The sequence below is a fragment of the uncultured Agrobacterium sp. genome (assembly GCF_913777885.1).
Lineage (GTDB): Bacteria > Pseudomonadota > Alphaproteobacteria > Rhizobiales > Rhizobiaceae > Agrobacterium.
This window is the reverse complement of the sequence record NZ_CAJYTV010000009.1, coordinates 56810-114480: the sequence shown is the minus strand read 5'-3', so window position 1 is coordinate 114480 and position 57671 is coordinate 56810. Positions and strand designations below refer to the sequence as shown.

Sequence of the window (57671 nt, the reverse complement as noted above, 5' to 3'; positions counted from 1 at the left end):
CGAGCACGACTAAGCTTCAGCCGTGGAAGGCGTAGACACGCAGCCGATAGCCATCCGGATCCGCCGCCAGAAACGTGCGGCCAAAATCCATCACTGTTGGCTCTTGAAGAATTGTCAGCCCTTTGCTCTTCCACTCAAGATGACATGCATCCACAGCATCGTCCGAGTGTAGAACAAAGGCAATTTCGGCAGCGCTGCCGTCGGACGATAGCGGCGGCGCGGCGCTGTGGCGAGACCACAGCCCAAGCCGCATGCCGCTTTTCAGATTGAATAAAGCAAATGTGTCCGAGAGTTCGACAGGTTCTGCGTCAAGCAGATTGCCATAGAAAGCAGCGCTCTGGCGGGGATCTTTGGCGAAAAGAATGATGAAGTTCGGGTGTTCCACGATCGGTCTCCTTTGTTGATGGAAAGACCTTAGCGAAGCACAGTGTCAGTTTCTGTCAGCAGCCTCCTGCCGCGCCGTCATCATCTTTCGCCAACCGCTCAGCAGTGCCTCCCGACGCTTTGAATAGCGCGTCTCGGTCGAGGTAAAAGACAAGATGCGGTCCGCACGGAAACTGCGATAATCCTGCCGGAGTTCGCACCATGCCAGCAACACCCGCACCTGATCGAAAAAGGCCAACGCGAAGGGCCAGATAATCCGGCGGCTGCTGCGTCCCTGTTCATCCGCGTAATCGATTTCCATCTTCGTCTGGCTGCGAATGGCATTTCTAATCGTACCGAGATCGACATGCGGCATATCGATGACCTGACCGGGCCCGACAAGAAGCGTGGAGTTGTCCAGCTCTTCTGCCAGGGCTTTTGGCAGGACCGCGGCGATCTTGGAGAGCCCGGCTCGGGCCGCCTCCGCCAAAGCACCATCTGCCCTGCCTGCCACCCACCGAGAGCCCAAAACCAGCGCCTCGATCTCCGCTTCGGAAAACATCAGCGGCGGAAGTAGATAGCCAGGTCTCAACACATAACCGACACCGGCCTCTCCTTCGATATTCGCACCCTGCGCCTGAAGCGTGGCGATATCGCGGTAGAGCGTGCGCAGGCTCACCCCGGTGGCTGACGCCAGTTCCGCACCGCCAATCGGTCCACGACGGCTACGCAGCAATTGAAGGAGATCAAGTAGACGTTGCGAACGTGACAATGATTTCTCCGGCCACACTGACATCATTTGCTTGCCGCCCAGCAAAACAAACAAATATCAAATCTAAACGGCGATTTTTATTGGTCGAGTAAAATTTTTACGGCGTTCAAAACCGTTTGTTATTCATTTAGCGGCAGTTATTTCCAGTATCAATAAGTCAAACGGGCTCGCTTTTATTTCAAGAGGCTCATATGCGCAATATATGGCGTGACAGGAATGGCAATTTCGCCATCATGACGGCTCTACTGGCGGTGCCACTTTTCGGCGCAGCCGGAGTCGCGTTAGACATCAGCCAAGCCCTCGTGGTCAAGGAAGATCTGCAAAAGGCTGCCGATGCCACGGCCCTTGCCGCCATTGCCAAAAATTCCCCCTATGTCATCGAGGCTCGAAAAATGAGCGGAGACGGGCCGATCATCGCTCAAGGCAACGTCTCGATGGATTTCTTCAACAAGGCTTCGGCCGATCATGGAGACGACTTCGTCGTTACCAACATAGCCTTGAAAGTCAACAAGACCGGTAACGAAGTCGAGTCTTACGTGGAATATAAAGCCACGGTGAACACCACACTGTCACAACTGTTGAACATGGAGTTCTTCACCGTCAGCGGTAAAGCGACGGGCAAGTACGTGACCGAGCGATATACCAACTTCTATCTTCTTCTAGATAATACGCCATCGATGGGTGTGGGCGCGACGCCTAGAGATGTCGCCACACTGGTGGCGAACACGCGAGATCAGTGTGCCTTTGCATGTCATGATGTGTCGGCAGGCGCCAATAGTTACTACAACCTCGCCAAGAAGCTGGGAGTGACGACACGCATCGACGTCGTGAGCAAGGCAACCGCTGCTCTGATGGACACAGCAGCGGATATGCGGCTGGTGCCCAACCAGTACAGAATGGCGGTCTATACTTTTGGCGAAAAGGCCGAGGACACGAAGCTTTTGGAGGTGGTGCCTCTAACGTCGGATCTTACGCTCGCAAAGAGCAGCGCGAGCAAAATCGACCTCATGTCCATCCCCAAGCAGGGCTACGATAACGACCAGCAAACAGACTTCGATCGTGCAATGACGCAAATTGGTAGCAAAATGGGTCTTCAGGGCGATGGCAACAGCGCGGTGACACCGGAGAAGGTTCTCTTTTTCGTTTCCGATGGCGTTGGCGACAGCTACAAGCCAACGATTTGTACCAAGCGAACCACGGGTGGACGTTGCCAGGAGCCAATCGATACAAAGCTGTGCAGCGCTCTGAAGTCGCAAGGTTACCGCGTTGCTGTACTTTACACGACCTATCTTCCGCTGCCGACGGATGGCTGGTACAATCAATGGATCAGCCCCTTCCAATCGGAAATCTCGGGACGCATGCAGGATTGCGCTTCGCCCGGTCTCTTCTTCGAAGTCAGCCCGACGCAGGGTATTGCCGACGCAATGTCAGCCTTGTTCAAACGTGTCGTGACCTCTCCTCGCCTCTCCGGCTGACCAAGACCATGAGAGCGCGGTGCCGTTCTTTCGGTTTGAATGCACGCCTCGTGCGGTGATCAATTCGTTTCGATCCGCTCGACAAGGAAGTCTATGAAAGCACGGATACGGGCCGCCAGATGCTCGTGTCCGGCATAAACGGCATGGACGAGTTCCATGTCGCCACCGTTATAGTCCTCTAGGATCGGCACAAGCCGTCCGGCCTCGATGTCCGGGCGAACGTGGAATTCCCCTATACGGCCTATGCCGACGCCGAGCAGACATAGTTGCCGCTTGATGGAGCCGCTCGACACGAGGATATTGCCACTTATTGCCTTGGTATAGGTGGCCTGCGTGTGAGGGTCGCGGAATGGCCATTCATCGAGGCTGCGACGAAAGTTAAAGCCGATGCAGTTGTGATGATCAAGGTCGTCCGGCGCCTTCGGGACACCTTGCCGGCTCAGATAATCCGGCGACGCCACGATCACGCGCCGGCTGGAGAAAAGGCGCCGCGCCATGAGTGACGAGTCCCTCATAGGGCCAATGCGAATCGCAATATCGGTGCGCTCGCCGATGAGATCGATCACGCCATCTGTCAGTGTGAGATCGAGTCGAACTTTCGGGTGACGGTCGGCAAACTCGCCGAGGAGCGGAAGAATGCATCGCTCGCCAAAGCCGACCGAGGAATTGACGCGCAGCAAGCCTCTCGCCTCTTCACGCCCGCCAGCGACCAGTTCTTCCGTCTCGTCGATCTCTTTCAGAATACGCCGGGCGCGGCGAAGATAAATCTCGCCCTCGGGTGTGAGTTCCAGCGTCCGGGTGGAACGGACGAGAAGGCGCGTTCCCAGCCGCTCTTCCACCCGTGACACGAGCTTGCTGACGGCAGAGGGCGAGAGCTTCAACCGTCGTCCAGCGCCAGAGAAGCTTTTCAACTCCGCAGCCAGTACAAAAACCTCCATCTCGCCCGCGCGGTTATCCATCAGCTCGCCTATGATTTCAATTCCAAAATGATTATCAATTAATCGGGATTATCAAACAAGTACCTTGCGCCGATATTCAGCCTTGAACCTCAAACCCATCGAGATTGCCTGCTATGACAGGCCTGAAAGGCACACCCCATGCCCCTTGCTCTTTTTGCCCTGACGATTGCTGCATACGCTATCGGCACTACGGAATTCGTCATCGTGGGTCTTCTCCCCACCGTCGCTAACGATCTTCACATTACATTGCCGCTCGCCGGGCTCATCGTGTCCGTCTATGCGCTGGGTGTAACCTTCGGCGCGCCCGTTCTGACGGCGTTGACCGGCCGCATCGAACGCAAGCCGCTTCTGCTTGGACTGATGGGCCTTTTCATTCTCGGCAATAGCGCTGCGGCACTGAGCCCCAGCTACGAGATGCTGCTAGTGGCACGCGTCATCTCCGCCTTTGCCCATGGCGTGTTCTTTTCCGTCGGCGCGACCATTGCCGCTGGGCTTGTGCCGGAAGATAGAAGGGCGTCGGCCATCGCCATGATGTTCATGGGGCTGACCGTCGCCATCGTGACCGGCGTGCCGCTGGGCACGCTGATCGGTCAGATTTTCGGCTGGCGCGCCACGTTTTTTGCGGTTGCAGCACTCGGGATTGTCGCCTTTATCGGCATTGCGGCACTGTTGCCATCAACACTTCAAAAAGCACCGGCAGCAAGTCTGATGGAGCAATTGCGTGTTCTCGGCTCGGGGCGGTTGCTGCTTGCCTTCGCCATGACGGCACTTGGTTATGGCGGTACATTCGTCACATTCACCTTCCTTGCCTCCATCCTTCAGGAACTGACAGGCTTTGCCGAAAGCACCGTCAGTCTTGTCCTGGTGCTTTACGGTCTCGCGATCGCGGCGGGCAATCTCGCAGGCGGACGAATTGCCGACCGCGATCCGGTAAAAGCGCTTGGCTGGCTCTTCGGGCTTCAGGCACTTGTTCTGGCGCTCTTCACCTTTACCGCCACCTCCGCAACTGCCGCACTTCTTACGCTCGTTGCCTTGGGGTTTCTGTCCTTTGCCAACGTTCCCGGCCTTCAGCTCTACGTGGTGCAACTTGCCAAGCGTTTTCGTCCGAACGCCATCGACGTGGCCTCTGCACTTAATATCGCGGCCTTCAATCTCGGCATCGCCGTCGGCGCCTGGATCGGCGGCATGGTCGTCGCTTCTCCACTCGGACTTGGCGCAACGCCATGGGTCGGTGCGATGCTGGTCTCGTCTGCGCTCGTGCTTACGCTCATCAGTGCAAGCCTCGACGGAAAGCGGGCAGATCGCGTGCAGCCCGTTTGAACCAAACCCGCCCTTTAAGACTTAGGCTAACGACCTTCCTGTCCCGCGTCCAAGCGGGACCACAATCCGCAAATGGAGACATAACATGAAGACAGTAAACGCCAATGGCGCAAATATTCCAGCTCTCGGCTTCGGCACCTTCCGCATGCCGGAAGAGGATGTGCACCGCATCTTGCCGCAGGCGCTGAAACTCGGCTTCCGACACGTGGACACGGCGCAGGTCTACAAGAACGAGGCGGCTGTCGGCGATGCCATCGCAAAGTCCGGCATCGAGCGCGGCGACATCTTTCTGACCACCAAGGTGTGGGTGGATCAGTACAGGCACGACGACTTCATCCGCTCCGTGGATGAGAGCCTGACGAAGTTGAAAACGGATTATGTTGACCTTCTTCTTCTGCACTGGCCGAAAAGCGATGTGCCGCTTGCCGAACGGATCGGCGCGTTGAACGAACTGCACAAGGCGGGCAAAGTCCGCAATATCGGGGTCTCCAACTTCAACGTGGCACTGATGGATGAATCGGTGCGCCTGTCTGAAGCGCCCATCGCCAATAACCAGATCGAGTATCACCCCTATCTCGATCAGACCAAGGTGATCGAGGCTGCCCGCAAGCATGGCATCTCGATTACCGCTTACTATCTGATGGCCGATGGCAAGGTGCCGAAAGATGAGGCGTTGCGCGACATCGGCGCAAAGCACGGCAAGACCGCAGCGCAAATTGCGCTGCGCTGGGCGGTCCAGCAGCCCGATGTGATCGCTCTTTCCAAGACTGCAACGGAAAGCCGCCTCCCCGAAAACTTCGATATCTTCGACTTCGAGCTTTCGGAGGACGAGATGAAGGCAATTTTCGCGCTCGCGAAAAAGGACGGCCGCATCGTCAATCCTGGCCATCTGGCACCCGACTGGGATAACTGAGCCTTTTCAGTGCTACACAAAGGCCGCTTCGGGCCGAGTACAACGGAGGCTGCGCCGAGACCACGGCGCAGCCACACCAGGCCAGCCGCTCGCGGAGTGACCTGCTGCCTGGTCGAAGCCGCAACGCGCAGGCCAGCCACGATCGCTGAACATCAGGAATGCAGGCTGTTCACCATGCCGAAAACCTGATCGAAATTGCCGTTCTCGGCTGCAAAACGCAATGGTTTGCAGCGTTCCACGATCACTTCCTTTTCATCAGGCCTGCTAGTCAGGATTCCCATCACCTCCGCGACGAACTCATCAAGCGGCATGGCCCGTTCGTCGGCGGCCTGTTTCTCACCTTGAAGCGTAGTCTGAACGTAGGGTGGAGCAATTTCGATGACCTCGACCGATGTATTTTTCAACTGCTCCCGCAGAGCCATGGAATACGCATGGATGGCAGATTTCGTCGCGCTGTATGTCGGTGTCGCCACCATGGGTACAAAGGCTAGGCCCGAAGAGACGGTGAGGACAGCGGCGTGAGGCTTTGGCAGGAAATGCGGAAGGAGCGCCGCCGTCAGACGGATCGGGCCCAGAAGGTTGGTGGCAATGGTTTCCTCGGCAATGTCCAGATAATCGGGCGCCGCAGTAATGTCTTCGTTCTTCATGATACCGGCATTGTTGATGACGACATTGAGGTCCGGGTGTTTCCGGATCAGCGTGTCGGCAAAGCTGCGGATGCCATCCGCCTTCGTTGCATCCAGCACCACGGAAACCATGCCGGGATTGGCGGCTGTCACGTCATCCAGTGACGATTGCCGGCGACCTGAGATGATGACCTTGTTGCCGAGCGCGTGAAAAGCTTCTGCGAGCGCACGACCGATACCGGAGCCGCCGCCGGTAATGAGAATGGTGTTTCCTGTCATTTTCATTTTGGCTGTCCTCTCTTGTTGGATGGACTCAACCTAGATATGCTGCTCTCCTATGGAAAGTAGGCACCCAAAAGATTTATACTTACCCGAAAGAGAGTGTCTTTATGAAAAGGCATCTGGCAGATCCCGCCATCGAGCAGAAGCGTCTTGATCCGCCACCAGGTGAGACCGATCCGGTTATCGAAGCGCTGGTCCAAGACATCATCGCGAAGGTGGCAGACAAGTGGACGATGCTGATCCTTGAAGCCTTGGAAGAGCATGGCACCATGCGCTTCACGCAAATCGGCAAGGCTGTCGGCAATATCAGTCAGAAGATGCTGACCAAAACGCTACGGCAGATGGAATGCGACGGGCTGGTGACGCGGATCATTCATCCGGTCATTCCGCCGCATGTGGACTATAGCCTCACTCATCTCGGCAAGACACTCGGCAGCGCTTTTTGCGGCGTATGGATTTGGGCAGAGACGCACCATGCAGATATAGAGAAGGCGCGGAGAGCCTTTGAAGAGCAGACTCCGCGCCTGACATAACGAATGATGCGATCAGGCGAACTGGCTGAGGCCCGGTACCGAAGCAATCACCTTGTCCACGACTTCATCGCCTGCATGCTGGCGAGCAATCGAGATGGTCGTCTTTGCAAGAGCGGAAATTTCGCCCATGCCGAGACCCTGGCTCATCAGTTGCTGGCCTAGCCCCATGATGCCACCGCCGCCGATTGCGCTCATCAGACCACCGAGAAGGCCACCGCCACCCTGCCCTTCGCCGTTGTAACGGGCGACGAGCTCCGGCGCGCCTGGGATCGCTTCGATCATCTTGGCGACAGCCGCGTCATCAGCCTCGCGCTGGAGGAAACCAAGCATCATGCCGAGAGCCTTTTCCGCCTTGTCCGGCGCAATGCCCACTCTATCCGCGACCTGAGTTACGATTTCGCTCATAAATTTCCTCCTGAATGCGAAATTACGTTCACGTCAACGTAAAACAATTGAAACCGAGACTCAAGGCCGCCAGGGCCAGTCCATCAAAGGTTTTTCGATACGCTCTTTTCAAGCTTATCAAACAGTTGTTGAGGGTAAAAACAGTTCCTATAAGTATGAAGAGGAAATCGAAATTGGGCACCGCTGCCCGATAGTTGGGAAGGAACGCCAGATGCTGCAGGACGGCAAGCTTTACATCGGCACGAGCCGCAACCCGGACGACAGCCTCAACAAGGGCGAATATCTCGACCTTCGGTTTGGCAACCGCCACGGGCTGATCACCGGGGCGACGGGTACAGGCAAGACAGTATCGCTGCAGGTGCTGGCAGAAGGCTTTGCAAAGGCGGGTGTTCCGGTTTTCTGCGCCGATATCAAGGGCGACCTTTCTGGCATCGCCAAGCCGGGCGAAGCCAAGGACTGGGTGACCAAGCGCGCCGAGCAGATCGGTTTCTCAGACCTATCCTTTGAACAGTTCCCGGTGATCTTCTGGGACCTTTACGGCGAGAAAGGCCACCGCGTTCGCGCCACCATTGCCGAAATGGGACCGCTTCTGCTCGCCCGGCTCATGGACGCCTCCGAAGCGCAGGAGGGCGTTCTGAACATCGCCTTCAAAATAGCCGATCAGGGCGGCCTGCCGCTGCTCGATCTGAAGGACCTGCAATCGCTGCTGAACTATATGGGCGAGCATGCAAGCGAGCTCTCCAGCCAGTTCGGCCTTATCTCAAAATCCTCCATCGGATCTTTGCAGCGCGGTCTTCTGGTGCTGGAGCAACAGGGTGCGGAGCATTTCTTCGGTGAGCCTGCGCTGAAAATTTCCGATATCATGCGCACGACAAGCGACGGGCGCGGCGTCATTTCCGTGCTGGCTGCCGACAAGTTGATGATGAACCCGCGCCTCTACGGCACCTTTCTTCTGTGGATGCTCTCCGAACTCTTCGAAGAACTGCCCGAAGTGGGCGATCCGGCAAAGCCGAAGCTCGTCTTTTTCTTCGACGAGGCGCATCTTCTGTTCAACGATGCGCCGAAGGTGCTCGTCGAACGTGTCGAGCAGGTCGTTCGCCTCATCCGCTCCAAGGGGGTAGGTGTCTATTTCGTCACGCAGAACCCGCTCGACGTGCCGGAAACGGTTCTCGCACAGCTTGGCAATCGTGTGCAGCACGCGCTTCGCGCCTATACGCCGCGGGAGCAGAAGGCGGTGAAAACCGCAGCCGATACCTTCCGTCAGAATCCGGCCTTCAGCACGGCCGAAGCCATCACCACCCTTGGCACGGGCGAGGCGCTGGTGTCCACTTTGGAAGACAAGGGCGCACCCTCCATCGTCGAACGCACGCTGGTGCGTCCCCCATCAGGGCGCGTCGGCCCGGTCAGCGACGACGAGCGCCGCAGCATCATGGCCTCCAGCCCGGTTGCTGGCGTCTATGATCAGGACATAGACCGCGAATCCGCATTCGAGATTCTTGGAGAGCGAGCCCGTAAGACCGCAGAGGCCGAAGCCGCAAAGCGAGCAGCGGAGGAGCAGGCAAGCCAGCAGCCCGACAGCGCGGCTGGCCGCTGGAAGTTGCCGGGCTTCGGCGACGAAGAACCGAAGCAAGCCTCAACGACCGGCGCACGACGCTCCAGCGGATATCAGCGCGAAACGGTTATCGAAGCTGCCATGAAGAGCGCAGCTCGCTCCGTGGCAACGTCCGTCGGGCGCGCGCTCGTTCGCGGCATTCTGGGAAGTCTGCGACGATAGCGCGCCGCCCTCCCCTGTTCACACGGCTGCCTCAATGCGCAATCACTTGCGTCGGTTCTCGCTGGCAACGAGATAACCCCCGGAGCGCAATAACTCCAGGGAGACATATGAGAGCATCCAATTTCTGCCGGTGGAAACTGAACGCCTTGTCCTGCGCCGGTTCGCTCCAAGCGATTTCAACGCCTGTGTCACCTATCATAGCACCGACGAGGTCTGCCGATTCTTTACGCAGAGCCGCCCTCAGGCGACGCGCTGAGAACACAGTTCGATAGCACGTTTTCAGCTTCTATTGACAAGGATGGCGATCTTTCGCGGTTGTGCGGAGAGGGGATCGGGTACTGCTGGGAGAGGTTCTGCTGAAAATCGCAAGCGCGGATGCTTTACAGGCAGAGGTGGGCTATATCTTCAATCCAGCGTTCAGAGGCAAAGGCATTGCCACCGAAGCTGCACGCGCCACGATCAAGCTTGGTTTTGTCGAGCTCGGCTTTCAGCGGATTTTTGCGCGGCTGGATGCGCTCAATCGCGGCTCTGTCGATGTGGTCGAGCGGTTGAAGATGCGCAAAGAAGCCCATCTCTTGTAGAATGATCGCTTTAATGGCGTACGGGGTTACGGTTTGATCTACGCCATCCTGAAATCAGAATGGACCGACTTCAAGCGATAGTCACACCAAGCGATAATCAAACGCTCAAACGTAGCGCGCAGTACTTTTCAAAAAAACGGCCGGTTTTAACAACCGGCCGCTTTGGAAAACGATAATGTCTCGACGAGTACCGTCTAAGACGATTTATTCCACGGAAACCGGCACTTCCGTAGAGGTGCGCAGGGCGTGGGAATAAGGGCAAACGATGTGCGCCTTTTTCACCAGGTCTTCGGCCGTTGCCTTGTCGAGGCCTGGAATATTGACCTTGAGCGACACGTCGATGCCGAAGCCACCGCCGTCTTCGCGCGGACCCACGCCAACGCTCGCCGTCACTGTGGTGTCATCTGGGATCTTTACCTTTTCCTTGCCGGCCACGACGCGCAACGCGCCGAGGAAGCAAGCAGAGTAACCAGTCGCGAAAAGCTGCTCTGGGTTGGTGCCGTGTGCGCCATTGCCACCGAGTTCTTTCGGAACGGTCAAGGTGACGTCGAGAACACCGTCTTCAGTCTTGGAATTGCCTTCGCGTCCACCACCGGTCGCCGTTGCCTTGGTCGTGTAAAGAATGGGCATGCCATGTACTCCCTTCGTTTGAGTTGGACTTCTTATAGCGCTCAATTCAATTGCGCACAATATAATTTTGCGCATTGAAAAAATTTTTATGGTCTGCGATAAGGTTAAGAAGATTACTCGGCCTTCGCATGCAGCAGGAACCGAGTGACGGGATAAAATGTTCCCTAGAGCGCTTCCCTCCCAAGCGGAATTGTTTCGCCGGAGCACAGCTTCGCAGAATGGACCAAACCGTAGCGATCAATCCCGCGGATCGCTGCAATGTTTGCATCCCTCACTGTGGAGACGGCTTCCGGCGAAGATTTCTCAAGCAGAGGATAAGCGCTTAACAGCGCATTCTGGAGCTCACGCGAATGGACGACGGGACGATGGAAGGCCTTTTAAGGCTGGACGTGCAGATATGTTTCGCGCTTTACGGCGCAGCCCATGCATTTACGCGGGCTTACAAGCCGCTACTGGAGCCGCTCGGACTCACATATCCGCAGTATCTGGTGATGATGGCACTTTGGGAAGAGGACAATGCGACCGTCAAGGCGCTGGGCGAAATGCTGGGTCTCGATTCAGGTACGCTCTCGCCTCTTTTGAAGAGGCTGGAACAGGCAGGACTGATCACGCGCAAGCGCGGCAAGAAGGATGAGCGTCAAGTGGTGATCAGCCTGACTCCAGCGGGGGCCGACATGAAGAAAAAGGCTGTTCACGTAATGCGCTCCATTGGCAAAGCCACCGGGTGCAGCCTTGAAGAGCTCGGGCAGATTCGGGATCGATTGAATTCTTTAAAACACAATCTATCGCGGGCATGACGGGCAGCCCGCTATTCCGGTCTATTATATATGTAGAGGTGCCTAGAGATCATTGACGGCCGGCGCGGCAACGATGCCCGTCTGTCAATTTATCACCCTCCGATGCGAAGGAGGGTGATAGATCGGTAAAATGATGCAGGTTACTGCCAGACGACAACGCGCGCCTTGTTCGGCACACGGTCATAAAGGTCGATAATGTCCTGGTTCATCAGGCGAACACAGCCGGAAGAAACCGCCTTGCCGATGGAATTCCACTCCGGCGAACCGTGCAGACGGTAAAGCGTATCCTTGCCGTTCTGGAAGATGTAGAGCGCGCGAGCACCTAGCGGGTTCTTCAGGCCCGGCTGCATGCCGCCATTCTTGGCAGAGTATTTGACCAGTTCGGGCTGACGCGCGACCATTTCGTCTGGCGGCGTCCACTTGGGCCATTTCTGGCGCCACTGGATAACGCCCTCGCCCGACCAGGCAAAACCTTCGCGGCCAATGCCGACGCCGTAGCGCATGGCCGAGCCGCCCGGTTCCACCACGTAGAGGAAGCGCGAACGGGTGTCGACAACCACCGTGCCCGGGCGCTCCCCGGTCGGATCCACGACACGCTGGCGATAATAACGGCGATCGATCTTCTGATAGGGTATTGCGGGGATGACGAAACCGCCATCTTCCACCGTGCCGTACATGACAGCGAGCTCGGCATCGGAAATACCGGACGAGAACATCTGGCGAAAATCATTCGCCACGCCGCCGGCGAAACCAAGCGGCTGCGTGCTGTCGTAGGGCGCGACACCGGATGATGCACAACCCGCCAGCAGCGACGCGGAAGAAAGGCCCAGAAGGGAAAGGAAAGTCCGTCTTGAAAGATCTGTGTCGGTGCTCATCATAAGTCCGGTTTTCTCACATCGGAGGCGAATGGGAAGGCACTGTGCAGAAGCGCTCAGAACCTGCCGTTCAATCTCGCCGTACGTCATTTGTTCCACGATAGATCAGCTATTGCTATAGTGGTTAAGACATACTGAAAGCCAGTTGCAGACGTGCAACATTTGGCGCGGCCTCATGCTTTCGTCGGCTGACGTGTTCAGATAACCACAATCGGTGCGCCCTGTGGCACGCGATCGTAAAGATCAATCACGTCCTGATTGAGCATCCTGACGCAACCAGACGAGGTCGCCTTGCCGACGGACTGCCAGTCCGGCGTTCCATGCACACGGTAAAGCGTGTCTTTGCCGTCCTTGAAAATGTAAAGAGCCCGCGCACCGAGCGGGTTGTTCAGCCCTGGAATCATGCCGCCCCTCGCTGCCGAGATAGACGCCAGCTCAGGTTGTCGCTGGACCATCTCGTCAGGCGGCGTCCAGCGTGGCCACTTGGCCTTCCATTGAATGGTCCCCCGCCCGGCCCATGCGTAACCGGAACGCCCCAGACCCACACCGTAGCGAACGGCCTTGCCGCCCGGCTGCACCAGATAGAGGAAATGCTGCTTGGTATCCACGACGATAGTGCCGGGCGCTTCCGCCGTCTGATAACCCACTTCCTGGCGAAGGAAACGCGGATCGATCCGGCTGTAGGGAATTGCGGGAAGCGTGTGCCCTTCATCCGACAGCACGTCATACATGGCGCGATGGAGCGGATTGGAAACAGGAATGCCGTATCCAAGCGTGCGATCACGGTAGGCAGGAGAAAGTGCCGGCCCGGGGCGCGCTGTGGTCGGCGGGCCGTAAAGTTGCTGGAACTGCGAGCGGAAGAGATCCGGAGGACGGCTGTTGATAGAGCCGGGTGTGGGCGGCAACGGGTCGCGTGGAATCGATCCGACATTATTGTAATTGAAGACGGGTGCTGTTTCGCGCACGAACACGTCGGCATTCATGCGACTGGTGTCGGTGATGAAGAGGCAGCCGGACAGCAAGGGCGCTGCCAGCAACACACAGGCAAATCGACGCAGGGTCTTCAGGGCAAATACAATCATCGAACCGCTTCAGAGATAAATCACTTGCGGCACAATGACTCGCGCGGCTGGCGCGAGGCTGGATAACCGAGGCCAGGCCCGTTTCTACGAACGGGATTGAGAGCCCGTGTGAACGTTTGCTCACTTCTCATGTGAAGGCATTGAAGAATTTGATGCTTTCATCGACCGCATGCGGAACGACACCATTATGCGTGCCCGGCAAAAGCTGGTGATCGATCTTCGTGCCAACAGACGTCGCACGCGACATGAGAAGCTCGTGATCGGCATCAAACGGCCGCTCTTGCGTTCCGCGCAACATCAATGTCGGGCATTTTAGACTATGACCGAAGCAGACAGAGGAGCGCATGATAAATTCCTGCGGATCGGTCTCGTCAAAGCAGAGCTCATCGGTATATCGGTTGAAGTAACGCCATGAATTGACACCAGCAGAGATGGGAACGGCTGCGCGAAACTTTCGCGTCATGGCGGCTAGGAGAGAGAGCGTGCCACCATTTGAGTGGCCAGCGAGGAAGAACCGGTCCTTGTCGATCCCGGGTAGATTTTCCAGATAGGCCGCAGCGGACAACGCGTCCGACGTCTCATCATAGAAACCCGAATAATTGCCCTGCTGGCCGTTTTCACCGCGAAAAGAGGGCAGCAGCACCACGAAGCCTGCCTGCCAGAATGGCTTCATCAACGCCCAGTGACCGTCTCCGGTCGCATTGCCGCCGTGCAGAAACAGAACAGCGGGTTTTAGCGTCTTTGAAGGCGTGTATTCCGACAGCCACGCAACCAGCTCGATGGAACCATTTGGCCCGCCGGGATATGTCACGCGACGCGCTCCGGGCGGCGTGCCGAGCGGCTCGGACTTTTCGGGCGCAGGCATTTTTCGCAAAAGATGTGTGTGAAATCTTTCTCGGGCCTTGGCGTAATCCTCACGCTCCAGCGGCAGGACGGGGGGCTGATCTACCTCGGAATGCGCGCCTTTGGGCAGGAGCGCTGCTGCGCTCAGTCCGAACGTTCCCGCAAGCAATGAACGCCGGGTTGGAGAAAAGGAAAAAGGCTTGTCGATGCGCTTGTCTGTCATTTTCTAAAATCCGATCAGCGTTGCACGGCTCAAGTTCACCACTGCACGATCTGCTTGTCTACTCAATGTTTTGTTTTCATGCATGAATTTATGCCGAACCTTCTCGCTCATCCACCATAGCCATCAATGTGGATAGCCGGTCTGCCTCTGAAGGAGGTTTGTCGGCCCGCAAACGAGCAATTCTTGGAAAGCGCATCGCCACGCCGGATTTGTGGCGGGCTGAACGATTTATGCCCTCGAATGCGACCTCGAGCACAAAGCCGAATGAGGGCGTTGCGCGTACTGCCCTGACAGGACCAAAGCGTTCAACGGTGTTGTCGCGCACGAACTTGTCCAGCACCTCAAGTTCAGCGTCGGTGAAGCCGAAGTAGGCCTTACCCACGGGCACCAACTGTTCGCCATCCTCGCCATCTGCCCAGACACCGAAGGTGAAGTCGGAATAATAGCTCGAACGCTTTCCATGACCGCGCTGGGCATACATCATCACCGCGTCTATATTGAACGGATCTCGCTTCCATTTGAACCACGGACCCTTGGCGCGACCCGCCTGATAGACGCTATCCTTGCGCTTGATCATCACGCCTTCTATCACCGGATCGGGCGGGGCCTTTCGCAAATCGTCCAGTTCCTGCCAATTGGAGAAGCCAACGAGTGGCGAGAGATCGAAGCGGTCATGCGGCGCAACTTCGATCAGATCACTCAGATATTTGCGTCGCTCCAGGTATGTCTGACCGCGAATATCATCCTCACCCTTGAACAGGAGATCATAGGCGCGGATGAAGGCGGGATAATCTTCCATCATTCGACCCGTCACCGTCTTGCGGTTGAGCCTTTGCTGCAGATCGGAAAAGGTTCTGGTGGCGCTGTTGGATCGCGCGTTACCGCCGATCAGAAGTTCACCATCGATGACGCCATCGAAGTTGGCAGCTTCCAATATGTCCGGGAATGCTCCGGAAATATCGTCGCCCGAGCGGGAATAGAGCTTTCGGATATCGCCCGAGCGAGACAGCTGGACGCGGATGCCATCCCACTTCCATTCGGCGGCAAAGTCCTTCGGATCCAGATTGGTCAGGTCGTTGTCGCCAACGGGCGTCGATAACATGACCGAATGGAAAATGGCGGGCGTTGCAAGAAGCGGACGCTCTGTTTTCCCTTCCAGCCACGCGAAGAGCGGCTCGTACGGCGGCGTCAGGCCGTGCCACAGGGTTTCGATTTCCGTGATATCCTTGCCCGCAAAATCCGCCAGCGCCTGTCGCGCAAGCCGAGCGGAAACCCCGATCCGCAGGCCGCCGGTCACCAGCTTCAAGAAAGCGAAGCGGGAGGATGTGTCCAGCCGATCAAGGAGATCGCGCACCGCTGCGCGCACTTGCGTCTTTGCGAGCGCATTGATCTGCGCCACGACTTCTCCAAGGCCCGGGTCATCGGGCTTGGGTTGATCGGCACTCTGGCTGGTGTCCCAGACCAGCGATATCGTTTCCGCCAGGTCGCCGACATAATCATAGGAATAGCGAAACAGCACCTCGTCCATGCGCTCCAGCACGAGTTCGCGCAGCATGGCGGGCTTGACGCTCTTCAGGTCCAGCGTCCCCGCGATCGCTGCAAGCCCATATCCACGATCGGGATCTGGCGTGTCGCGAAAGTAATCGGTCAGGAGCTTCAATTTACCGTTTCTGGACGGGGTCAGAACAAGCCGGTCGAGAAGGGTCGCAAAGGCTTTCACGCTTAATCTCCCTCATCTTCGTAACCGACGAGATGAAGCGGTCGAGCCGGAATTCCCTGAAGCTCGCACCAGCGTACCAGCGCTTCCTCGCGACCGTGCGTCACCCATACTTCAGACGGCGAAACTTCCTTGATGGTTTCCAATAGCTCGGGCCAGTCGCAGTGATCCGATATCACGAGCGGGAGTTCAACTCCCCCCTGCTTGGCGCGTTGACGCACCATCATCCAGCCTGAGGCAAAGGCGATCAGAGGCTCGTTAAAACGCCTTGCCCAGCGATCTTGGAATGCTGATGGCGGGCCGACTACGATTGCGCCTTTGAATTGAGACGGATTGCTTTTCTCTAGCGTGGCAGGACGCAGGTCGCCAAGATCGATGCATTGCGAGACATAATAATCGCAGAGCCTGGCAAGGGCACCATGGATGTAGACAGGCCCGGCATAACCGTTGTCACGTAGTAGCCGGAGAACACGCTGCGCCTTACCTAAAGAATAGGCACCGACAAGATGAGTCCGCTCCGGAAACTGACGGATCGACGTGAGCAGTTTGGCGATTTCGCGGCTCGGCGCCGGGTGGTGGAACACCGGAAGCCCGAAGGTTGCCTCGGTAATGAAAACATCGCAGGCGACCGGCTCGAACGGCGCACAGGTAGGGTCGACACCGCGCTTGTAATCGCCCGATGCGACAATGCGAGTGCCGTTATATTCGATAGAGATCTGGGCCGAGCCGAGCACGTGACCGGCAGGGTGGAAGCCCACTGTGACGCCATTGACTTCGATCGTCTGGCCGAATGCAATCGCCTGCTCGCTAGAGGTGAAATCCTCACCGTAACGCAGACGCATGATGTCCAGTGTCTGGCGGGTGGCCAACACTTTTTCATGCCCTGCCCGCGCATGATCCGAATGACCGTGGGTGATGAGCGCTTTGTGCACCGGCCTCACAGGGTCGATGTAAAAATCACCCACTGGACAGTAAAGCCCTTTCGGCGTCGGATTGAGTAGCTTTTCTGGTTTCATGAGCGTCGGGATCGGTCGGGATTTGCCAATGATATGATGCGCGCAATGAAAACGAACGGTCGGGAATAAGGTTCATTTCGACGATCGCCTAAGAGCAGCAAATGCGCACGTCACCGTGTCTTGGCCTTTGTGCGAAGAAAGCGTTCGAAACCGATTGTGCAGTCGAGACCCCCTGGGGTCCGGCATGTGACAAAGCAAAGCGTTCCGTCGGCACGGCCCTCATTCTTGCAGCGAGGGCTTTTCTGTGGCGACCGGCAGTCGGATATTCTTCAGCATCACAGCCGCGATCAGACCGATGAAGGCTGTTGCGGCAGCAGCAAGAAAGAGCGGTGTGAATGCGGCTGCATAGAGATCAGCGACCGCATGCTGAGAGTCCGCTGGCAGTTCCGCCAACATCTTCGGCGTCAGCTCCTGTATCCGCCCAACACCTGGGATATCGATACTCGGGCTATTCAGACTGGAGGAAATAACCGCACCGTAGATCGAGATTGCGAGCGCTGCACCGCCCATGCGTGTGAGAGAAACAGCCCCGCTTGCGGCACCCACATCCGCCCTGGAGGCAGAATTCTGCACTCCGATGATCGGCGCCTGCTGGCCAAGGCCGACACCAAGTCCCTGCAACAGCATCAGTCCTGCGATAATCGCCAGGGGTGTGCCGGCATGGACCTGCGACAGCGAGAGCATCGCCACCACCGCAATCGATAGACTGATCACGGAAAAGGGCTTGTAGCTGCCCGTCTTCGAGATCAACCTGCCTGCCGTCAGCGAACCCATGACGATGCCGCCTGTCACGGCGATGAAGAAAAGACCGGCCTGCGAAGGAGAAAGCCCGGTCGTGGTTTGCAGGAAGAGCGCGTAATAATTGACCATGCCGATGCCGAGACCACCGCTGACCAGTGAAATGATCATCAGCAGCGGAAATGTCGAATTCTTGAAGAGACGCAAAGGCACGACCGGCTCCGGCGCCCGCTTCTCCACCTGCACCCAGAAGAAGGCGCAGACCGCAGCGAAGGCGATGATGACAAGACTTTGCCAGGCGATCAACGATCCGAACAGTTCGGCACTGTCGGCCCAGAGCACGACACTGGAAATGGCGGCAGCGAGAAGAATGGCGCCGATATAGTCGATCTTGGGCTGACGGTCCGGTCGCCGATAGGGCAGAAGGAATGCGAGCCCCAGAACGACGATGATGCCAATCGGCAGATTGATGAGGAAGATGGAACGCCAGCCGAAGAGATCGCTCATCGTGCCGCCGAGGATGGGGCCAACACTGCCCGACGCCATGATGACGAGACTGGAATAGCTCTGGTAGCGAGCCCTTTCACGCGGGGCAAAAAGATCGGCATTGACGGAGAAGATGGACACCATGATGCCGCCGCCACCGAGCCCCTGGAGAACGCGGGCGGCGATCAGCGAGTTCATCGACCATGCAAGGCCACAGACCAGTGAGCCAACCGTGAAGATGACGACAGCGGAGATCATTACATACTTGCGACCGAAGAGGTCTCCAAGCTTGCCGTAGACCGGCATGACGGCGCTGGTCGCAAGGAGATAGGCGGACCCCACCCAGCCAAACCGCTCCAGTGCGCCAAACTCACCGACAATCGTCGGCAGCGCCGTGGAAACAATTTGATTGTCCAGCGTCGCCATGAACATGGCCAGCATCAGAAAAAGGAAAACTACAATCCTGCGGCGCGGGTCCGTGACGAGAGGAGCCGCAGGGTTCACCGACATGTCCATGAAAATGCCTCGCGTTATATGGCATTTTATGTGCTTATAGCATATATGTGTCAATAGCATCTTCTCATAGTTTGCTATAAACTGGAGTGCGGATGGAAGCGGGGCACCCATGAGCATGCAGAATTTGAAAAGCGCAGAGACTGACGAGACGACGCGAGATGACGTTCTCGCGATCAGTGATACCATGACACGTATGCGTATCATGATCGGCCGCCGCGTTATCGGTCGTATGGCCATCGCAAAGCTGTCACCGGAGCTGGAGCTGTCTCATCTGGACGTTCTCGACGTCGTTCATCGCACCGAGGGCGATGCGACCGTAGGCTCGATCGCGGAAGGCATGCGCCTCGATCCGTCGCGCGGAAGCCGTCTGGTTTCGGATATGGTCGGCAGAGGGCTACTGCGGCGGGACGTGTCACAGGAAGATGGCAGACGCAGTGTGATCGCCGTGACACCGCTCGGCCTCGATGTTCTGGATGACGTGCGAAGTGCAAAGATCGCCATTATACGCGATGTGGTCAGTGACTGGCCGGATGAGGATATTGCTGCCTTCGCGCAGCTTTTCGATCGCTTTATTGGGCGCTTCGAGACGCGTCTGTCGCCTGACGCGCGACTTTAGACGACTGACCTGCGGCCTCAGATGTCGCTATCGACCGTCATTTTCCTTTCAGGCGATCGCGGCTGTCGCGCTTTGCCCGGTACATGGCGGCATCGGCCTTTGCAAGAAGGCTTTCGGGCGTCTTTCCATCGTTGGGATAGAAGGCGGTCCCCATTGAACAGGTTACAGTAAGAGCGGTGGCCGATTGAGCGATAGGCTCTTGCACGATCCTGCGGATCTCCTCCAGCCGGGCCAGAATACCAGCCTCGTCATGGATTGGATTGCTGAAGATGATGGCAAATTCATCACCACCGAGACGCACTGCGACATCGGAAGCGCGAATGCAGGCGGTAATACGCTCGGCAAAGGCGCGTAGCACGTCATCTCCTGCTGCATGACCATAAACATCATTGATTTGCTTGAAATTGTCGAGGTCGAGATAGGTGATCGCGACAAGACGATTTTCCCGCTTCGCCTCGTGCAATACGCGGCGGAACTGACCCCAGAACAGATTGCGGTTCGACAATCCCGTCAGAGGATCGTGATGGGCCATGTAATGCACACGCTCTTCGGCGCGACGCCGATCGATAGCGATTCCGGCGATATTGGTCGCCATATCAATGATTTCTTTTTCCATCTCGGTGGGCATCCGAACCGATCTGGAATACAGCGCGAATGTTCCGAGCAGGACATCATTGTTGCCGAAAATGGGCGTGGACCAACAGGAACGAAGACCATGTTGCTTCGCGATATCGACATAATCGGCCCAAAGCGGGCTTTGAAACGTATCGCTGACATAGACCGCATCCCTGCGAAACGCAGCAGTACCACAAGAGCCGTTGTTAGGCCCCACCGGAACCCCGTCTACAGTGGACACATAGGCCTCGGACAATGAAGGCGCCGCTCCTGAACGCAAGATTAGTTTTTTCTCGTCAAGCATCAAAACAGAGCCGAAAACATTATCCAGCAACCCCTCTACCTCCTGAACAAGGGCGGTGAGTATGTCTTTGAGAGGCTGACCTTTAACAATCATTTCCAGTAGACTTGCGTGACTTCTGCGCATCGTTTCCTGGCGCTTGGCAAAAGTAATTTCCCGTGAAATTCCGGCAAGCCCAACCGGCGCGCCCGATTGGTCACGCAGGATGATACGAGTTCCCGCATACCAGCGTGTCGTCCCGTCCTCGCCAACCAAACGCTCTTCGGCATCGTATATATCACGATCTCCCGCCAAAATACGGCGGTCCAGCTTATCGATACACTCCGCAACGGGCTTTGAAGCCAGATCGAAAATCGTCAATTTACGACTGTTGAGATAATCCCGGCCAAACCCGAGGGACTCCAGCGCCGCAGCGTTCATATATTCGTATCGACCGGAACAGTCCTTGATGAAGACGAGTTCGGGAACATTATCAAGGAGGAAAGCCAGTTGATGCTTGCTCACGTCCGATAGGGACGTTTCCGTCGACAGCAACTGCGAAGTGGGCGGCGCCAGACCGTTTTTCTCACCCATTCCTAGAAATGCTCCTCAGATAAATTGATCCGGCAGCGCTCTTTGCTTCACATACCACCAAGAGCACGCCTATATTATGCAGAAATCCTTATAGAAAATTTGCTTACACAGAATTAAAAAAATTCATTGTAATAATAAATCCATGAAATCTGGGCATTCAAATTTCCGCTACATCATGCCGATCGATAGTTATTTGGCTTACTCCGGATTGAATTGATATTTGATAATTTTTTAGGGATTAAAGCTTGCAGACTGTTCGAACCTCCTCTCAGCGAAGGCGCCGTTATCACTGGATTTTGCAAAAAATGTCTCTAGTCTGCCGACGACGTTGAAGGGGCTTTGCAATGCTGACAATTTATGGTGTCTATCGTTCCCGGGCCACGCGCACATTATGGCTCGCAGAAGAACTTGATCTTGCTTTCAAACACGTACCTGTCATTCAGGCACGACGCCTGGCAGATCCGCTGGCCGACGATGCGCCGACCAATACGCTGACACCGTCCTATCTGGCGATCAATCCCATGGGAACGATACCGTGCATCGATGACGACGGCATGGTTCTCTATGAGTCCATGGCCATCAACCTATATCTCGCCCGCAAATACGGAACGTCCGTCGCCCCGACCGATGCGGCGGAAGACGCATATATGATGCAATGGTCTTTCTTCGCCGCGACCGAGATCGAAGCAAACGCCCTGAAGATTTCCTCCACCTTCGCCGAAGGACTGGCGGATACCGACAGCGGCAGGGCGGTCATCGACGTTGCAGCACGTATGCTGCGCCGGCCTTTTCGCGTTCTGGAACAGCATCTTGCGGACCGGGACTATCTGGTAGGCAACCGCTTTACGGTGGCAGACCTCAACGCCGCCGAAGTCGTGCGTTATGCTCAGGCTCATACGCCGATTTTCGATGCACATCCGGCCGTCAAAGCATGGCTGGCACGTTGCCAGTCACGCCCTGCATTCAAGGCCATGTGGGATGCGAGAACTGCCGAGCCATCCTGACAATTTCGCGCAAAGGGCGTGGTTCTACGATAACCGGCTCCCGCGTTTTTGGACTCAGGAAAGCGAAGACGTGACGCGAATATCGCCGACATGGATGCCGTTCCAGTTCTTCAAGGAGCGGTTCGCCATAGCATCGAGTGCCGCTCGTTCGGCACTATCGCTCTCAAAGTAGCGTGCCAGAAGAGACGCAATCATAGCTTCTGCCGCGCGCGTCGTTCCGTCTTCGCATTTGACCGCGATCGCCAATCCTTTTTCCGGAACAATACCAACAAAGACTCCTTCCGCGCCGGTCTTGGCGAAAATCTTACCCGGCGCGATCTCCATCAGCTTCGTGCAGGTTCTGCCCGTACCCGCCACATAAAAAGGTTCTGCCATGCAGGCCTCGATCAGACGGCGCGAGGCTTGAGCGCGTATCGGTTCAAGTCCGCGTCCCGTCGCCATCTTTGCAAAACCATGCGCCAGCGCCTTGAGCGGCACGGCATAGGCTGGGATCGAACAGCCGTCTACTCCGCAGCTGTCTTCGGCAATCGCCGTCCCGGTCAGGCTTTCCATCGCTGCGCGGATTTCCCGCTGCAATGGGTGGTCGCCATGAACGTAGCCACGGGTCTCGATCAGATTATGACTGCAAGCACAGATGAAGCCGGAATGTTTGCCGGAGCAGTTGTTATGCAGTGCTGTCGGCTTTTGCATGCGGCGAGCCTGCGCAATCAGCGCCTTCTGGTCGAGCGACCAATGTGCGCCGCATTCCAGGTCATCGACATCCTTGCCCGCCCTCGTCAGCATGGAGGCGGCAAGGTCCACATGCGCTTCCTCACCTGAATGCGAAGCACAGGACAGCGCCAGTTCGCGATTGCCGAAGCCGTAAGCATCCGCCGCGCCGCTTTCTACCATGAACAACGCCTGCATGGCCTTGCAGGCCGAGCGTGGAAAGACAGGGCGCTCGACCTCGCCTGCGGAAAAGACGATTTTGCCGTCCCCATCCACAACGACCGCCATTCCTCGATGACGGCTTTCGATGATGTTGCCGCGGGTTACTTCGACAGTCACGGGGTTGTGCATGATGCTGGCCTCAAAAAATTCGAAATGCGATCTCTATCTAACCAGATCGGTCACATGTTGCACGGGGCTCTCCATTGAAATTTGCCAAACGCTTTCTGGCTGCCGTCTTTTTCATCTATCTGCTGCCTGCGCTCGCTTCTGCGGGATTATGGGCAATGAAGGATCACCCGACCGGTTATCGCAATGCGCGCTGGTCTTCCGCCGGCATTCTGCCCGAAGCGGCTCTGGACAAGCCAGCCGCAATCTATGTCTATTCCGCCATGACGGGTGGCTTCAAAGGATCAATCGCCAGCCATGCGTGGATCGTGATGAAGCCGGAAGGCGCCTCGACCTATGAGCGTTACGACAAGGTGGGTTGGGGGTCGCCTATTCGTCGCAACGCCTATGCCCCTGATGCTTATTGGTATTCAAACACACCGAGGATGGTGCTGGAACTTCATGGCGAGAAAGCGCAGAGACTGATTCCGAAAATCCAGAAGGCGATTGCGGACTATCCCTACAGCAAGGCGGGTGGCTACCGTATCTATCCCGGTCCCAATTCGAATACCTTCATCGCGCATGTGCTGCGCAGTGTTCCGGAACTCGGCGTGGTGCTGCCGCCGGACGCGGTCGGTCGGGACTACCTGCCGAATGGCGAGTTCTTTCATATTGCCGATGACTGGAAGGATATGAGCGTCTCGCTGGGTGGGCTTTTCGGATTGTCCGCCGGTGTGCGCAGTGGCTTCGAGGTCAATTTTCTTGGGCTCGTCGCCGGGATCGACATTCAAAATCCCGGCATCAAAATCCCGGGCCTTGGCTACTTCGGCGTCAACTCGTTCGAACCGGCACCGGAGCGCAAGCCCGAAGCCGCATGAGCGTCACCCTCGTGATGCTCGGCTTCACTTGCGCGCCTTGCTCTTATGCCCTGGGCAATGAAGACGCGTGACAGACCGTGATAGAGCGGCTCGGGCGAAATCATGCGTGAGGTCAGGTAGCCCAGCATAGCCGCGGCCATAATAGCGATGACGCCATCATGATTGCCTGTCATCTCCAGGATGATGACAAAGGCCGTCATTGGTGCCTGAACGACACCGGCGAAATAGCCAGCCATGCCGAGGATGGCACCGAGCGCGATACTGCTGCCAAGAAGCGAAGATACCGTGCTGCCGAAACCCGCGCCGACGGACAGCGACGGCGCGAAGATACCGCCTGGGATACCCGATAGCATGGCGAGGAATGTCGTCATCAGCTTTTCGACGAAGAACAACAACGGCGCCGCCTGACCCTCAACCGCCGCTCTTGCCTGTTCATAGCCGGTTCCGAAGGTGGCGCCACCGCTCAGAACGCCAATGACAGCCGAGGCCAGGCCGCACACGCCGGCAACGATCAGCATGCGCTTCAATGGAACCGTATGAGCCCAGCGGCGGATACGTTGCGAGGCGCGAAGCGCGCCAGCGCTGAAAATAGCGCCCAGAAAGCCGCCGCCGATGCCGCAGAGCAGAACGAGGCTCCAGTCCTTGCCCGTCTGCATCAACACCGTGCTGGTGCCGAAATAGGTATAGCTGCCGACTAGACCGAGAGAGGCGAGACCGGAGAGAATGACCGCGGTCAATACCAAGCCATTGGCCCTCGACTGGTAGGACCGGCTCATCTCCTCGATGGCAAAGACGATACCGGCAAGCGGCGTATTGAAAGCAGCGGCGATACCTGCTGCCGATCCAGCGAGAATGAGGCCTCTCGCCTGCGCCATGCCACCCACGCGCGCCGCCAGGAGCATGATCGACGCACCGACCTGTACCGTCGGCCCTTCCCGGCCAATCGATGCACCGGACATCAGACCGACGACAGTGAGGGCGATCTTTCCAACGGCAAGCTTGATCGACAACAAACGAGACCGGTCTTCATCATGATGAAAATGGCGCGCAGCAATGGCTTGAGGAATGCCGCTTCCGCCGGAATTTGGAAACACCACCATGGCCAGCCACGCGCAGATGACAAAGCCAAGCGGCGTGATGACGAGCGGCAGGAGAAAGGCCCACTCGCCTGACGATGTCGTGGCGGCAAACATATGCTGCGCCCAGTCGGCGGCCTTTGCAAAGCCAACGCTGATCAGCCCCACCGCAATGGCTCCAAGCCAGAAAACGGCCCTGGGCTTCCAGATGCGCCATGAACCCCACATAACGCGGGATCGGCGTACCATTTTCATTTTTTTATAAGTGTCTGGCATGGCAAATTTCTGCATTTCAAAAGCTTGGTTTCTTATCGGTCCCGAAGGCCTCGATTGCAACCATGTCTTTGACAAATGCCATGCAAAGGCATTTTACGGCCCGCTCTCGATCATACGGAGACGGTTCCGCCTTGAGTAGAAACTGGCCTCATGGCCCCTCTTATCGATCGCTTACCTCGGCACGTGGATTGACCCAGGGCTCCTGGTTGGAGCGCGGCAGTGGTTGCCTTCCCAGAATGTGGTCTGCGGCTTTTTCCCCCGTCATGATCGACGGTGCATTGAGGTTGCCATAGGTCACATGCGGAAAAATGGAGCTATCGGCCACGCGCAGTCCATCGATCCCGATGACGCGACACTCCGGATCTACAACGGATAACGGATCGTCCTTGGCACCCATGCGGCAGGTGCCACAGGGATGGTAGGCGCTTTCCAGATGTTCGCGAAGGAACGCATCGATCTCCGCATCCGACTGGACCTTTTCGCCCGGCTGGATTTCCGGGCCGCGAAATTCGTCAAACCCCTTCTGGCTGAAGATCTCACGGGTGAGACGCACGCAACGGCGGAACTTTTCCCAGTCTTCGGCTTCACTCATATAGTTGAAGCGGATCACCGGGTCGTCCTTCGGATCGGAAGAGCGAAGCGTAACATTGCCGCGCGACTTCGACAGGTTGTAGCCCACATGCACCTGGAAACCGTGGCTCTTCGCCGCCGCCTTGCCATCATAGGAGATGGCAACGGGTAGAAAGTGGAACTGGATATCGGGCTGCTTCAATCCGGGTGCCGAGCGCAGGAAGGCGCAAGCTTCGAACTGGTTGGAGGCACCGAGCCCACCCTTGGTCATAAGCCACTGCGCACCCGCCACACCCTGCCAAAACCACGGCAGCCACGAGTAGAGCGATACGGGCTTGGTGGAGACCTGCTGGAAATAAAACTCCATGTGGTCCTGAAGATTGGCGCCGACGCCCGGGCGATCCACTTTTACGTCGATGCCCATATCCTGGAGATGCTGTGCCGGACCGATGCCCGACAGCATCAGCAGTTTTGGAGAATTGAAGGACGAGGCGGAGATGATAACCTCACGATTGGCCTTGATCGTCTCGACCACGCCTTTTCGTTCGATCTCGACGCCTGTTGCACGACCGTTTTCGATCACGATCTTTCGGGCGAAGCCATGCACCAGCGTGACATTGCCGCGCTTGAGAGCGGGTCTGAGATAGGCATTGGCGGCGGACCAGCGACGACCATCATGGATCGTCTGCTCCATCAGGCCGAAACCCTCCTGCTTGGAGCCGTTATAATCGTCCGTTAGCTCAAACCCGGCCTGGGCACCCGCTTGGATGAAGGCATGAAACAGCGGGTTCTTGACCGGACCGCGCTGAACATGAAGAGGCCCATCCGTCCCGCGCCAACCTGCCTCGCCGCCATGGCTATGCTCCATGCGCTTGAAGTATGGTAGAACATCCGCATAGGCCCAGCCCTGTGCTCCGAGTTCCTCCCAGCGGTTGAAGTCTTCGGCATGGCCACGAACATATACCAGACCATTGATAGAAGACGATCCGCCGATGACCTTGCCGCGTGGAGCGGTGATGCGGCGGTTGTTAAGATTGGGCTCAGGCTCGGAGAGATAGCCCCAATTGTAACGCTTCATGCTCATCGGCCATGCAAGTGCTGCCGGCATCTGGATGAAAGGACCGAAATCCGATCCGCCAGCCTCGATGACGATGACAGAATACTTACCGTCTTCCGATAGACGATAGGCCATGGCTGAGCCTGCGGATCCGGAACCTACAATGACGAAATCTGCCTGCTGCATCTGTTATCTCTCTTGGTGGCGATACCCTGCTTAAAAAGCGCGGGCTAACGGGACCGATTGGTCACTCCCCTGCTAGGGGAGTATCTGATCAATACGGAGCTTCGACTTTGCCGGTCGATACGTAGACCGTCTTCAACTCGCTATAATGATTGAGGGCTGCCGCCGAGTTTTCTCGACCAAAGCCGGATTGCTTGGAGCCGCCGAACGGCATTTCGACCGGGCACAGATTATAGGTGTTGATCCAGAGAGTTCCGGCTTCCAGCTGATCGACGACGCGATGCGCGCGTGACAGATCCGCAGTGAAAACGCCGCCTGCCAGGCCGAACTCCGTGGCATTGGCACGCGCGATGACCTCGTCCTCGTCATCGAAATCCAGCACGCACATCACCGGTCCGAAAATTTCCTCGCGGGCAATCGTCATGCCGTCCTTAACATCGGCAAAGACCGTGGGCTGGACGTAGAAGCCTTGGCCGGACACGTTGTTGGGGATGCCACCGCCGGTGACGAGTGTTGCGCCTTCCGCCTTGCCTTTTTCCATATAGGCCAGCACCTTTTCCTGCTGCGCTTTGGAGACGAGCGGGCCGATCTGGGTGGCCTCATTCATAGGGTCTCCGATGACCATGGCGTCGGTGCGGCTTTTCAGATTGTCGAGGAAGCGCTGCTTTGCGCCGCGCTGGACGAAGACGCGCGTCCCATTGGAGCAAACCTGGCCCGAAGAGTAGAAATTGCCAAGCATTGCGCCGCCGACTGCACTTTCGATGTCGGCGTCATCAAAAACGACGAGCGGCGACTTACCGCCGAGTTCCATCGTCACATGCTTCAAGTGCCCCGCAGCGGCCGCGGCAACCTTGCGGCCCGTCGGCACCGATCCGGTCAGCGATACCTTGGCGACATCTGGATGGTTGACGAGCAGAGGGCCGGTGTCGCGGTCGCCCTGGATGACGTTGAAGATCCCTTTCGGCAGTCCCGCCTCGATGAGGATTTCAGCAATCTTCAACGCACCGAGCGGTGTATTTTCAGACGGCTTGAACACCATGGCATTGCCCGCAACAAGCGCGGGAGCAGCCTTCCAGCACGCAATCTGTTGCGGATAGTTCCAGGCACCGATTCCAACGCAGACACCCAGGGGAACACGCTTGGTATAGGCAAAATCGCCGCCGAGCGGGATGTAGTCGCCGTTCAAAGCGGATGGGGCTATACCGCCGAAGAATTCAAAGGAATCCGCCCCGGACGTCGGGTCGGCGACGATGGTTTCCTGGATTGGTTTGCCCGTGTCGAGCGTTTCCAGTTCGGAAAGCTCTTGGTTGCGCTCGCGCATGATGTCAGCGGCGCGGCGCAGAATACGTCCGCGCGCCGTCGGGCTCACCGCGGCCCACTCTTTCTGCGCGCGCTTGGCCGAAGCGATCGCTCGCTCAACGATGGCAGGCGTTGCCGCGTGAAGGCGTGCGATGACTTCGCCGGTGGCCGGATAGATGCTTTCGATCAGCGTACCGCTCTCGTCTTCAACATAGTCGCCATCGATGAAATGCGAGGCTTTGGGTTGGGCTTTCAAAGTCATGATCATGTCCTCAAAGATGTCGGGTGGACGTCTTGTTGTCTGAAAAGCGTTTCAACTGCATGTCGAAATAATCTTCGACCAGGGCTGGCGCTGCGGAGATTCCCAACGGTGCCGCTTGCAGGCTGTGGCGAATATAGAGCCCGTCAATGAGGGCTGCGGCCCCTTCCGCGATCCGCGCCGCATCGTCCGGCGGGCAAAGGCGGGAAAGACTATACATGATGTTCGAGCGAAGGCGCTTGGCATAGAGGACAAGAAGCCTGCGGGTTTCTTCGGAACGTTGCGCCTCCACATAAAAGGCGAGCCATGCGGCAACGGTTTCCTGGGTGAACTGATCGCTTTGAAACGAGACGCGCACGATGGCGCTCAGACGCTCGCGCGGTCCGGAGGCACGCATCAGGGCCGCGACTGCATCGCGCCTCAGATCGCGCAGCAGGCTGCGGATCGTTTCCAGCAAGAGCTGTTGCTTGCTGCCGAAATAATGGTGCGCAAGCGCGGCGGATACGCCCGCTTCCCGAGCGATGTCCGACATCGTCACATTCAGCGAACCATGGTGACCTATAGTGCGAAGAGCTGCATCGACCAGCGCCTTTCGCCGCAGCGGCTCCATTCCAACCTTAGGCATCAGCGATCTCCTTAGGTGATCTGTTTATTATTGATTGATCAGTCAATCAATAATAAATTCGAGGTCTCGGTGTTCTTTGCGCCATGTCAAGGCGAGCATGCGCTTTGGCTTTAAGACTGCAGTGAAGTTGGCAGACCAGACAGGCCTCGTGAGGCCGTCATTCGTCGCGCAAATGATGCCTCGTTTGGAACCGATGCACGTGCCTTGCGTTCATAAATACCTCCACCATGCGACTGACAGATCGACTTTGCCTCGATCGCCTCAGCGTGGAGGCTCATACGGTTGACGGAAAAATCCGCAGCTTGGTAATCGGGAGGACCACTATGCCAGTATTGACCGTATCGATCTCTCCGGAACAGGCTGCCCAACTCCACGAGGCAGTAGCATCCGGTGCCTATGCATCCAGCAGCGAAGTCGTCCGCGCGGCTCTGAAGCTCTGGGGGGACACGCACCAAAGAGAAAGGCGGGGGATTGCCACCGCGGCTAGAATGGATGGCGAAAGCGTCAATGTGGCAGAGCTTTACGCTTTCCACAACACTCAGAGGCGTTAAAACCAAGCGCACCCATTTGGACGTATCAATAATCCCCCGGACATGCGGCATAAGACCGAGTGTTTAAGCTGTCATAGAAGTTTCACATCACGTAAAGTTTTCATTGAGGAGTTGTCGCCACAATCCCGCCAAAAAGACGATCCGGCGAAGCCGTAAACGGATCCGAAATGGTGGAGAAGCAAGTGATGTCGAGCAGTGCCGAGCAGAATGTCGTCAGACGGTTTGCCAGCGGTCAGATGATTTCAATGGCCAAGCTCGTTCTCGAGTGTGCCTTCCAGCCCATAGTTGAGACGACGACTGGGTCAGTATTCGGATATGAATCTCTGATGCGCGGTCATGAGCGCATCGGTTTTGCCAACCCGATCGAGCTGCTGGATCATGTGGAAGCCGAGGGACAACTCGTCGAGCTGGAGAAGATGATCGCCAGCCGCGCGCTTGCGAAATTTTCCACTCTTCCGGACTGCTCCTCTGCCACATTGTTTCTCAACCTGGACGTACGCCTGATCCGTCATGGCGACATCATTCTGGACAAGCTTCTGGAACAGCTGACGCAGGCCAAAATCCCTCCCTCTTCCATTTGCTTCGAGCTTTCAGAACGCTTCGACAATACCAGCGTCCCAGAGTTCGGCGCGCTTATCAACCGTATGCGCAAGGAAGGCTTCAAGCTGGCCATCGATGATTTCGGTGTTGGCCATGGCGAAATGAAATTGCTTTGCGATTTCGATGTCGATTACCTGAAGATCGATCGTTACTTCATTCAGGACGTTGAGCGAAATCCGCGCAAACGGCACATGGTCAAGAACATCGTCAATATTGCCCATGTGCTAGGCGTGCGCGTCATTGCGGAAGGCATCGAGACGGAAGGAGAATTCCTGACCTGCCGTGAAATGGGTGTGGACCTCATCCAGGGTTGGTTCGTGTCCCGCCCGACCACTTTCGTCAAAGAGTTGCACGTCTCGTTTCCCCATCTCCAACAACTGGGCGACACTCGCCGCAATCGTCAGACGCTGGATGAAATCCTGATCCGCCGCCAGATCGAACATCTTCCCACAGTTTATGAAAACGACAGTATAGACAGCGTATTCGAATTGTTCCGGCGCAACCCGGAACAGGCTTTCTTCCCGGTTCTGAATGCCAACGGCGAGCCGCGCGGCGTGATCAACGAATACCATTTGAAGGAATATATCTATCAGCCCTTCGGCCGCGACCTGTTGAAGAACAAGGTCTATGAGAGAACCATATCGCACTTCGTTGATCGGGCGCCGATCGTTGGGCTGGATGCAGATGCGGATCGGCTGATGAATATCTTCGCCAATATGGGCGGCAGCGCCTGTGTGATCCTCACCGAAAACATGCGCTATGTCGGTGTCGTCTCCGCCGCATCGCTGATCAAGGTCATCAACGAAAAGCAGTTGAAGCTGGCGCAGGAGCAAAACCCGTTGACAGCGCTTCCAGGGAACCGGGCGATCAGCGGCTTCATCGAGGAATCCTGCCGCGATAGCGACGAGGATCGCTTCTTCTGCTACTGCGATTTCGATAATTTCAAGCCGTTCAACGACAAGTACGGCTTCCACGTCGGCGACCACGCCATCAGCCTGTTCTCGGCGCTGATGAAGCGCTACTTCTTCTCCGGCGACTGCTTCCTTGGCCATATCGGCGGCGACGATTTCTTCATCGGCGTTCGTGACTGGACGACGGATGAGGTAACGGAAATTCTTGAGCGGTTGCTCGGCGATTTCCATGACGATGTCATCGCCCTTTATTCGGAAGAAGACCGACTGGCAGGACAGATCAAGGGTTTCGACCGCTTTGGCAATGAGAGAGAATTTGCGCTTCTACGTTGCTCGATTGGCGTCGTTCAACTTCCCAAGGGCATGTTGATCGGCAACCCGGACGGAATTGGCGCGGAGATTGCCAATATCAAGAAAGCCGCCAAGAAGAGCGAAACCGGACTCGTCATCCACAGTCATGGTGAGATGAAATGACTGGAGCGGCATTACGTCTCCTTTTTTAATCCGCATAAGTGACCTAAGTCTAGCTTACAGTAGCAAGCTTTGAGGAGGCCACCCGTGTCACTGCCATCCACCATGCGTTTTGTCGATCTGCCCAGCTTTGGCGGCCCCGAGGTCATGACGTTCTCGAATGGGCCTCTGCCCTCACCCAAAGCTGGAGAACTGCTGGTGAAGGTGCAGGCTGCCGGCATAAACCGGCCGGATGTGGCGCAGCGTCAGGGCAATTATCCCGCACCAAAAGACGCAAGCCCGGTTCTCGGCCTTGAAGTCGCCGGAGAAGTCGTTGCACTTGGTGAAGGCGTCAGTGATTTCCAGATTGGTGACCGGGTCTGCGCACTTGCCAATGGCGGCGGCTACGCCGAATATTGCGTGGTGCCAGCGGGCCAGGCCCTGCCGTTCCCCGCGGGTTATGATGCGGTCAAAGCCGCGGCCGTGCCGGAAACATTTTTTACCGTATGGGCCAATCTCTTCCAGATGGCTGGCTTGACCGAAGGCGAGAGTGTCCTGATCCACGGTGGCAGCAGCGGCATCGGCACGACGGCGATCCAACTGGCCAAGGCTTTCGGTGCCGAGGTTTACACGACCGCTGGCTCCAAGGAAAAATGCGCCGCCTGCGAGAAGCTCGGTGCAAAGCGGGCGATCAACTACCGTGAGGAAGATTTCGCCGCCGTCATCAAGGAAGCGACCGGCGGTAAGGGCGTGGATGTCATTCTCGACATGATCGGCGCATCCTATTTCGAAAAAAACATCGCCTCACTTGCCAAGGATGGCTGCCTGTCGATGATCGCATTCCTCGGCGGCACCGTCGCCGAAAAGGTGGATCTGCGCCCCATCATGGTCAAGCGCCTTACCGTGACAGGCTCGACCATGCGTCCGCGCACCGGCGACGAGAAGCGCGCCATTCGTGATGAGCTCGTCGAGCAGGTCTGGCCACTGCTGGAAAGCGGTAAATTGGCACCTGTCATTCATGACGTGATCGATTTCGATCAGGTTGCGGAAGGCCACCGACTGATGGAAAGCAGCGGCCACATCGGCAAGATCGTGATGCGAGTTAGTCAGTGATATCAGCTGCTTGGCGTCAGCGTCAGCGAAGCCCGCGGCTTTTCTGACGTGACACTGCCGTTCATCGGCGATGGCGCCTTGTTCGGATTAAAACATCGATATAAGGGCGACCCCTTGCAATCAGCGCGAATCGGATTACCTTCATAATATGTTCAACGTAGAGAAAGGAAGGTGATCCAATGTCTAGTGAGATTTCGGTCTTCGTAGCAGGCAATGGAAAGGATTTGATTTTGACGAGGCAGCCCTCGGCCTGATCCGCCTTCCCTTCGAAGCGTTGCGAAACGTTTCGGGTCTGAAACAAGGACCAAACTCATGGAAGGGCCGCTCAAAGCGGCCCTTTTCCGTTTCTGCCTGTTACTTCCTAAAAACTTGCCAACGTGTCGGACGAAAGCGCACGTCGTTGCCAACCGACACGGATGCATCGAGCGGCACCTCGATTTCCAGATGATAGGGCTCGTGGCCATTATTGGCGATGTCGATTTCGGCGATGCGCGTCCCTGCCAGCCGGCGACAGGTCGTCACCTTGCCGTAGAGCGCTTCGCGTTCGTCCGTCAGCGCCACATCCTCCGGGCGGAAGAACAGGTCGCCCTCGCCCTGTCCAGTCTCGGCAATGCCGATGCCCTCTCCCTGAAACAGGATATTTCCGTCCTGAATTTTCACCGGAAGACTGGAGGATTCGCCAATGAAGGAGAACACGAAGGGGGAATTCGGCGTATCGTAAACATCATCCGCCGTACCGACCTGCTCGATCTTGCCCTGGCTCATCACCACCACACGGTCTGCCAGTTCCAATGCCTCTTCCTGGTCATGGGTGACGAAGATGGTGGTATGACCGGTGCGGTCGTGAAACTCTCGCAGCCAACGGCGCAATTCCTTGCGGACTTTGGCATCCAAAGCGCCGAAAGGTTCATCTAGCAGAAGAACCCGCGGTTCGATGGCAACGGCGCGCGCCAGCGCCACACGCTGACGCTGGCCGCCGGATAGCTGGTTGGGATAGCGCTTTTCCAGGCCGGACAGATGCACCATGTCCAGCAGTTCCGAGACGCGTTTGCGAATTTCCGCCTTGGGCGGCCGTGTCGCAGACGGTCGCACCTTCAGACCGAAAGCAATATTTTCCGCCACCGTCATGTGACGAAACAGAGCATAATGCTGGAAAACGAAGCCGACATTGCGCTCCTGAACGGAGCGATGCGAAGCATCTTCATCGCCAAAAAAAATCTGTCCTCTAGTCGGCTGCTCCAACCCTGCGATCAGACGCAGAAGCGTCGTCTTGCCCGAGCCGGAGGGTCCAAGCAGCGCAATCAACTCGCCGGAGCGGATGTTGAGCGACACGTCATTCAACGCCGGGAAGCGGTCGAACTGCTTGGTGATACCGGAAACTTTCACTTCCATGGATATGCCCTTCAATGCTTGCCGGCAGCGTTGCCCGCGCCAAAGCGTATTTCGAGAATGGTTTTGAGAACAAGCGTGACGAGCGCAAGCCCTGCCAGCAGCGTGGCAACGGCGAAAGCAGCACCGATATTGTACTCGTTATAAAGAATCTCGACATGGAGCGGCATGGTGTTGGTCTCTCCACGAATGTGGCCTGACACGACCGATACGGCTCCGAATTCCCCCATGGCGCGGGCGTTGCAGAGAAGCACGCCATACAGCAGACCCCATTTGATGTTGGGCAGCGTCACATACCAGAAGGTTTGCCAGCCCGACGCGCCAAGTGAAATGGCCGCCTCCTCATCGCCGGTCCCTTGATCCTGCATCAGCGGGATCAGTTCGCGGGCGACGAAGGGAAAGGTGACGAAGATCGTGGCGAGCACGATGCCAGGTACGGCAAACAGAATTTCAATGCCGTAGCTCTTCAGCCACGGCCCCAGCACGCTGTGTGAGGAAAACAGGATCACATAGACCAGGCCGGAAATGACCGGCGAGATGGAAAATGGCAGATCGATGAGCGTGATGAGAAATGCCTTACCCTTGAACTCAAACTTGGCGACGGCCCAGGCAGCAGCAACCCCGAAGATGAGGTTGAGCGGCACGGAAATGGCAGCCACGAGAAGGGTGAGACGAATGGCCGAGAGTGCGTCCGGCTCGACGATCGCTTCCCAGAACGCGCCCGTGCCTTTGCGGAAGGCTTCGAAGAAGACCGCCACCAGAGGCATGACGAGGAAGAGCGCGAGAAACAGAAAGGCAACGAGAAAAAGCGAAATCTTGGCGGGCAGACCCTCGCTTGCGGGGTCTCGGAACGGCTTTGAAGAAACGGACTGCGCTGTGTCAGGCATAACCGTACCTCTTGCGGCTCCAGGCCTGAATGAGATTGATGACGAAAAGCATGGCGAAGGAAATGATCAGCATGATTGTGGCGATACCGGTTGCGCCCGCATAGTTGAACTCCTCAAGTCTGATGACGATGAGAAGCGGCGCAATCTCCGAAACATAAGGGATATTGCCGGCAATGAAGATGACGGAGCCATATTCACCGACGCCACGGGCAAAAGCGAGCGCAAAGCCTGTGAGAATTGCCGGCACTAGACCCGGCAGAAGTATGCGCGTGATCGTCTGGAAACGGTTGGCCCCGAGTGTAGCCGCAACCTCCTCAACCTGCCGGTCGATTTCTTCCATGACGGGCTGCACCGTGCGTACGACGAAGGGTAGCCCGATGAAGATCAGCGCAATGACGATGCCGAGCGGCGTAAAGGCGATCTTGATACCGAGCGGTTCGAACAGCGAGCCGATCCAACCTCGATTGGAATAAAGTGTCGTCAGCGAGATGCCTGCCACCGCAGTCGGCAGAGCGAAGGGCAGATCCACGATCGCATCGATAAAACGCCGACCGGGAAAGCGATAGCGGACCAGCACCCAAGCGATGATGACGCCGAAAAAGGCATTGACCAAGGCTGCCAGGAACGCCGTGCCAAAGCTGATGCGTAGCGCATTCAAGGTTCTGCTGTCGGTCGCAATGGCGAGAAACTCGGCGAAACCCAGATGGGCGGTGGACCAGATGAGGCCACCAAGGGGAATCAGAATAATGAGAAAGAGATAGCAAATCGTGTAGCCGAGCGTCAGGCCGAAGCCTGGCAAGACGCTGGACTGCCGCCACTTCCATCCGCTTTGCGACGGGGTGTTGCTCATCGAGGCTCCGGGTAAACTAGTGGCTCAACAAGCCATCATATGCGCCATCGACCGGCCGTGAAGCCAGTCGATCTGTCCTGCTCCTCGCTGGGCAGACACAAGGCCTGCCCGGGCGGTTCGCTATATCATCCACTTACTTTCCGGGCTTGTAAATCTGGTCGAAGATTCCGCCATCGCCGAAATGTTCCGGCTGCGCCTTTGCCCATCCGCCGAAGATCGGATCATCGATGGTGACGAGCTTGATATCCGGCAGCTGCTTCAGGAGATCCTTGGAGACCACAGACGGATTGCTCGGACGATAGAAGTGCTTGGCCGCAATATTCTGCCCTTCGTCGGAGTAAAGGTATTGCAGATAGGCCTCTGCCACCTTGCGCGTACCCTTGGCATCGACATTGGCGTCGACCACGGCAACAGGCGGTTCCGCCAGGATCGAGATCGGTGGAACGACGATGTCGAAGGAATCTTCGCCAAATTCCTGACCGGCAAGATAGGCCTCGTTTTCCCAGGCGAGCAGAACGTCACCGATCTGGCGCTGGGCAAAGGTTACCGTCGAGCCACGCGCACCGGTATCGAGGACTGGGGCGCGCTTGTAGAGCTCGCCGACATAGGCCTTGATCTTGTCCTGATCGCCCTTGAACTCTTCATTCGCCCAAGCCCAGGCTGCGAGATAGTTCCAGCGCGCGCCGCCGGAGGTCTTGGGATTCGGCGTTACGATCTGGACGTCGCCCTTTACGAGATCGCCCCAGTTATGGATGCCCTTGGGGTTGCCCTTGCGGACAAGGAAAACGATGGTGGATGTGTAGGGCGAGGAGTTATGGGGTAGGCGCGCACGCCAGTCCGCATTGATCTTGCCACTGTTCTTGACGATGGCGTCAATATCGCTCTGCAGCGCGAGCGTGACCACATCGGCCTCGAGTCCGTCGATGACGGAACGGGCCTGTTTGCCAGAGCCGCCGTGCGACTGCTGGATCGTGACGTCTTCACCCGTATCGGCTTTCCACTTTTTGGCAAAAGCCTCATTGAAATCCTTGTAAAGCTCTCGTGTCGGATCATAGGACACGTTGAGGAGCTTGGTCTGGGCGGAAACCGGTCCTACAGCACCCAATGTGACTGACAGGCTAAGCGCGATTGCGCCAAGGCTGGAAAGAAATTTCGACATCACTACCCTCCTGGATGCGTACGGTCTCACACTAGCGTCTGAGATTGCGTGGTCAATCAGCTGCGATTTATTCGCAAAAGTGTTTCCCTGCCGCATGCTCCGGCAATATGAAAAACGCCGCGAACGGAAAGAATGATGAAACAAGTAATGCGCGGAATTCCCTAGATGCGCAAAACCAGTTCGCGATTTTGCTGCATTTCGCCCCATAAAGTGAGAAAAAATCGCTTCGCTGGAATGGCATTTCCGATTTTTTGCAGCAGCCCACCCATTATATATCAGCCAGCATCACGCGACGCCGGAAAAGAATTCTATAAAAATTACAGAAAATATCGCAATTCTCTTGCAATTGGTTGCGAACAACGTTTTATTTGGATCAGCGGACTAGGAACAGATTCAATATATTGGGACTCTTTTGCGCGTAACTCTGCTGCAAGAGAGATATTTGCTCGTTAGCGCCTTAGAGAAGCACGGGCATTTCTGTAAAAGATGGCGTCTTTCGAAGATTATCGGGACAGTAAAGTTTCGGAATCGAGAAATGACGATAAACACGCCTCCGCAGCCCATACCCCAGCACGATATCACTTCGCTCGATGAAACGTTGAAGCATCTTTCTCTTGTCGAGAGGCTGGCCTTTGTCGCGGGGCTTGGGTCGCGGACTGTGTTCACGACGAGCCTCGGCATCGAAGACCAAGTCATCACAGCCGCAATCGGCACGCATCGCCTTCCTATCGAAGTGGTGACGCTTGAGACAGGTCGCCTGTTTGCAGAGACGGTTCGATTGATCGATGAGACGGAAGACCGCTACGGTCTGACGATCACGCGCTTTCATCCAGAGCCGGATGATGTCAGCGCTTATGCTGAAAAATATGGCTTGAACGGCTTTTATGAGAGTGTCGAGGCGCGCCACGCTTGCTGTCATGTCCGCAAGTTGATCCCGCTCGGCAAGGCACTCAAAGGCGCCGGCTTCTGGATAACCGGCCTTCGCCGAGGCCAGTCCGGCAACCGCGCTGCCACTCCTTTCGCCGAGTTCGATTCCGATCGCAATCTCATCAAGATCAATCCGCTGGCGGACTGGGACATCGAAACAATCAAGGCACATGTCGCGGCGGAAAACATTCCTGTGAACCCCCTCCACGAGCGTGGCTACCCTTCCATCGGCTGCGAGCCCTGTACCCGCGCCATCAAGCCCGGCGAGCCAGAGCGCGCCGGTCGCTGGTGGTGGGAAAATGACGAGAAGCGCGAATGCGGCCTTCATGTTGCCGAAGCCACGCAAGCCTCGCCAATCCCCGCCTCACGCCATTAACATTTCAATCAGTACATTGCCGGAGTTTTAAAATGTCCAATGCAGTTCCGGAAACGGAAGGCACCAGCGTCAGCACACCCAAGCAGCCGCTCGACCCCCACTTGAAAGCCCTCGAAAACGAAGCCATCCACATTTTCCGTGAAGTTGCCGCCGAGTTCGAGCGTCCCGTGATGCTCTACTCCATCGGCAAGGATTCATCCGTGCTTCTGCACCTGGCGCGCAAGGCATTCTTCCCGGGCCGCATCCCCTTCCCGCTTCTGCACGTCAACACCGGATGGAAGTTCAAGGAAATGATCGAGTTCCGCGACAATATCGTCAAGGAATATGATCTCGATCTGATCTCGCATACCAACCCGCGTGGAGCGGCGGAAAACGTGACGCCTTTCACCCATGGATCGGCGCTCTACACCGATATCATGAAGACCGAAGCGCTGCGCCAGGCGCTCGATGCCGGCAAGTTCGATGCCGCCTTTGGCGGTGCGCGTCGCGACGAGGAGGCCAGCCGCGCCAAGGAACGCATCTATTCCTTCCGCACGCCCGATCACAAATGGGACCCGCGCAACCAACGCCCGGAACTTTGGAACATCTATAATGGCATGGTGCGTCAAGGAGAAAGCGTTCGCGCCTTCCCTCTATCCAACTGGACGGAAGTCGATATCTGGCGCTACATCCAGGCAGAAAACATCCCGCTCGTTCCGCTCTACTATGCCAAGGAACGCCCCTATATCGAGCGTGACGGCATGATGATTCTTGCGGAAGACGAGCGGCTGGAACTGCAGCCAGGCGAAGAGGTGAAATATGATTCGATCCGCTTCCGCACGCTTGGCTGCTTCCCGCTAACCGGCGCGATCCACTCCGAAGCCACGACGCTGGACGAGGTTATTGCCGAGCTTGAAATTGCCACGGTCTCCGAACGGCAGGGCCGCGCCATCGATCGCGATCAGTCCGGCTCCATGGAAAAGAAAAAGCGCGAGGGTTACTTCTGATGACACAGATCTCCACGGCGCAATCCGCCACCATTTTGCCGTTCGTCGAGCCGGCAAAGACCGTCAAGGATACCCGCCCGCTTCGCCTCATTACCTGCGGCAGCGTGGATGACGGCAAATCGACCCTGATCGGTCGCCTGCTTTGGGACACAAAGGCTGTGAAGGAAGATCAGGCGGCGACACTGAAGCGCGATAGTGGCAAGCAGAATGATCTCGGCCTTCCCGATTTCGCGCTTCTGCTCGATGGCCTTCAGGCCGAGCGCGAACAGGGCATCACTATTGATGTCGCTTATCGCTATTTCGCCACCGACAAGCGCGCCTTCATCGTCGCCGATACCCCCGGTCACGAGCAATATACGCGCAACATGGCGACCGGCGCCTCGACTGCCGACCTCGCCGTGCTTCTGGTGGACGCGCGAACCGGCATTCTAGAACAGACGCGCCGTCATGCCACGATCGCCGCGCTGATGGGCATTCGTCAGTTCGTGCTCGCCGTCAACAAAATCGACCTCACCAACTACGACAAGGCCGGTTTCGAACTGATCGCGCATGACTTCAAGGAGTTTGCGTTGTCGCTTGGCATCAAGCAGATCGTCGCCATTCCGATGTCTGCACTCAAGGGCGAGAATGTCGTGCTTTCCGGCAAGGCTTCGATGCCTTGGTATGACGGCCCAACACTTGTGGAAACACTCGAGCTCGCCACGGTCCGCTCCACACAGACTGGCGGCTTCCGTCTGCCTGTGCAGCGCGTGTCTCGTCCGGGCGAAAGTTTCCGGGGCTATCAGGGCACAGTTGCCGGTGGCGCGGTGAAGCCCGGCGATTCCGTCGTCATCCTACCGTCCGGCATGGTCGCCAACGTCAAGCAGATCGTTACTTTCGATCTGGTGCGTAATGCCGCCGTTGCTGGCGATGCCATCACACTGGTTCTTGATCGTCAGGTCGATGTATCGCGCGGCGATATGATCGTTTCTATCGATGCGCAGCCGCAGACGGGCCTCGCTTTCGATGCTCAGATCGTGGCATTGCAGCCCGGTGGCATCGAGCCAAACAAGCGATACTGGCTGAAAAGCGGCAGCCGCCGCCAGCGCGTCAGCGTTCAGCCCGTTACGCAGCTCGACCTTAAAAACGGTCACTGGCAGGCGCATGATGAGACACTGCCAATGAACGCGATTGGCAAGGTTCGTCTGACGTTCGACGAAACTGCAATTTTCGACCCGTATGAACATAACCGTTCGACGGGCTCCTTCATTCTGATCGATCCCGACACGAACAACACCGTTGCGGGCGGGATGATTCTCGGCAAACGCAGCGATACGGGCAAAATTTCGGATGGCGAACGCGTTATCCTCTCTCTGCCGGCAGACCTGGCGGAAGCGATACTGGCAGGCGAATTGCTCTCCGCCCGGCGTGATGAAATCGAAATCCGCAGAACGAACGCTAAATCCGCCTCAAGACTATTGGAAGATATGGAATAAAGGAAAAAGGCGCCGGACTGTCCCGGCGCCTTTTTTCGATTTCTCACTCGTCTGAGTCCTCGAAACGCATTGATATGTCTTAGATGCGTTTCGTTCGCTTTTAGATTTTGCCCCCAGCGTCGAACGGGACGGGTGCGCGCCTATGTTCTGAATGTCTTAAAAGACAAACATCCACAGCAGAACGACGACGAAGAACGGGACGCCAAGCGCCCATAAGAGTAGTCCTCTCAGCATTTTAATTTCTCCTTATATACCGAGATGAACTTCTTTCAGACGCAGAAGGTTCCTTGCGCAGCGAATTACCGAGCCACCACAGCATCGGAAATGCCGATCACAAGGTTCGTAAAAGCTTTGCCCGCTAACGTGGGGAGGAATAGAAATTCATCCGAAAGCTCGCCATTCATGCAATCTTCCGCAGCATTGATTTTCATGACCGGGCGTAATTGCGCGCTCTATGCGCCGCGTGCGATCGAGAGTGTCGCGAAGCAGACATTGAAGGACGTGCATATCCTCTTCATCGACGATGCCTCGGATGACGGTACCGGCGAGGCGGCCAGGGCATCTCTGGAGAGCCATTTTGCTGATCGACACACTCTCGTCGTCAATGAAACGCGCTTTGGAAAGGCACGGAATGCTGCGGAGCATCTGCGCCCGGTTGTTGGTAATGCGACCTTCGTCGGTGTGGTGGATGCGGACGATCAGCTGATAGAGCCGCGCGTTCTGGAAGGCATGAAGGCACTGTATGACGCCGGCAAGGACGTCGTCTGGACGAATTTCGCGCTGGATGATGGCCGTGTCGGCGGCAATGGTCCGCTTGACCCAAACCGCCCCCCGCGCGTACAGGGCTGGAAGACAAGTCACTTTTTCAGCTTCCGCGCCGAGCTCCTCGGCAATGTGCCGGATGACTACTTCAAGGATAGCGAGGGGGAATGGCTGCAGGCAGCCTGCGATATCGCGATTGCTCTGCCGATTCTCGACCAGACCCGCAGGTATCAGTTCCTCGCCTCGAATGCCTATCTCTACACGGCGACAAATCCGCTGTCGCACCACAATCTCGATCCGAACTCGCAGGGTCTGAATTCGACGATACAGCAAAAATCAGCGCATGCGGTGTTCAACAAGACACCGCTTCCGCTGACGCGGCCCGCGCCGGAGACTGAGTCGCCCAGAACGCCTTCCACCGTCGCCAAGCCGAAATCCCTGCACAACAAAAGTGAGCCAGCTTCCATGACTGCGAAATCCTCTCCTCAGACATGGAGCGATATAACGGGTAATCTCGTCGTGGCTGAAATGCCTGCGATCATCAATGCGATGGCCTATTGCGGGCCTTTGCGGTTGACGCCGGAACAGGTCTGGTCGCTTCGTGGCATTCTGTCGACACGCACCGACAATGCCGACATCCTCCACGTCGGCAGCACCCGTTCGGCTCTCACGCTGGCCTGCTTCGTCCGCGACACGGGGCGTCAGCTGACGTGCCTTTGCTCGTCTGAGGAAGAGGCTCAAGAACTTGACCTCCGTCTCAAGCTTTGCGGCTTCGGCGGCTATGTTTCGATTGCCGTTTCACAGCCGCAGGCCGTGGAGTTCGGCGACAGGAAGGGCATGTTCCCGGACGCTCGCGTTCTCGAAGCAGAGCCGAAGTTCGATATGGTCGTGGTGGACTTCTCCAAGTCTGTTCCGTCCGAAAGCGCCGCGGTATCGCTTGCCGCACTTGCTCCCTATCTTTCGCCGCGCGGCTTTGCTTTCTGCCTGATGGCGGGAGACGCGGCTGCCGAGGCGGCTATAGCAGCGCAATGGAAAGCTGTCGGCAGCGGACTGAGCTTCTGCGTGAACGCCATTGGCGGCTCCGGCCTGCTTGTCGTTGCCGGTCAGTAAACGAACGCCGGACACTCTTTTTGATTGAGAGATTATTGTGACCCAGAACCTTGCCGGCGCGCTGCGCTTCGATAGTCAGAACGACGTTGACGACGACTTGGATCTGTCTGCGCAGGAGAGTTTGCTCAATGGCGTTCTGCGCGAGCACTACAATCCCGACGCCCAGATGTCCCCCGTTCAGATCGAGGCTGTTTCTGCTGCGATCCGATCCCGTGGGCCCAATTGCAACATGCTGGTCTTCGGCCTTGGTAATGACAGTCCCTTATGGGCCAATCTGAACCATGGCGGCTACACGCTTTTTCTCGAAAATATTCCCGACTGGATCGACAAGGTCAGAAGCAAGCATCCTGATCTGAACATCGACCACATGGATTATCCGACGACGGTGGACGCTTCCCTGAAGGACCCGGCTCTCACCGTGCGTCAAGCCGTTGTGCCGGACAATATCAAGTCTCGCCGTTGGGATGTCATCCTTGTTGACGCGCCCATGGGATGGCGACCGGACAATCCAGGCAGAGCACTGCCAATCATCTGGACTGCACTTGTTGCTCACGACGACACGCATGTTTTTGTCGACGACTACGAGCGCGCCCTCGAGAAGCGCTATGCGGATTTCCTTTTTGCCGAAAGAGCGAAAAACAGAAGCGTGGTCCTTCCCCGGCCCGCAACCGCACGATTGAATGCCAGCGAGATGCTTTGGCTCTTCGGCATTTCACAGAGCCTCAGCGACAAGCGCTGAGACGAAGATCAGCCGTCCCATGTCTCGAAGCTTGCCGTGCGTCAGACCAAAAGAAGCCTGAGATGGCAGCGCGCATCAAGTGCGTTCGATGGAAATCTGGAACAGGATTGAAATTCGCTCAGGTGAACTCTCGTCACCTGTATCGCAGGGATAAGCTGCTGCGTATGCCTTTGGGCAGGAACACGGCTTTAACGCCTAAACTGCCGGGGAAATTCGCAAAGCCCGAAGACGGATCATCGAAACAGCCATAGCGCGGCCGGTTTTTGCGAAACTTATGGTCCGGTTTTTTATGCATTTTCGCTGATCTACAATCGCGGCAGCCCCTTGCTGGTGCGGCGATATTTGAGGCTACGATCAAAAACGACCACGCTGCGTGGGAGCTGCCGCCCTTATCTTTTCCTTATTGGCTAATGCCCAATTCGCAATCGAAATCCTACATCGATCAGCCCTAAATCAAGGTCTGTTCAACAGTAGCGAATTTCATGGCACGCGGCGAACTCTCACTGTTCGATCTGAATGATCGCATTCTTCTTGGCGGAAAAGTTCGGGAGGAGCATGTCTGGTCTTATGTCAAACTGAGCGAAAGTCCCCTCTCAAGCCGGCATCACCCATCCAGCAAGCGCTTTAGCGCCCTACTGGAAGCCGGCGCAATCTTTGAGGCCCTCCTTCTTCTGGCGCAGGACCTGACCCCGCCCGCAGAGCTTTGCTCGTTTCAACGGGTCTGCGATGGCTGGGTTTGCGCCGCGGCGGCAAGGCCGCTGTCGAAGCCGGTCAGGGCACTGCATCAGACGCTAGAGGGGGCAATCTTTCTCACCCTGTTGAAGCTATCCAGCGCGACCACCCGCCCCCGCATTCCTTCCAAACAAGGCGCAATATCGTGAGCACACCACTTCTGAACGGCGTCATCACGCCTCTCATCACTCCTTTTCGGGCAGGCGAAATCGATTATCTTGCCTTCGACCACCTCGTCAAATGGCAGGTGGAACAAGGCATAGCGGGCCTTCTTCTGCATAGCCTGACAGGCGAAGGCCCTACGCTATCGGCCAGCGAAGGGCGCGCGCTGATAAGCCGCGCCGTGCAACTCAATAGAGGCCGCGCGGTCATCATCGTGCAGACCGGCACCTATTCGACGGAAACGACAATACGCCAGACCGAAAAAGCGCATGAGTTGGGTGCAGATTTCGCACTCGTGGTACAGCCCTATTACAACCGGCCAACGCAGAAAGGCATCATTCACCACTTCGAGCAGATCGCCCACGCGACCCGTATCCCAATCATTCTTGACAACGACTCGCAGCATGCAGGCGTTGCGCTGAAGGATGAGACGATCGAAACGCTCCTGCAGATCCCGAACATCGTCGGCATTCTGGAGGATACGTCGGATGCGCGCACGGCGCAGTCTCCGTACCAAGCCATATTTGGACGGCCCCTCCATATGACCGGAGGAGAAACGAGGTCCCCCCTCACGCACCAACAGCGCGCCTGCTGCATTTCGCCAATGGCGAATGTGATACCCGATCTGACCGCGCGTATGCATCAGTTGCGTCAGGAAGGCGACGCCACTGGTTTCGGCGCCCAGATGAAACGGATCATCGAACTCGCCAATGCTTTGGAAAATGGTGGCGATGTAGCCTCACTGAAATATGCCGTTTCCTGTCTTCGCGGGATCGATAACGCGGTGCGGTTGCCATTGACGCGGGTCAATCCCGAGGCTGCCAGATCGATCGAACGCGCGCTGCGCGGTCTTCGCGTCCTGCGGCGTCGGCGCTATGCCAGCTCACTGGTTCAGGAAGCGCGCGTTGCAAGAGCCGGCTTGCAGCCTGCCATCTCGGCCGAAGCCCTGATCTCGAAATTACACTCATCGATCCTGTGAGGACAACATGACCCTACCGCTTGGAATGTATTACCGGCTTCGTGAAGAACGGCAGAAGAAGGAAAGCGAAGCTTCGCGAAAACACAGTCGCCCTCGCGCAAGACGCGCATCCGAAGGCACGATGTTTCTTCGGCTCATCGCCGTGACAGGAGGACTGCTGCTTGCGGTCTCGCTCATCATGCAATCGGTTCAATGACCACCCCAAACAGCAAGCCCACTTAAAGCATCAGAAAGAAGATGTCGCAAATGCTGCGCAACGCAACACTCATGCAGAGAGCTCGACCCTTGCCGTGTCGTTTCCTTGTCGGCCAAAGTCGCAACGGTCGCTGGATCGTCGCTGACCGTATGGGCCTTATCGGAGGTCTCTTTACCAATCGTGAAGCCGCCTTGCACTTCGTTAAAGTCGAAAGTGCCGACGTTGAGCCAGTCGACATATCCGTCGCGGAAGTCTCGCGACTGGAGTTAGCCGACCTCTTCTCCCTCGCCGAGGAGCTGAGAGGAGCACGGCAGTGACCATGATTTCCGGCGGAAAAATACCGCCCGATCACAAGAGCATTCTAGCGCTGACCGTCCATGCCTTAGCGGAGATCTTCGTGATGGCGGTGATCGCTTCGCTCGCCATCGGCCTCGTCGTCGCGCCGACGATCTATCTAGCGATGCGGTAATCCCATGAGACAAGACCTGATTGGTTATTGCCTCGAGAGCGGTCTCGTCGACTGGACGCTGCTGACAAGCTGCAGCGCCTACCGCAAGATGCTCTCCGAAAACTTCTACCGCGCTGAAGAGCGGCAAGAACGTGCTCACCGCCTGACAGCTATCCACGATTTCGAAAGCCTCTACTGGGATGCGATCGATATGGCCCGAAGCATGGGCTCCGACGGACACTTCCTCAAAGAACCTCACATCGGCGTCCTGCCATCATCGGGCCAACAGAGATACTATCTCATCTGGTCGGATGACGATCACGGCAGCATCTTCGTCATTTCACCGGTGGAGATGCAATGGCTAGGCAAGCCGCAAAAGCGCTAGGCCCCAGACGACTGGATATTGACGTGCAACGACGATAAATGCGTCCAAGACACGATAAGTTTTAGAGGCATTCTGATAAAAGTCTTCGTTGATTTGGGGAGTGTTCAGATCGGACACTGTCAAGCTGGTCGGAGTGAGAGGATTCGAACCTCCGACCCCGTCGTCCCGAACGACGTGCGCTACCAGACTGCGCTACACTCCGTGACCAGCGGCGTTTCTATAGACCAGCATCCAGTTCTCGACAAGCGGCGGTTACGAATTTTTTGTGACAGGACGAGTTGCATCGTAACGAGGATATACGCGCGCTGAAATCGTTACAAAAAAGCAATTGTGGCAGGAAATTTTAAACGAAGCCCCAGTTGCCGCTGCCCCTTCTGGCGAAATCTGTTACGGGAACGCATTCCCGGCGACGACGCCGGCCCGGCAAAAAAGGACGTTTATCATGCGTTTTCGCATCGCACTGCTCGCGGGTATCTCCCTTACCCTGTCTGCTTGCACCACCACACCTTCAATCGCCACGAAGAGCCCGGTCGAAACCCGTTGGGCCGGTCAGTCTGCTGGCATTTTCTTCGCCAAGTTCGGTCCGCCTTTGAGCGACGTCAGCAACGGCAGCACCACCACCTATACATGGCGTGGCGGCTACAAGAAGGCGAAGATTCCTGCGAAGTATGACGAGAAAGACGGCAAGCGTGGCCGTCAAATTTCCCCGGCCCGCAGTGCTTCCCTGTCCTGCACCGTTCAGTTGACCGTCGATTCGGCTTACAAGATCAGCTCGATCCGCACCGTTTCCGATCGCCCTGGCGTGAATGGCCCGAGCTACTGCGCTGAGTTCCTTGCTGGCGAATAAGGTCTGCAACTCGCAGTCTTACTACAAGGCCTGTCCGATCTATCGGGCAGGCTTTTTTACGGTGTTGTCATGGCATAGGCATCTTTTCTGAACACCGCATGTCAGCCATGCAAAAAACACATTCCTTGATCTAAAACGTTTGAATTTTGACATAGCTGAGACACGGATTCACGCCAGACATTGATTTGCGCGTTACTTATCACTTTGAATACACTTATAGAATTTTTTGATGCCGCGGGCGGTGCGTCACTCCCAACGCTGCTTTGAAACTATGCCGAATTGCGCGTTCCCGCATGAAACGAGGTTGGCGCGTGAGTTGTCGCCCGTTTCCCGATGATCTATTGCGGCGCACAAAATCTCACAATTCTCAAAAAATCGGTTAGCGATATGATCAAAAACAATAAGGGCAACAACCTGCCAAGCGACATTTCTCAAGGCACTCTCACCATGAACCGCCGTCAAGTCCTCGGCAGCGCTCTGGCTGGACTTGCTGCTGCTGCTCTGCCTGGGGTTCCGGCGCTGGCTCAATCTGCCGACAAAAAAGTCGATGTGCTGCTGATCGGCGGCGGCATCATGAGTGCCACGCTCGGCATCTGGCTGCGCGAACTGGAGCCGAACTGGTCCATCCAGATGCTCGAGCGCCTGGACGCCGTTGCTCTGGAAAGCTCCAATGGCTGGAACAATGCCGGTACCGGCCACTCCGCTCTTGCCGAATTGAACTATACGCCCGAAACTGCCAATGGCGGCATCGACATTTCCAAGGCGGTCGAGATCAACGAATCCTTTCAGATTTCCCGTCAGTTCTGGGCATGGCAGGTGCGTAACGGCGTTTTGAAGAACCCGCGCTCCTTCATCAACCACACGCCGCACATGAGCTTCGTTTGGGGCGATGAGAACGTTGCCTATCTGGAGAAGCGCTACGAGGCGCTAAAGGCAAGCCCGCTCTTTGCCGGCATGCAATATTCGACCGATCCAGAGCAGATCAAAAAGTGGGTGCCGTTGATGATGGAAGGGCGCGATCCTTCCCAAAAGATTGGCGCAACCTGGTCACCGCTCGGGACCGATATGGAGTTCGGCGAGATTACACGCCAGTTCGTATCTCACCTGAAAAGCACGTCGAACTTCGATCTCCAGGTCTCGAGCGAAGTCGATGCGATCGAGCGCAATGCCGATGGATCCTGGCGCGTCAGCTACACCAATTCTACCAGCGGTTCCGAACACACGATCGATGCGAAGTTCGTCTTCATCGGTGCAGGTGGCGGCGCGCTTCACCTTCTGCAGATGTCTGGCATTCCGGAAGCGGAAGATTATGGCGGCTTCCCCGTGGGCGGCTCGTTCCTGGTGAACGAAAACCCGGATGTCAGCATGCTGCATCTGGCCAAGGCCTATGGCAAAGCGTCGGTCGGCTCTCCACCCATGTCCGTTCCGCATCTCGATACCCGGGTCATCGGCGGAAAACGCATCGTTCTCTTCGGACCGTTTGCAACCTTCTCCACCAAGTTCCTCAAGGAAGGCTCCTATTTCGACCTTCTGACCTCCACCACCATGAGCAACATCTGGCCGATGATGCAGGTCGGCGTCGAGGAATATCCTCTGGTCGAATATCTGGCAGGCCAGTTGATGCTATCCGACGAAGATCGCATCGCGGCCCTGCGCGAATACTTCCCCAAGGCCAAGGCGGATGAGTGGCGCCTGTGGCAGGCGGGCCAGCGTGTTCAGATCATCAAGCGCGATTCGGAAAAGGGCGGCGTTCTCAAGCTCGGCACAGAAGTGGTTGCCGCCAAGGATGGCAGCATTGCAGGCCTTCTCGGCGCTTCGCCTGGGGCCTCCACCGCCGCGCCGATCATGCTCGGCGTGCTGGAAAAAGTGTTCAAGGACAAGGTTGCCACGCCGGAATGGCAGGCGAAGCTGCGCGAGATCGTTCCAAGCTATGGCACCAAGCTCAATAGTGACCCGGAGAAAGTTCAGCAGGAGTGGGATTACACCGCAGAACACCTGCAACTGCCAACACCACCGCGCATCGATGTGAGCGCGCTGAGTTCATCTGCTCCGGCGGATGCGCAGATTAAGAAGACGCCGGACATGGCGCTTTAACCACAGCAAGCACCTCGCTTTTCGATGGCCGTGCATCCCCGGATGCGCGGCTTTTCCTTTGGAAGCCGAAAAACGCAAACAGCAATCGTCTGGCGCAGTACGGTCGTTGGGATGGGTAGTTAAAAGATGGCTGGGGCGCCAGGATTCGAACCTGGGAATGCCGGTACCAAAAACCGGTGCCTTACCGCTTGGCGACGCCCCAACGAAGCAGGTGGGCGAAACGCCACTGCCTGAACGGCGCCTGATTAGCAAAGCATGGAGGCAGCGGCAATCATTAAGTTTCGAGCGGACCAGATTTCTTGTGGGTGCAGCGACTTCTTCATGTTAGTTCCGAAGACCAAAGCATGGCATGCGAAACGCCCTTCGCGGCTTTGCGTCAGCACCTGCTGAAAACAGCAGCTTGAAGCGCGGCACTTAACTGACAGAGTTTGTGCAGCACTTCATGGATTGTGAAGAGCTTTTGCATCATGGCAGACCCGGCTTTCGATCTCGAGTTTCAACCCGCCTATGGCACTGCGGTGAGCGTTGCGGACAACGTCCAGCGCCTTACGGTCAACAACCCATCGGCTTTCACCTTTCACGGCACCAATAGCTACATCGTCGGTAATCGCTCGGTGGCGGTGATCGATCCGGGTCCCGAAGATGAGGATCATTTTCGGGCGCTGATGCGTGCGCTGGATGGTCGCGAGGTGACGCATATCTTTGTCAGCCACACGCACCGAGACCATTCGCCGCTGGCTAACCGGCTAAAGGAAGCCACGGGCGCGATCACGGTCGCGGAAGGGCCGCATCGCGCAGCGCGTCCACTGCATATGGGAGAGCGCAATCCTTTCGCCGAGAGCGCCGATAGCGATTTTATGCCGGATCTGGTGCTTGGCGACAATGAGACCGTCACAGGCGAAGGCTGGTCCTTGACCGCGCTGCATACGCCTGGCCACACGGCAAACCATTCGGCCTTCGCGCTGGATCGTGACGGCATCGTCTTTTCCGCAGACCACGTCATGGCCTGGGCGACCACCATCGTGGCGCCCCCGGACGGCGCAATGAGCGACTATATGGCCTCGCTCGATAAACTGCTCGAGCGCAAGGACCGCGTGTTTTTGCCCGGCCATGGCGGACCGGTGAATGATCCGACAGCTTTCATGCGCGGGCTTCGAACCCATCGGCGCATGCGGGAAAAGGCCGTGTTGGCGAGAATAAAGGCTGGCGACCGGACGATCTTGGAGATGGTCAAAGTCATTTACCGCAGCACCGATCCGCGCCTGCATGGCGCCGCTGCCCTGTCCGTCCTCGCCCATATCGAGGATCTCATCGCAAAAGGCCTGGTTCAGACGGATGGTCCGCCTTCGCTTACCGGAATTTATCTGCCAAGATAGGAATGTCACGTATGACCAGTGCCTATAGCTATCGCGACGATCCTTCCGTGCCGAATTTTCCCGATGACAAGCCGTTGATCATATTCGACGGTGAGTGCGGATTCTGTTCGCGTGACGTCGATCTTGTTCTTCGATATGACAAAGATCGCCTTTTCCGTTTTACACCGGCTCAATCTGAGCTCGGCACCGCCCTTATGCGTCACTACGGCTTCGAAACGAAGGATTACGAGACCAGCCTGCTGATCGACAGAGGCATTGCCTATTCCTATTCGGACAGCGTTCTGAAGGTGTTCGAGTTGCTCGGCGGCTTGATTGGGTTGGCAGCCAAATTGCGGTTCCTGCCACGCTTCATCCGCGATGGCATCTACCGCGTGGTTGCCCGAAACCGAATGAAAATTGCCGGACGACGACAGACCTGCCGGATGCCCACCTCGGAAGAGCGGGAGCGTTTCCTGTCATAGGTCTCAGTTGTCGTTCAGTCCCTGCATTTGCGCATCGAGAGCATCAAGATAACTGTCGGCGATCTTCTTGGCCATGCCGAGATCATGCGGGCCAAAGCGTGAAGCAACCCGCACGTCCACCAGTGTCGTTTCGGTATCTTCACGCAGACGGATCAACACATCGAAGCGCGTTCCAAGAATCAGCGTGCGCGTATCGCCCTGCATCAACACCGTCCCGCTGCCGTTAAAAAATGTGGGCGCTGGCGCTTCCGCCGGACGCGCCAGCGGCACAGGTATGACAGATGGTAGATCTTCCACCGGCGTATCGGCCGCGCCCTCCTGAACGTCCTGTTTCGGTGCGCCGGGCTGCGCATCCGGAAGCGCGCCAATCAAGCCATCGGTATGCAGGATACGGATATGCTGCGCTTTGGCGACCTTTCTGGCGGCCGCATAGACGCGGTCGATCGCGCCCTCGTAGCGGTGGCCGAGAAAGCCGGGATAGGCTTCCAACTGCGCGCTCCGTTCCACTGGTGAAACCGCCGCCGAGCGCGGCAGCCATTGCTGGTTGGCGGTAGGAACGGAAAGCCAGCTTGGAATATCGGTCGTATCCGTCGTCACGTCATAAATTTTCGGGTTCTGCCAATAGAGAAACGCAGCGTAACCGACGACCGCAAGTGGAACGGCAGAAAGCAGTAGCGCATAGAGGCACCACAGGCCACCCTTGGCGCCAACCGACCAGAGCCGCTGGAGACCGATGAGTGCGAGCACGAGCGCAATCGCGGCAATCCCTGCCGAAATCAGAGTGAGCGCCACGAAATCCGGTGTGGTCAACGGCCCGAAACGGTGTAATGGCGCGGCAATAACGAAGAGAAGCAGCGCTGCAAAGCCGAGATAGCGGGAAAGGTACGCCGCATGAGAAACGGGCCTAACGAAACGCACTGTCATAAAGCAGCACCCGTGAACACATGCATTGCCAGAGAAAGCGCTTCAGGCGGGTATGACCGTCTGAATCACTGATACGGGGTCTTCATAAAGTGTTTTCGAAAGAATTGGAACGCTGCACCGATTTTGCATTCCACCCTACCGCAACCTTTCCAGAGAGCGGGTCTTTTACACATCACCAATTGGGCGTATCAGGATAACATAAGATGTCTCGCCGGTATTGTTTTGCGTCAATGAATGCAATGGCGCCTGAAGCTCCAAAGGGGTATGACCATGCGTGTTTCGATCGTTCTCGGTTCCCTCGCCGCCTTGCTGGCGCTTAGTGCCTGCCAAACGCTGACACCGGAAGAGCGCCGGGCGCGCGATGAGGCCACATGCCGCGGTTACGGCTTCCGTCCGAATACCGATCAGATGGCACGCTGCCTTCTCGATCTCGATCTTGACCGTCGGGCTGACAACAGGGCTTGGCAGGCGCAAGTCAACCGCGACATGTTCTGGTCACCCGTTGTTGTCGAGCGGCGCGTCATCGTCGAAAACCGCTAACCTTACAGCGAGGCGATCTTCCTAGCAGGTGCGGCTTGCCGCTGTTGCGCCTGCGACAGTGTCGCCTGAGCGGCGGCCAGGCGTGCAATAGGCACGCGGAATGGCGAGCAGGATACGTAATCCAGCCCCACATTTTCGCAGAAATCGATAGAGGTCGGGTCGCCGCCATGCTCCCCGCAAATGCCAAGCTTGAGCTCAGAGCGTGTCTGCCTGCCTCGCTCCGCAGCAATGCGGATCAGCTCCCCTACCCCGTCGAAATCCAGCGATACGAAGGGGTCTCGCTCAATGATGCCCTTGCGCTGATAGGTGTTGATGAAGCGGGCAGCATCGTCGCGCGAGATGCCGAAGGTCGTCTGCGTCAGGTCATTCGTGCCGAAGGAGAAGAATTCGGCAGCCTCTGCGATGACATGGGCGCGAAGTGCTGCACGGGGAAGTTCGATCATCGTTCCCGTCAGATATTCCAGGGCCATGCCGCTTTCTGTTGCGACTTCAGCGGCCACGCGGTCGATGACGCCGCGAACATAATCCAGTTCCGAGCGAAGACCGACGAGCGGCACCATGATCTCGGGAACGATGGGCGCACCCGTTCGCCGCGCCGCTTCCACCGCAGCCTCGAATATGGCGCGGGCCTGCATCTCGGCGATTTCGGGATAGGAGATTGCCAAACGGCAGCCGCGATGGCCGAGCATGGGGTTGAATTCGTGCAGCGCATCCAGTCTCTGGCGAAATAACGTCTGCGGCATGCCCATGGCTGCCGCCACTTCGACGATCTCGCCATCGGTCTTTGGAAGAAATTCGTGCAGCGGCGGATCGAGCAGACGTATCGTCACCGGCATGCCATGCATGATGGAGAAGAGTTCGGTGAAATCCTCCCGCTGCATGGGCAGCAACTGATCAAGCGCTGCGCGCCTGCCCGCCTCGTCCTCGGCAAGGATCATTTCGCGCATGACGTGAATACGCTCGCCTTCGAAGAACATATGTTCTGTACGGCAAAGGCCGATCCCCTCGGCACCGAAGGCCCGGGCAGCACGCGCATCGGCTGGCGTATCTGCATTGGTGCGAACCGTCATACGCCGCGCGCCATCGGCCCATTCCATCAGCTTGCCGAAATCGCCGGAAAGCTCCGGCTGCGTCATAGGCACCTCGCCTCTCAACACCCGGCCCGACGACCCGTCAATGGTGATGACATCGCCCTTGCGCAGCATGCAGCCGATACCGACCAGCACGCCATTGCGCAAATCCACACGCATCGAGCCTGCGCCCGTCACGCAGGGTATACCCATTCCACGTGCCACCACAGCCGCATGGCTCGTCATGCCGCCGCGCGTAGTCAGTATGCCCTCGGCCGCGTGCATGCCGTGAATGTCTTCCGGGCTGGTTTCCATCCGCACCAGAATGACGCGTCGCCCCTCAGCCTTGGCTGCGACAGCTTCTTCAGCGTTGAAGACGATCTCGCCGGAGGCAGCCCCTGGCGAGGCGGGAAGGCCAGAACCGATAATGGGTCTTTCAACGGAGGAATCGATCGTGGGGTGCAGTAATTGATCGAGGGACGACGGCTCTATCCGGCACACCGCTTCATCGGCCGTGATCAGGCCCTCCTCGACCATGTCGACTGCAATCTTCATCGCCGCGCGCGTGGTGCGCTTGCCGCAACGAGTCTGGAGCATCCAGAGCTGTCCGCGCTCGATAGTGAACTCCATGTCCTGCATGTCGCGGTAGTGAGTTTCCAGACGCCCGCAAATCCCGATAAACTCCTGGAAGGCTTCGGGCATCAGCTTTTCCATCGACGGCTTTTCGGAGCCGGATGCTATGCGTGCCGCTTCGGTGATGGATTGCGGCGTGCGGATGCCCGCCACCACGTCCTCACCTTGAGCATTGACGAGAAACTCACCATAGAGCTCCTTTTCCCCGGTCGATGGATTACGCGTAAAGGCAACGCCGGTGGCCGAAGTCGAGCCGAGATTGCCGAAGACCATGGCCTGCACGTTAACCGCAGTCCCCCAATCACCGGGAATGCTATGAAGATGGCGGTAGGTGACAGCGCGGGTATTCATCCAGCTTGCGAAGACAGCGCCGATGGCGCCCCAGAGCTGAACTTCGGTATCTTGCGGAAACGGCTCGTCGAGCTCGTCTTCGAGCAGTTGCTTGTAGCGCGACACCACATGCTGCCACTCGTCGGCTGAGAGCTCCGTATCATATTCATAGCCAAGGCGACCTTTTTCGTCCTCGAGTATTTCCTCGAAGACTTCATGATCGAGACCCATGACGACGTCTGCATACATCTGGATGAAACGCCGGTAGCTATCCCAGGCGAAGCGTGCATCGCCCGAATCTTTACACAGAGCCTGAACGGTCTCGTCATTGAGGCCGAGGTTGAGCACTGTGTCCATCATGCCAGGCATAGACGCACGTGCGCCGGAGCGAATGGAGAGCAAGAGGGGGCGTGGCCCTGCGCCGAACTTGCGGCCCGTCATCGCTTCCATGCCGGCGAGGCCACTCAAGACCTGCAACTTCAAATCGTTGAGTAGCTGGCGTCCGCCCTGATGGTAGCGCCCACAGGCTTCGCTGATAATGGTAAAGCCGGGCGGAACAGGCAGGCCGAGGCTCGCCATTTCGGCAAGGTGCGCGCCCTTGCCTCCCAATATGGCCACATCGCCAGCACGGCCTTCGGCAGCACCATTGCCAAAGGTGTAAACCCACTTCTTCATTATACGCTCTCCACCCAGAAGCGTTCTTGTTTTTCAACCCATTATAGCATTGTCACACTGTTGGGAACGCCAGAGAGCACAAGATGACAGTGCAGTGCAGCATAATTGCGGCGTTCAATGGTCGATATCCGGCGACGGAGGGATAAAATCTCTGGTAGCGGGAGCCAGGGCTTCAGACCGCTTCCGCCAGCCTCTCCGCCATCTGCAGATCGACCGACACGAGTTGCGACACGCCCTGCTCCGCCATGGTGACGCCGAAGAGGCGATCCATGCGGGCCATGGTGATGGGGTTGTGGGTGATGATGACGAAACGGGTTTCTGTGGATGCGGCCATTTCATCCATCAGGTTACAGTAACGCTCCACATTGTGGTCATCGAGCGGTGCATCCACCTCGTCCAGCACGCAGATGGGTGCGGGGTTTGTGAGGAAGACAGCGAAGATCAGGGCCATGGCGGTCAGCGCCTGCTCGCCGCCGGACAGTAGCGTCATCGTCTGCGGCTTCTTGCCCGGTGGACGCGCCAGGATTTCAAGACCGGCTTCCAGCGGATCGTCGGACTCGATCAGTTGCAGTTCCGCTGTGCCGCCGCCGAAAAGATGGGTGAAGAGCCGCTGGAACTGGGTATTGACCACATCGAATGCGGCGACCAGACGCTCACGACCTTCGCGGTTGAGACTTTGAATACCTGCGCGCAGCTTTCTGACGGCGTCGATTATGTCGTCCCGCTCCTTGATGAGAGCGGCGAGCTTTGCCGAAAGTTCCGCCTGCTCCTCATCGGCGCGCAGATTGACGGCGCCGAGACGCTCACGCTCGATCTTCAGCCGGTCGAGATCGCGCTCCACATCGCGAACTTCGGGCAACGGCACCCCTTGAGCCAATCCAGTGAGACGCAGCGCCATTTGCGGCTCCACATTCAAAGTCTCGCGAATGCGGCTCTCACTCTCCTGACGCTTCTCACGGGCAGAGACCAGCCGCTCCTCGGCGCGGCCGCGCTTTTCACGCGCTTCCGCCAGTTCGGAGAGTGCGGTTGCCGCCGCACGGTCGGCGTCGCGCTGGAGATTTTCCGCTTCGGCCAGGCGGTCCGCGGCGGCGCGGCGCGCCTCTTCCATCTTCTGGAGTTCAGTCAAGAGGTTACGACGCTTCTCGTCAAACTCTTCAGGTGCAATATCGAGCTCCACGAGTTCGTCGCGCGCTTCCTCCTCGCGCTCCCTGAGTGTGGCAATGTGGTCTGCGGCGCTTGCGGCACGGGCAGCCCAGGTGGCGCGTTCCTGAGCGATGGCAGTGACACGGCGCTGACGGGTTTCCGCCTCCCGGTTCAATCCCTCATGGCGCGCACGTGCTTCCGCCAGAAGGCTGCGATCGGTGGCAACCTCCAGCTGGCTATCTCGCAGCCGCTGATCGATATCCGGAAGATCGGCGCTGTTCTCAAGTTCTATTCGTGCATTTTCCTCCTGAACGGCGATCTCCTCGATCTGACCGCCGATCTGGTTCAACGCCTCGGAAACGACATCGCGACGGCGTAGAAGGTCGCCGGACGCACGCTCTGCCATGGAGAGCGCATCCCGTGCCTCGGTCAATTGTCTGGCGGCGAGGCGGCTGCGCTCACGCGCTTCGGTCAGGCCAGTTTCCGCCATGCGGATCGCATCCGTCGAAACAGACAGCCGTTCCTCCGCCTCTTCCAGTGCAAAACGGGCTTCATCGATTTCGTTTTCGATTTCCGCGAGACGATTTTTCTGTGCCAGCCTGAGAGCCGCACTTCCCGGCGCATCGGCGCTCGCCACATGCCCATCCCACCGGAAGAGAGCACCCTCTTTCGTCACCAGACGCTGACCGGCCTTAAGCTGCGGCATCAACTCCTGCCCCTCCTTCACACTCGCCACAATGCCGATCTGGCGTAGGCTGCGCATCAGTGCGTGAGGTCCTGACACGTGGGAAAGGAGTGACAGGACGCCTTGGGGCAGGACTGGATCATTCGCACCGTCACCGTTCGCCGTCCAGTAAGCGGGTGCTGCCGGATCGAGCGGGCTTTCAAGATCGTCGCCAAGGGCAGCGCCAAGAGCCGCCTCGAAGCCACGATCGACCTTCAGTTCTTCCGCCACAGGAGTATAAGAGCCGGAGGCGGCACCGGCTGCCAACATTTTAGAGATGGTGCGGGCTTCGGTTTCCAGCGCATTGAGGCGATTGCGGGCACTATCCACCGGCCCGCGCGCAAAGGATTCGGCAGAGCGCGCTTCAGCAACCG

At 57.3% G+C, this 57671-nt stretch carries 54 protein-coding genes and 2 tRNA genes (1 of these 56 cut by a window edge); 29 read left to right on the top strand and 27 right to left on the bottom strand.

Features of this window, described 5'->3' with window-relative positions; all coding sequences use genetic code 11:
* Window positions 1-16: 16 nt before the first annotated feature.
* Window positions 17-385 carry a VOC family protein gene (locus tag QZ869_RS07760; RefSeq protein WP_296103794.1) on the bottom strand — a complete coding sequence of 123 codons (369 nt, stop codon included), beginning with the start codon at window positions 383-385 and terminating at the stop codon, window positions 17-19.
* 45 nt (window positions 386-430) lie between these two features.
* The gene (locus QZ869_RS07755) at window positions 431-1135 is read right to left on the bottom strand and encodes a YafY family protein (RefSeq protein WP_296103792.1); all 705 of its coding nucleotides are present in this window, start codon (window positions 1133-1135) and stop codon (window positions 431-433) included.
* Between the two features lie 191 nt (window positions 1136-1326).
* On the opposite strand from QZ869_RS07755, the gene QZ869_RS07750 reads away from it, so the two are divergent.
* Entirely contained in the window at window positions 1327-2610 is a 1284-nt protein-coding gene (locus QZ869_RS07750; RefSeq protein WP_296103789.1) for a TadE/TadG family type IV pilus assembly protein, read from the top strand.
* A gap of 59 nt (window positions 2611-2669) precedes the next feature.
* On the opposite strand, the gene QZ869_RS07745 is transcribed toward QZ869_RS07750, so the two are convergent.
* Complete coding sequence (locus QZ869_RS07745) at window positions 2670-3569, bottom strand: LysR family transcriptional regulator (RefSeq protein WP_296103788.1); 900 nt, start codon at window positions 3567-3569, stop codon at window positions 2670-2672.
* A 138-nt stretch (window positions 3570-3707) separates the two neighbouring features.
* Between QZ869_RS07745 and QZ869_RS07740 the strand changes: the two genes are divergently transcribed.
* Window positions 3708-4889 (top strand): MFS transporter, encoded by a 1182-nt coding sequence (locus QZ869_RS07740; RefSeq protein WP_296103784.1) that lies wholly within the window; start codon window positions 3708-3710, stop codon window positions 4887-4889.
* Between the two features lie 85 nt (window positions 4890-4974).
* Window positions 4975-5802 carry an aldo/keto reductase gene (locus tag QZ869_RS07735; RefSeq protein ID WP_296073753.1) on the top strand — a complete coding sequence of 276 codons (828 nt, stop codon included), beginning with the start codon at window positions 4975-4977 and terminating at the stop codon, window positions 5800-5802.
* A 152-nt stretch (window positions 5803-5954) separates the two neighbouring features.
* On the opposite strand, the gene QZ869_RS07730 is transcribed toward QZ869_RS07735, so the two are convergent.
* Window positions 5955-6713 carry an SDR family oxidoreductase gene (locus QZ869_RS07730; protein ID WP_296103781.1) on the bottom strand — a complete coding sequence of 253 codons (759 nt, stop codon included), beginning with the start codon at window positions 6711-6713 and terminating at the stop codon, window positions 5955-5957.
* A gap of 104 nt (window positions 6714-6817) precedes the next feature.
* On the opposite strand from QZ869_RS07730, the gene QZ869_RS07725 reads away from it, so the two are divergent.
* Window positions 6818-7243, top strand: coding sequence for a helix-turn-helix domain-containing protein (locus QZ869_RS07725; protein ID WP_296073748.1), 426 nt, complete (start codon window positions 6818-6820; stop codon window positions 7241-7243).
* Window positions 7244-7255: 12 nt separating this feature from the next.
* Here the strand turns inward: QZ869_RS07725 and QZ869_RS07720 are convergent, their stop codons facing one another.
* Window positions 7256-7648, bottom strand: coding sequence for a hypothetical protein (locus tag QZ869_RS07720; protein WP_296017202.1), 393 nt, complete (start codon window positions 7646-7648; stop codon window positions 7256-7258).
* Between the two features lie 211 nt (window positions 7649-7859).
* On the opposite strand from QZ869_RS07720, the gene QZ869_RS07715 reads away from it, so the two are divergent.
* The gene (locus tag QZ869_RS07715; RefSeq protein WP_296017203.1) at window positions 7860-9422 is read left to right on the top strand and encodes a helicase HerA-like C-terminal domain-containing protein; all 1563 of its coding nucleotides are present in this window, start codon (window positions 7860-7862) and stop codon (window positions 9420-9422) included.
* A 317-nt stretch (window positions 9423-9739) separates the two neighbouring features.
* Window positions 9740-10003, top strand: coding sequence for a GNAT family N-acetyltransferase (locus QZ869_RS21755; RefSeq protein ID WP_367115321.1), 264 nt, complete (start codon window positions 9740-9742; stop codon window positions 10001-10003).
* A gap of 204 nt (window positions 10004-10207) precedes the next feature.
* On the opposite strand, the gene QZ869_RS07705 is transcribed toward QZ869_RS21755, so the two are convergent.
* The gene (locus tag QZ869_RS07705; RefSeq protein ID WP_296017204.1) at window positions 10208-10633 is read right to left on the bottom strand and encodes an organic hydroperoxide resistance protein; all 426 of its coding nucleotides are present in this window, start codon (window positions 10631-10633) and stop codon (window positions 10208-10210) included.
* Between the two features lie 350 nt (window positions 10634-10983).
* Between QZ869_RS07705 and QZ869_RS07700 the strand changes: the two genes are divergently transcribed.
* The gene (locus tag QZ869_RS07700) at window positions 10984-11430 is read left to right on the top strand and encodes a MarR family winged helix-turn-helix transcriptional regulator (RefSeq protein ID WP_296017205.1); all 447 of its coding nucleotides are present in this window, start codon (window positions 10984-10986) and stop codon (window positions 11428-11430) included.
* Between the two features lie 140 nt (window positions 11431-11570).
* On the opposite strand, the gene QZ869_RS07695 is transcribed toward QZ869_RS07700, so the two are convergent.
* From QZ869_RS07695 to QZ869_RS07670, 6 genes are all read right to left on the bottom strand, one after another.
* On the bottom strand, window positions 11571-12305 hold the full coding sequence (locus QZ869_RS07695; protein ID WP_296017206.1) for a L,D-transpeptidase: 735 nt from the start codon (window positions 12303-12305) through the stop codon (window positions 11571-11573).
* A 197-nt stretch (window positions 12306-12502) separates the two neighbouring features.
* Window positions 12503-13387, bottom strand: coding sequence for a L,D-transpeptidase (locus QZ869_RS07690; protein ID WP_296017208.1), 885 nt, complete (start codon window positions 13385-13387; stop codon window positions 12503-12505).
* A 127-nt stretch (window positions 13388-13514) separates the two neighbouring features.
* On the bottom strand, window positions 13515-14453 hold the full coding sequence (locus QZ869_RS07685; protein WP_296073848.1) for an alpha/beta fold hydrolase: 939 nt from the start codon (window positions 14451-14453) through the stop codon (window positions 13515-13517).
* 88 nt (window positions 14454-14541) lie between these two features.
* Window positions 14542-16173 (bottom strand): cisplatin damage response ATP-dependent DNA ligase, encoded by a 1632-nt coding sequence (locus tag QZ869_RS07680; protein ID WP_296103779.1) that lies wholly within the window; start codon window positions 16171-16173, stop codon window positions 14542-14544.
* A gap of 2 nt (window positions 16174-16175) precedes the next feature.
* Window positions 16176-17186: a ligase-associated DNA damage response exonuclease gene (locus QZ869_RS07675; RefSeq protein ID WP_296083499.1), complete on the bottom strand. Its 1011-nt coding sequence runs from the start codon at window positions 17184-17186 to the stop codon at window positions 16176-16178.
* Between the two features lie 219 nt (window positions 17187-17405).
* Window positions 17406-18926, bottom strand: a complete 1521-nt coding sequence (locus tag QZ869_RS07670) for an MDR family MFS transporter (protein ID WP_296103778.1) — start codon at window positions 18924-18926, stop codon at window positions 17406-17408.
* Window positions 18927-19035: 109 nt separating this feature from the next.
* Between QZ869_RS07670 and QZ869_RS07665 the strand changes: the two genes are divergently transcribed.
* On the top strand, window positions 19036-19542 hold the full coding sequence (locus QZ869_RS07665) for a MarR family winged helix-turn-helix transcriptional regulator (RefSeq protein ID WP_296037117.1): 507 nt from the start codon (window positions 19036-19038) through the stop codon (window positions 19540-19542).
* A 37-nt stretch (window positions 19543-19579) separates the two neighbouring features.
* On the opposite strand, the gene QZ869_RS07660 is transcribed toward QZ869_RS07665, so the two are convergent.
* Complete coding sequence (locus QZ869_RS07660; RefSeq protein ID WP_296103777.1) at window positions 19580-21031, bottom strand: diguanylate cyclase; 1452 nt, start codon at window positions 21029-21031, stop codon at window positions 19580-19582.
* Between the two features lie 344 nt (window positions 21032-21375).
* On the opposite strand from QZ869_RS07660, the gene QZ869_RS07655 reads away from it, so the two are divergent.
* Window positions 21376-22035, top strand: a complete 660-nt coding sequence (locus QZ869_RS07655; RefSeq protein ID WP_296073836.1) for a glutathione S-transferase family protein — start codon at window positions 21376-21378, stop codon at window positions 22033-22035.
* Between the two features lie 54 nt (window positions 22036-22089).
* Here the strand turns inward: QZ869_RS07655 and QZ869_RS07650 are convergent, their stop codons facing one another.
* Window positions 22090-23094, bottom strand: coding sequence for an asparaginase (locus tag QZ869_RS07650; RefSeq protein ID WP_296103775.1), 1005 nt, complete (start codon window positions 23092-23094; stop codon window positions 22090-22092).
* A 74-nt stretch (window positions 23095-23168) separates the two neighbouring features.
* On the opposite strand from QZ869_RS07650, the gene QZ869_RS07645 reads away from it, so the two are divergent.
* A complete protein-coding gene (locus QZ869_RS07645; RefSeq protein WP_296037126.1) occupies window positions 23169-23948 on the top strand; it encodes a DUF3750 domain-containing protein in 780 nt (259 codons plus the stop codon).
* On the opposite strand, the gene QZ869_RS07640 is transcribed toward QZ869_RS07645, so the two are convergent.
* The 4 genes from QZ869_RS07640 to betI all read right to left on the bottom strand — a co-directional run bounded on the left by QZ869_RS07640 (window position 23891) and on the right by betI (window position 29293).
* Window positions 23891-25300: a chloride channel protein gene (locus QZ869_RS07640; protein WP_296103772.1), complete on the bottom strand. Its 1410-nt coding sequence runs from the start codon at window positions 25298-25300 to the stop codon at window positions 23891-23893. The genes QZ869_RS07645 and QZ869_RS07640 overlap by 58 nt on opposite strands.
* 160 nt (window positions 25301-25460) lie before the next feature.
* On the bottom strand, window positions 25461-27113 hold the full coding sequence (gene betA / locus QZ869_RS07635; protein ID WP_296103769.1) for a choline dehydrogenase: 1653 nt from the start codon (window positions 27111-27113) through the stop codon (window positions 25461-25463).
* A gap of 88 nt (window positions 27114-27201) precedes the next feature.
* Window positions 27202-28665 carry a betaine-aldehyde dehydrogenase gene (gene betB, locus QZ869_RS07630; RefSeq protein WP_296103955.1) on the bottom strand — a complete coding sequence of 488 codons (1464 nt, stop codon included), beginning with the start codon at window positions 28663-28665 and terminating at the stop codon, window positions 27202-27204.
* A 16-nt stretch (window positions 28666-28681) separates the two neighbouring features.
* The gene (gene betI, locus QZ869_RS07625) at window positions 28682-29293 is read right to left on the bottom strand and encodes a transcriptional regulator BetI (RefSeq protein ID WP_296017230.1); all 612 of its coding nucleotides are present in this window, start codon (window positions 29291-29293) and stop codon (window positions 28682-28684) included.
* Window positions 29294-29616: 323 nt separating this feature from the next.
* Between betI and QZ869_RS07620 the strand changes: the two genes are divergently transcribed.
* From QZ869_RS07620 to QZ869_RS07610, 3 genes are all read left to right on the top strand, one after another.
* The gene (locus QZ869_RS07620; RefSeq protein WP_296017232.1) at window positions 29617-29844 is read left to right on the top strand and encodes a type II toxin-antitoxin system ParD family antitoxin; all 228 of its coding nucleotides are present in this window, start codon (window positions 29617-29619) and stop codon (window positions 29842-29844) included.
* Window positions 29845-30026: 182 nt separating this feature from the next.
* Window positions 30027-31829, top strand: coding sequence for an EAL domain-containing protein (locus QZ869_RS07615; RefSeq protein ID WP_296017260.1), 1803 nt, complete (start codon window positions 30027-30029; stop codon window positions 31827-31829).
* Between the two features lie 102 nt (window positions 31830-31931).
* Window positions 31932-32918, top strand: a complete 987-nt coding sequence (locus tag QZ869_RS07610; RefSeq protein ID WP_296103951.1) for an NAD(P)H-quinone oxidoreductase — start codon at window positions 31932-31934, stop codon at window positions 32916-32918.
* 354 nt (window positions 32919-33272) lie between these two features.
* Here QZ869_RS07610 and QZ869_RS07605 read toward each other — a convergent pair whose 3' ends face one another.
* From QZ869_RS07605 to QZ869_RS07590, 4 genes are all read right to left on the bottom strand, one after another.
* Entirely contained in the window at window positions 33273-34310 is a 1038-nt protein-coding gene (locus QZ869_RS07605) for a sulfate/molybdate ABC transporter ATP-binding protein (protein ID WP_296103768.1), read from the bottom strand.
* A gap of 11 nt (window positions 34311-34321) precedes the next feature.
* On the bottom strand, window positions 34322-35194 hold the full coding sequence (gene cysW, locus QZ869_RS07600; protein WP_296083520.1) for a sulfate ABC transporter permease subunit CysW: 873 nt from the start codon (window positions 35192-35194) through the stop codon (window positions 34322-34324).
* Window positions 35187-36044 carry a sulfate ABC transporter permease subunit CysT gene (cysT, locus tag QZ869_RS07595; RefSeq protein ID WP_296103766.1) on the bottom strand — a complete coding sequence of 286 codons (858 nt, stop codon included), beginning with the start codon at window positions 36042-36044 and terminating at the stop codon, window positions 35187-35189. Before cysT ends, cysW begins: the two co-directional genes overlap by 8 nt.
* Before the next feature lie 133 nt (window positions 36045-36177).
* Window positions 36178-37203, bottom strand: coding sequence for a sulfate ABC transporter substrate-binding protein (locus QZ869_RS07590; RefSeq protein WP_296077556.1), 1026 nt, complete (start codon window positions 37201-37203; stop codon window positions 36178-36180).
* Window positions 37204-37738: 535 nt separating this feature from the next.
* Here QZ869_RS07590 and QZ869_RS07585 point away from each other — a divergent pair.
* The 11 genes from QZ869_RS07585 (at window position 37739) to QZ869_RS07535 (ending at window position 46480) form a co-directional block, all read left to right on the top strand.
* The gene (locus QZ869_RS07585; RefSeq protein WP_296103764.1) at window positions 37739-38506 is read left to right on the top strand and encodes a phosphoadenylyl-sulfate reductase; all 768 of its coding nucleotides are present in this window, start codon (window positions 37739-37741) and stop codon (window positions 38504-38506) included.
* A gap of 32 nt (window positions 38507-38538) precedes the next feature.
* Window positions 38539-39492, top strand: a complete 954-nt coding sequence (gene cysD, locus QZ869_RS07580) for a sulfate adenylyltransferase subunit CysD (protein WP_062425850.1) — start codon at window positions 38539-38541, stop codon at window positions 39490-39492.
* Complete coding sequence (cysN, locus tag QZ869_RS07575; protein ID WP_296084381.1) at window positions 39492-40967, top strand: sulfate adenylyltransferase subunit CysN; 1476 nt, start codon at window positions 39492-39494, stop codon at window positions 40965-40967. Before cysD ends, cysN begins: the two co-directional genes overlap by 1 nt.
* A 429-nt stretch (window positions 40968-41396) precedes the next feature.
* The gene (locus QZ869_RS07570) at window positions 41397-42839 is read left to right on the top strand and encodes a glycosyltransferase family 2 protein (protein WP_296103761.1); all 1443 of its coding nucleotides are present in this window, start codon (window positions 41397-41399) and stop codon (window positions 42837-42839) included.
* A 37-nt stretch (window positions 42840-42876) separates the two neighbouring features.
* Window positions 42877-43578, top strand: coding sequence for a hypothetical protein (locus QZ869_RS07565; protein WP_296103757.1), 702 nt, complete (start codon window positions 42877-42879; stop codon window positions 43576-43578).
* 482 nt (window positions 43579-44060) lie between these two features.
* On the top strand, window positions 44061-44459 hold the full coding sequence (locus tag QZ869_RS07560) for a hypothetical protein (protein ID WP_296103754.1): 399 nt from the start codon (window positions 44061-44063) through the stop codon (window positions 44457-44459).
* Window positions 44456-45451 (top strand): dihydrodipicolinate synthase family protein, encoded by a 996-nt coding sequence (locus QZ869_RS07555; protein WP_296103751.1) that lies wholly within the window; start codon window positions 44456-44458, stop codon window positions 45449-45451. Before QZ869_RS07560 ends, QZ869_RS07555 begins: the two co-directional genes overlap by 4 nt.
* Window positions 45452-45458: 7 nt before the next feature.
* On the top strand, window positions 45459-45647 hold the full coding sequence (locus tag QZ869_RS07550; protein ID WP_296037147.1) for a hypothetical protein: 189 nt from the start codon (window positions 45459-45461) through the stop codon (window positions 45645-45647).
* 50 nt (window positions 45648-45697) lie between these two features.
* Window positions 45698-45964, top strand: a complete 267-nt coding sequence (locus tag QZ869_RS07545) for a hypothetical protein (protein ID WP_296103747.1) — start codon at window positions 45698-45700, stop codon at window positions 45962-45964.
* Entirely contained in the window at window positions 45961-46116 is a 156-nt protein-coding gene (locus QZ869_RS07540; protein WP_296103743.1) for a hypothetical protein, read from the top strand. Before QZ869_RS07545 ends, QZ869_RS07540 begins: the two co-directional genes overlap by 4 nt.
* 4 nt (window positions 46117-46120) lie before the next feature.
* Entirely contained in the window at window positions 46121-46480 is a 360-nt protein-coding gene (locus tag QZ869_RS07535) for a hypothetical protein (RefSeq protein WP_296103741.1), read from the top strand.
* Window positions 46481-46605: 125 nt separating this feature from the next.
* Here QZ869_RS07535 and QZ869_RS07530 read toward each other — a convergent pair.
* A tRNA-Pro gene (locus QZ869_RS07530) sits at window positions 46606-46682 on the bottom strand.
* A gap of 240 nt (window positions 46683-46922) precedes the next feature.
* Here QZ869_RS07530 and QZ869_RS07525 point away from each other — a divergent pair.
* Complete coding sequence (locus tag QZ869_RS07525; RefSeq protein ID WP_296037152.1) at window positions 46923-47327, top strand: hypothetical protein; 405 nt, start codon at window positions 46923-46925, stop codon at window positions 47325-47327.
* Between the two features lie 387 nt (window positions 47328-47714).
* Window positions 47715-49421: a malate dehydrogenase (quinone) gene (mqo, locus tag QZ869_RS07520; RefSeq protein ID WP_296103739.1), complete on the top strand. Its 1707-nt coding sequence runs from the start codon at window positions 47715-47717 to the stop codon at window positions 49419-49421.
* 127 nt (window positions 49422-49548) lie between these two features.
* Here the strand turns inward: mqo and QZ869_RS07515 are convergent.
* Window positions 49549-49623 (bottom strand) — tRNA-Gln (locus QZ869_RS07515).
* A 265-nt stretch (window positions 49624-49888) separates the two neighbouring features.
* Here QZ869_RS07515 and QZ869_RS07510 point away from each other — a divergent pair.
* Entirely contained in the window at window positions 49889-50797 is a 909-nt protein-coding gene (locus tag QZ869_RS07510) for an MBL fold metallo-hydrolase (RefSeq protein ID WP_296103737.1), read from the top strand.
* A gap of 11 nt (window positions 50798-50808) precedes the next feature.
* Complete coding sequence (locus QZ869_RS07505) at window positions 50809-51258, top strand: thiol-disulfide oxidoreductase DCC family protein (RefSeq protein ID WP_296021196.1); 450 nt, start codon at window positions 50809-50811, stop codon at window positions 51256-51258.
* A 3-nt stretch (window positions 51259-51261) separates the two neighbouring features.
* On the opposite strand, the gene QZ869_RS07500 is transcribed toward QZ869_RS07505, so the two are convergent.
* Window positions 51262-52182, bottom strand: a complete 921-nt coding sequence (locus tag QZ869_RS07500; RefSeq protein WP_296103733.1) for a DUF1499 domain-containing protein — start codon at window positions 52180-52182, stop codon at window positions 51262-51264.
* A 270-nt stretch (window positions 52183-52452) separates the two neighbouring features.
* Here QZ869_RS07500 and QZ869_RS07495 point away from each other — a divergent pair, with 270 nt between their 5' ends.
* Window positions 52453-52722, top strand: coding sequence for a hypothetical protein (locus QZ869_RS07495; protein WP_296021201.1), 270 nt, complete (start codon window positions 52453-52455; stop codon window positions 52720-52722).
* A gap of 2 nt (window positions 52723-52724) precedes the next feature.
* Here QZ869_RS07495 and ppdK read toward each other — a convergent pair whose 3' ends face one another.
* Together ppdK and smc are read right to left on the bottom strand one after the other, a co-directional pair.
* Entirely contained in the window at window positions 52725-55430 is a 2706-nt protein-coding gene (gene ppdK / locus QZ869_RS07490; RefSeq protein WP_296103730.1) for a pyruvate, phosphate dikinase, read from the bottom strand.
* Window positions 55431-55602: 172 nt separating this feature from the next.
* Window positions 55603-57671 carry the 3' portion of a chromosome segregation protein SMC gene (gene smc, locus QZ869_RS07485; RefSeq protein ID WP_296103725.1) on the bottom strand. 1396 nt of this gene lie beyond the right edge of the window, so the window shows 2069 of its 3465 coding nt (coding positions 1397-3465); its start codon lies off the right edge, out of view; its stop codon occupies window positions 55603-55605.

Bases quoted from the DNA above. Each gene is read 5' to 3' on its own strand.
- QZ869_RS07670 (WP_296103778.1), bottom strand. From the start codon at position 18,926: ATGGACATGTCGGTGAACCCTGCGGCTCCTCTCGTCACGGACCCGCGC.
- QZ869_RS07640 (WP_296103772.1), bottom strand. From the start codon at position 25,300: ATGCCAGACACTTATAAAAAAATGAAAATGGTACGCCGATCCCGCGTT.
- QZ869_RS07525 (WP_296037152.1), top strand. From the start codon at position 46,923: ATGCGTTTTCGCATCGCACTGCTCGCGGGTATCTCCCTTACCCTGTCT.
- QZ869_RS07550 (WP_296037147.1), top strand. From the start codon at position 45,459: ATGACCCTACCGCTTGGAATGTATTACCGGCTTCGTGAAGAACGGCAG.
- cysT (WP_296103766.1), bottom strand. From the start codon at position 36,044: ATGAGCAACACCCCGTCGCAAAGCGGATGGAAGTGGCGGCAGTCCAGC.
- QZ869_RS07570 (WP_296103761.1), top strand. From the start codon at position 41,397: ATGACCGGGCGTAATTGCGCGCTCTATGCGCCGCGTGCGATCGAGAGT.
- QZ869_RS07655 (WP_296073836.1), top strand. From the start codon at position 21,376: ATGCTGACAATTTATGGTGTCTATCGTTCCCGGGCCACGCGCACATTA.
- QZ869_RS07675 (WP_296083499.1), bottom strand. From the start codon at position 17,186: ATGAAACCAGAAAAGCTACTCAATCCGACGCCGAAAGGGCTTTACTGT.
- QZ869_RS07725 (WP_296073748.1), top strand. From the start codon at position 6,818: ATGAAAAGGCATCTGGCAGATCCCGCCATCGAGCAGAAGCGTCTTGAT.
- betI (WP_296017230.1), bottom strand. From the start codon at position 29,293: ATGCCTAAGGTTGGAATGGAGCCGCTGCGGCGAAAGGCGCTGGTCGAT.
- QZ869_RS07690 (WP_296017208.1), bottom strand. From the start codon at position 13,387: ATGATTGTATTTGCCCTGAAGACCCTGCGTCGATTTGCCTGTGTGTTG.
- mqo (WP_296103739.1), top strand. From the start codon at position 47,715: ATGATCAAAAACAATAAGGGCAACAACCTGCCAAGCGACATTTCTCAA.
- QZ869_RS07720 (WP_296017202.1), bottom strand. From the start codon at position 7,648: ATGAGCGAAATCGTAACTCAGGTCGCGGATAGAGTGGGCATTGCGCCG.
- QZ869_RS07605 (WP_296103768.1), bottom strand. From the start codon at position 34,310: ATGGAAGTGAAAGTTTCCGGTATCACCAAGCAGTTCGACCGCTTCCCG.
- QZ869_RS07495 (WP_296021201.1), top strand. From the start codon at position 52,453: ATGCGTGTTTCGATCGTTCTCGGTTCCCTCGCCGCCTTGCTGGCGCTT.
- QZ869_RS07715 (WP_296017203.1), top strand. From the start codon at position 7,860: ATGCTGCAGGACGGCAAGCTTTACATCGGCACGAGCCGCAACCCGGAC.
- QZ869_RS07735 (WP_296073753.1), top strand. From the start codon at position 4,975: ATGAAGACAGTAAACGCCAATGGCGCAAATATTCCAGCTCTCGGCTTC.
- QZ869_RS07620 (WP_296017232.1), top strand. From the start codon at position 29,617: ATGCCAGTATTGACCGTATCGATCTCTCCGGAACAGGCTGCCCAACTC.
- cysD (WP_062425850.1), top strand. From the start codon at position 38,539: ATGTCCAATGCAGTTCCGGAAACGGAAGGCACCAGCGTCAGCACACCC.
- QZ869_RS07510 (WP_296103737.1), top strand. From the start codon at position 49,889: ATGGCAGACCCGGCTTTCGATCTCGAGTTTCAACCCGCCTATGGCACT.
- cysN (WP_296084381.1), top strand. From the start codon at position 39,492: ATGACACAGATCTCCACGGCGCAATCCGCCACCATTTTGCCGTTCGTC.
- QZ869_RS07685 (WP_296073848.1), bottom strand. From the start codon at position 14,453: ATGACAGACAAGCGCATCGACAAGCCTTTTTCCTTTTCTCCAACCCGG.
- QZ869_RS07730 (WP_296103781.1), bottom strand. From the start codon at position 6,713: ATGAAAATGACAGGAAACACCATTCTCATTACCGGCGGCGGCTCCGGT.
- betA (WP_296103769.1), bottom strand. From the start codon at position 27,113: ATGCAGCAGGCAGATTTCGTCATTGTAGGTTCCGGATCCGCAGGCTCA.
- QZ869_RS07700 (WP_296017205.1), top strand. From the start codon at position 10,984: ATGGACGACGGGACGATGGAAGGCCTTTTAAGGCTGGACGTGCAGATA.
- cysW (WP_296083520.1), bottom strand. From the start codon at position 35,194: ATGCCTGACACAGCGCAGTCCGTTTCTTCAAAGCCGTTCCGAGACCCC.
- QZ869_RS07590 (WP_296077556.1), bottom strand. From the start codon at position 37,203: ATGTCGAAATTTCTTTCCAGCCTTGGCGCAATCGCGCTTAGCCTGTCA.
- QZ869_RS07545 (WP_296103747.1), top strand. From the start codon at position 45,698: ATGCTGCGCAACGCAACACTCATGCAGAGAGCTCGACCCTTGCCGTGT.
- QZ869_RS07505 (WP_296021196.1), top strand. From the start codon at position 50,809: ATGACCAGTGCCTATAGCTATCGCGACGATCCTTCCGTGCCGAATTTT.
- QZ869_RS07650 (WP_296103775.1), bottom strand. From the start codon at position 23,094: ATGCACAACCCCGTGACTGTCGAAGTAACCCGCGGCAACATCATCGAA.
- QZ869_RS07665 (WP_296037117.1), top strand. From the start codon at position 19,036: ATGAGCATGCAGAATTTGAAAAGCGCAGAGACTGACGAGACGACGCGA.
- QZ869_RS07610 (WP_296103951.1), top strand. From the start codon at position 31,932: ATGCGTTTTGTCGATCTGCCCAGCTTTGGCGGCCCCGAGGTCATGACG.
- QZ869_RS07500 (WP_296103733.1), bottom strand. From the start codon at position 52,182: ATGACAGTGCGTTTCGTTAGGCCCGTTTCTCATGCGGCGTACCTTTCC.
- QZ869_RS07585 (WP_296103764.1), top strand. From the start codon at position 37,739: ATGACGATAAACACGCCTCCGCAGCCCATACCCCAGCACGATATCACT.
- QZ869_RS07705 (WP_296017204.1), bottom strand. From the start codon at position 10,633: ATGCCCATTCTTTACACGACCAAGGCAACGGCGACCGGTGGTGGACGC.
- QZ869_RS07535 (WP_296103741.1), top strand. From the start codon at position 46,121: ATGAGACAAGACCTGATTGGTTATTGCCTCGAGAGCGGTCTCGTCGAC.
- QZ869_RS07740 (WP_296103784.1), top strand. From the start codon at position 3,708: ATGCCCCTTGCTCTTTTTGCCCTGACGATTGCTGCATACGCTATCGGC.
- QZ869_RS07750 (WP_296103789.1), top strand. From the start codon at position 1,327: ATGCGCAATATATGGCGTGACAGGAATGGCAATTTCGCCATCATGACG.
- QZ869_RS07560 (WP_296103754.1), top strand. From the start codon at position 44,061: ATGGCACGCGGCGAACTCTCACTGTTCGATCTGAATGATCGCATTCTT.
- ppdK (WP_296103730.1), bottom strand. From the start codon at position 55,430: ATGAAGAAGTGGGTTTACACCTTTGGCAATGGTGCTGCCGAAGGCCGT.
- QZ869_RS07745 (WP_296103788.1), bottom strand. From the start codon at position 3,569: ATGGATAACCGCGCGGGCGAGATGGAGGTTTTTGTACTGGCTGCGGAG.
- QZ869_RS07660 (WP_296103777.1), bottom strand. From the start codon at position 21,031: ATGGGTGAGAAAAACGGTCTGGCGCCGCCCACTTCGCAGTTGCTGTCG.
- QZ869_RS07695 (WP_296017206.1), bottom strand. From the start codon at position 12,305: ATGAGCACCGACACAGATCTTTCAAGACGGACTTTCCTTTCCCTTCTG.